Below are 57,671 nucleotides of genomic sequence, written 5' to 3' on the forward strand. Positions count from 1 at the left end.
CGGCGCAGGATCGCCGCAAGTATGTCCGGCGTGCTCTGGTGCTGGTAGTTGCCGGTGTTCATGACGGCTTCGAGCCGTCCGAAATGCGACTTGAGGACAACCTCGTACCTTGTGAAATCCTTCGTGGTTTGAACCGTTGAGAAGCGCTCGATAAAGCCCGAAAAGCGCCTTACGGTCCCGTCATCGGCCTTGATGCTGAACACCGCGTCGCGACTCAGGAAGTCGGCGCGCAATAGCTGCTGCGGGTGCGTCAGTTCGATATGGACGACGCTGGGTTCGCCCATCTTTTCGGTAGCCTTGAACGACACGACCGAGAGCGCCGCGGCGGCCTCGGTGCCGGGAATATCCAGGAAATATGCCTGACGGCCAGTCGTGCCCTCCTGGCGAAACGGGTCAAACTCTGCCATATCGTGGTCCTTTGAAATGCCAGTGGCGCGGGTTAATCGACTACAGTGAGTCGAGCAAACACAGAAGCTCGCCCTGAATCGCGCTTGATCTTTGAGCCATCCCCCTGAGAATTCAATCGGAGTAGTCCCATAAAAAGGTTAGAATCATGCCGCCCAGATAATCCCCGAATATTTTGACATTCGACAAAATCTGACTCATAAGGCGATTAATCCGGATAGTCGACTCGCGCCCCCGAAAATCCAGAGCCAGCCACGAGCGGGCTTTTTCGTTTTCAACGGCTCCCCGGGTGTCCCCACCATGCTCAACACTTACCCCGGTGCCGGCACTCTGCGCGCAGCGTTGCGTCAATCGGTCGAGCGCGGCGGCACATGTGCGCTCGGCGCGTTACACCAGGGCGTTCCTCGTCCCGATACGCTTACGTGCAAGGATGCGGCGGCGCAGACCGCCCGTAACCGCCGCCAGCCAGACCGCCTGCAACCGGTCCCGAGCGCGCTGCTCGCGATGGGCTGCGCCGGAGTGCAACACGCGACTACGCTCGGCGCTCGTGGCAAACCTCCTCACGCATGATCCCGCGCTTGCCGCGCCGACGAAAGACAATTAAATCGGCATCCTTATCAAATTCCCTCCCTTCGATCACAGCCGCCCCCCCCAAAACACGGCCTCCTCATTCCATGCCGCGACCCACACCTGTAAGCTTTGAAAGGCTGTAACGATCCACGCCCCCGTAGAAGCATTGCTCTGTTTTTTCTCGTAGCGCCCCGCATAAACGTGTCACATCGATCCGACATCATGGCGGCGCGACCGTTTGCGCACGCAACCACAAGCATCGGCGCACCACACCTACATTCAACGAGAAATACAGGGACCTGACATGAACAAGCGCGCCTTGACGCTCGCGAGCAGGTTGGCTTTTACGGGCCTCGCGGCAAGTCTCGCCGCATGCGGCAGCAGCAACGACGACACTTCGCATCTGCAAATATCGGGCGTGGCGGGACAAGGCGCGCCGGTGGTCGGCGTGCCGGTGACGGTCACCGACCGCAGCGGCGCCGTCACGCAGTCCGCCGTCACCGATTCGAGCGGCCAGTTCTCCGTCGCCGTCTCGGGCCGTGCGCCGTTCGTGCTGACCGTGCCGGTCACCGACACCGACGGCACGCCCACGGTGCTCTCCTCCGTCATCGATCCTGCGGCGCAAGGCGGCACGCAAGCGCTGAACGTCAACCTCAATCCGCTCACCTCGCTCATCACGCAGCGCGCGCTCGGCGCGGCGCTCACGAGCGCGCCGAGCGGTTCGCAGATCGCCTCGGCCAACGTGAGCGCGACGGGCATCGCGCAGGCGGTCAGCGCCGTCGACACCGTGTTGCAGCCGCTTTTCACGGCGATGCAGGTGCCCGCCGCGCTGGTCGCGGACCCGATCGGCTCGGCCACCTATCAGGCGAATTCGTCGAATGCGCTCGACAGCCTGTTCGACGTCACGCGCTTCACCGTGCACAGCGCCACCGTCGGCGTGGGCAATAACAACGGCGCGCCCGCGCAGAATTCGGCCACCTACCAGTCGCTGCAACTGCCGCTCACGGGCGCCATGCCGGCGCCGCTGTCGAGCGGCCCGGTGGCGGCCGCGCTGGCGCTGAGCCAGGGCCCGACAACCACGCCGATCCAGCATCTGATCGTGATCGTCGGCGAGAACCAGACCTTCGACGGTCTGTTCGGCGCCTACGCGCCGCCCTCGGGGCAGACGGTGAAGAACCTGCTCTCCGAAGGCATCATCAACGCGGACGGCTCGCCCGGTCCCAACTTCGCTCTCGCCGCGCAGAACCAGGCCACGGCGCCGAGCGCCTATACGCTGACCCCGGCCCGCAGCAGCGCCTACAAATCGCTGCCCTCGCCGGAAAACACCGGCATGCTCACGCTGAACAATCTGCCGGCTTATATCGGCACGGTCGCGCAAGGCAAGACGCCCACCGTGGCGCCCAGTTCGTACCTGTACGGCGCCGCCGACCAGGACTTCCCGGTCACGCTGCCCAACGGCCCGTTCCAGATCACGAAGTCGACGGCAAGCGCCTCGCTCGTGAACTATAGCCAGCCGAGCACGACGCTCGTCGGCACCTCGGCGACCAACGCGAACTACACGATGCTGAGCACGCTTTACTCGTCGCTCGGCCTCGTCGCGACGACGGGCGACCCCGTACACCGCTTCTTCCAGATGTGGCAGCAAACGGGCGGCGACAACTCGAAGCTCGACCTCTACACATGGGTGGCCTCCACAGCGGGCCAGGGCGGCGACACGGTCGAGAATGTGCCGGGCGGCCCGCAGGTCAGCCCGACGAACCCGGGCCAGGGCGGCGAGCTGATGGGCTTCATGAACATGTCGGCGGGGGATGCGCCTTACCTCAAGTCGCTCGCGCAGCAATATGCGCTGAGCGACAACTATCACCAGGCGGTGATGGGCGGCACGGGCATGAACTTCTTCTCGATCGCGACGGGCGACCTGCCGTGGTTCAACAGCAGCGGCGCGATCGCCACGCCGCCCGCCAACCAGATCGAAAACCCGGAGCCGCTCTCGGGCACGACGAACTTCTACACGCAGGACGGCTATCAGGGCGGCTCCTGGGTGAACTGTTCGGACAGCACGCAGCCGGGCGTGGGCGCGATTCTCGGCTTCCTCTCGTCGAAGCACGTGGCGAGCAACTGCGACGCAGGCAAGTACTACCTCGTCAACAACTACAACCCCGGCTACGACCTGAGCGGCAACACGCAGCCTATCGGCGCGAACAACTACAACTATCCGCCGCAAACGGTGCCGACCATCGCCGAAGCGCTCTCGGCGAAGGGCCTGGCGTGGGGCTGGTTCACGACCGCGCGCGACACGGCCGACGTGCAGTCGCAGGCCAGCTCGCTTTCGAGCAGCCTCACGGGCAGCACGGCGCTCGCGTCGAGCCTTGCGGGCCTGCTTCAGCAAGCCGAGTACAACAACATCGGCGACCCGCTGGTGGGCTCGCAGAAGGTGATGACCTCGTCGCTCAAGAACAATCTCCAGGACCTCACGGCCTTCATGACCGCGGTGCAGTCGGGCAACCTGCCGGCCGTCTCGTTCGTCGTGCCGCCCAACACGTTCAGCGGCCACCCGGGCTTTTCGTCGCCGGCGGCTTATGAGCAGTGGCTAAGCCAGGTGATTACGGCCGTGAGCGCCTCGAAGCAATGGTCGAACACCGCGATTCTCGTGACGACCGACGAGGGCGGCGGCCACTTCGATACCGGCCCGATCCAGCCGCTCGACTTCTTCGGCGACGGCCCGCGCATTCCGATGCTGGTGATCTCGCCGTATGCGCGCAAGGGCGCGGTCGATCACACGTACAGCGATCACGCGTCGATCCTGAAGTTCATCGAGCGCAACTGGCGTCTCACGTCGTTGTCGTCGCGCAGCCGCGACCGGCTGCCGAACCCGTCGATGCAGTCCGCCTCCTACGTGCCCGTGAACGGCACGCCGGCCATCGGCGACCTCATGTCGATGTTCGCGTTCTGATCGCGTGCGCCGCGCCGCCGTGCGGCTTCGCGCATTGCCAACCGTGATGCGCGTAGCCGCGTGGCGTTCGCCCGCCGCCGTCAACCGGGCGAAGCCTTGCGCTTCGCCGTTTTTCTTTCCGCCGCAAGCCGCCCCTTCCCGATGATTCGAAACGGTTTTCCACCCCGCGCCTGGATCGCGGCGCTGCTCGTTGCCGGTCTCGCCGCCGGCGCCGGCATGGCCGCGCCCAGCCTGGCCGACGCGCCGCACGCCGCCGCGCCCGCATCGTTGAGCATGCAACTACCCACGCGACGCTGGGTCCGCTATCCGGCCGTGCCCGCGCAACTGAGCCCTCAGGCCGCGCTCGGCAAGCAGATATTCTTCGACGCCTCGCTCTCCGCCTCGGGCAAGATGGCCTGCGCGTCGTGTCATAGTCCCGAGCACGCGTATGGCCCGCCCAACGGACTCGCGGTGCAGCTCGGCGGCCCGGACCTGAAGCGCCCCGGCACGCGCGCCGTGCCCTCGCTGCGCTATCTGACCTACACACCGGCGTTCACGCGCCACTACTACTTCCCCGGCTCCGAAGACACCGAGGACGAAGGTCCGGCGGGCGGCTTCATGCGCGACGGCTCGATCGCCTCGCTGCACGAGCAGGCGGGCCACCCCATGCTCGACCCGAACGAGATGGCCAACACGAGCCGCGCCGTCGTGATCGAGAAACTGGCGCACAGCGGCTACGCGGACACGTTCCGGCAGGTGTACGGCGCGCAGGTCTTCGCGGACGTGAACAAGGCATTCGACAGCGTCGGCATGGCGCTGCAAGCCTTCGAAACCGAGGACGCCAGCTTCCACCCGTACACGAGCAAGTTCGACTCCGTGATGTCGGGCAACGCGACGTTTACGGTGCAGGAACTGCGCGGCTACCAGCTCTTCAATAATCCGCTCAAGGGCAACTGCGCGAAGTGCCACTTCGACCAGCCGGGGCCGGGCGGGCGGCCGGCGCAGTTTTCGGACTTCCAGTACGCGGCGCTAGGCGTGCCGCGCAACCCGGAGATTCCGGCGAATCGCAACCCGAGGTATTACGACATGGGATTGTGCGGACCCTACCGGCGAGACCTCGCGGACGAGACCGACTTTTGCGGCCTGTTCAAGGACGCGACGCTGCGCAACGTCGCCACGCGCTCCGTGTTCTTCCACAACGGGCGCTTCCATACGCTCGACGACGCGCTGCGCTTCTACGCCGAGCGCGACACCGATCCGCGCAAGTGGTACCCGACGAAAAACGGCAAGCTCGTGCAATACGACGATCTTCCGCCGAAGTATCGCGACAACGTCGACCGGCTCGATCCGCCCTTCCTCAATCACAAGGCCGGTGAAAAACCGCCTTTGAACGAAGCCGATATCCAGGATCTGGTGGCGTTCCTGAAGACGCTCAACGACGGCTATGCGGCCGCATCGGGCGGACCCGCGATTCACGAGGCGCATTGAGGCACATTGTTGCGCATTGCAGCGCATGGGCGGTGGCGCGAAACGCGGCCTGGGCACTCGGCGCGGCTATCAGGTTGCCGAAACGAGGACCCGGTTTCTCCCACTCTCCTTCGCGCGAAAAAGCGCATCGTCCGACGATTTGAGCAGCTTCAGGTAATCCGGATGACCATCGTGCGCGGCAACGCCAATGCTGACGGTGACCTGAAACGATTGCCCGTGCGCCGTGGCGACAGGATGGGAGGCCACGCGACGGCGCAGATTTTCCGCGATCTCAATCGCATGAGCGAGATCCGTGTCCACCAGCACGACAAGAAATTCCTCGCCGCCGAGCCGGAAGACATAGTCGCTGGCACGAACACATTGACTGAAGCTCAAGGCCAGTTGTTGCAGCGCTGCGTCGCCGGCGTCATGCCCAAACGTGTCGTTGATCTCCTTGAAGGAGTCGGCGTCGATGGTGAGCGCGCAAAGCGGGGTGGCGTTCTTGCGGGCGAAGTCGATCTCGCGGCTCATGACCACCTGCAAATAACGCCGGCTCAGCAACCGCGTAAGCGCGTCGCGTCCCGATTCGATGTGATCGGCGGCCTCGAACAGCGCGTTGAGAAGAAAGTCGATGGTTCGGGTCTGGTCCCGGATTTCGCGCAACAGCTCGATGCGCCTCGCCGCATCGTCCTCATGGGAAATCCTCAGCACGACCTCGTCGACCGCGCTCAACTGCGCAACGATGGCGTAGACCTCATTCGAGCCTTCGAATACGTGAACACCCTTGTGGGTCAGCCACAAGCCGAAGTCCGACTTCGACAGCGCGGGCAAACGATTGCGCTTTTCGCCTGAAGCGATCGCGTACATCAATTCATTTTCCCAATCGAGTAACGCCGCACGCTGCCTGTCCTTTTCGGCGCCAATATCCTGAGCGGCGGCAAACAGCCGATACGACTCGGCGGATCTCGCATTTCTTTCGTGCGAAATGGCGTACGAATGACACATGATCTCGATCGCAAAGCCGATGACCTCCGAAACGTATTCGGAGCACGCAATGCGATCGGTTAATGAGATATCAGCCAGCCGCTCGAAGATATCCACGTCCAGGCGGCGCGAGCCCCGCATTACCAGATAGGCGGGAATGCCGATCCTTGCGTGGATTTCACCAATCTCCTGCTGCCTGCGCACCGCGGCCTGATATTCGCCGCTCACCGCGGCCGAAAATACGTCGACCAGCCAGCCCTGCATTGCGTCGTGCAGCCTCGAATGCACCAGCTCGTTTGACAGAAAAAATTCCGCGGCCGAATCGGCCATCATGCGCGAATAAAACGAGGATGCCAGTTCCGACTTTCGATCCCGAACCAGGTGTAGAACGTGGTCGTGAATGGTTCCGGAATAACGGGCGGCAATCACGCGCCATTCTTCCACTAATTTCTCAACAACATCTGAGGTTGGCATGATACGAAATGAAATCCGCTAGGGTTGGCTGCACCCGCAACGGGCGGGCTGAAGGGGGGCCGGGTCGGTTCGAAGGCCGATTCTACGCCATCCGGCCCGAACCGTTTCGGCCATGGCGGCGCGATTCATTCCCGGAGCCGATGATGGCGACCAGGAACTGGGGTGGCGCAATTTTATCCGTTGAAAATCCGGCAAATCGCTCAATTCGGGCGTGTGTCCGCATGTTCCTGAGACTCCTGCGCTTTATCGTTGACTGGCGCATCCATCGACGAGATAAAAAAGTATTCAAGATGCTACTTTTAATCAAATCCGTCTTTTCCAGACTCAAAATCGCCGCGGCAACGAAACCCGATCAAGCAGCGCTATCCAGTGGAGCATATTACTCGGCGCTGAAAGGTTAACTATTGTCAAATACAGCGGATTTGGCCAAATAGAAGATTTTCAACGGATTTTTCCGCCGATATAATCGGCTTCAAATCGAGATAAGACGCGCGGCAATCCCGCCGTTTTTCATCAGATATCAGGTGCGCACGCAACGGTAAAGACCAAACCCGCGCGGCTCGATAAAAATCGCCTGCCATCATTATGGTTCGGGCGACGCATATTCATGCCTTTGTCGTAACAATCGGGGTTTCAAATCAAATAAAACAAGCTGCGGCCCGGTATTGCCATCACACCGGCCACGGCGGTTCTCGCATGCCTTTTGGGGAATACGGCCCGAAGCAGGCAGCAGAAGATAAGTGCAAGGACGACCATAACAATGCCTGTACGAATCATGTCGGTTTTCGGCACGCGGCCGGAAGCCATCAAGATGGCGCCGCTCGTCACGCGGCTCGAATCAGACGGGGAAGTCGAATCGATCGTTTGCGTGACCGGCCAGCACGGCTCGATGCTCGAGCAGGTGATGGCGTTCTTTCGCATCACCCCCCAGTACGATCTCGCGCTGATGACCGCGAACCAGACGCTCAACGGCCTGGCCTCGCGCCTGCTCGGCGCGCTCGACGATGTGCTGGAGCGCGCGAAGCCCGACCGCGTGCTCGTGCACGGCGACACCACCACGGCCTGCATGGCCGCGCTCGCCGCGTTCCACCGCCGCATTCCGGTCGGCCATGTCGAAGCGGGCCTGCGCACAGGCAACCTCCAGCAACCCTGGCCGGAAGAGATGAACCGCCGGGTCGTGGATGTGGTGAGCGACCTGATGTTCGCGCCCACGGCCGGCTCGAAGGCGAATCTCGCGCGCGAGTCGCTGGCCGGGCGCGTGATCGTCACCGGCAACACGGTGATCGACGCGCTGCATGAAACCACCGCCCGCCTCGACGCCGACGCGGCACTGCGCGCCTCGCTCGAAGCGCGCATGCGCTTCGTCGACGGCAAAAAGCCGCTGCTGCTCGTGACCGGCCACCGCCGCGAAAGCTTCGGCTCCGGGTTCCAGAACATCTGCGCCGCGCTCGCCGAACTCGCCCTCGGCGACGACATCCAGATCGTCTATCCGGTCCACCTCAACCCGAACGTGCGCGGCCCGGTGCAAGCGGCGCTCGGCGGCATGCGCAACGTGCACTTGATCGAGCCGCTCGATTACGTGGGCTTCGTCTGGCTCATGCAGCGCGCCTCGCTCATCCTCACCGACTCGGGCGGCGTGCAGGAAGAAGCGCCCGCGCTCGGCAAGCCCGTGCTCGTGATGCGCGATGTGACCGAACGCCCCGAAGCCGTGGCGGCGGGCACGGTGCGCCTCGTCGGCACGGCGCGCGAGTCGATCGTCGAGGCCGTGCGCGAGCTGCTGCGCGACCCGCAGGCTTACGGCGACTTCGCGCGCCGCCTCAATCCCTATGGTGACGGCCACGCCTCGGCGCGCATCGTCGCGAGCCTCACCGGGCGCAGTTTCGACGAGTTCGCCCATCCTGGCGTCGAAGCAAACCGGACGGCAAGCCCCAACGCGCCGTCACGCGACGCCCCGTTCGACGCCATCGCGCGTGTGTAACGCGCCTGCGCGCCCTTTCGAGCCGATCTGAGCCGATTCCAACCGAATCGCCCCACTTCGAGCCCTTCCGACATCCCACGAGCCCGGTCATGCTGCTGCCCCAACGTCCCTTCGCTTCGCGCCAACGCACTTCCCGAACCACCCTCACGTCACTCGCCCTTGCAGCCGGCCTGCTGCTGCCTGCGCTCGGCCACGCCAGCGCGACGGGCGACAGCCTGCGCCAGCTCACGGCGAACGCGGGCGTCACGCGCAGCGTCGCGCTGTCCGATCTCGGCATCAGCGATGCGGTCGTGCTGACGGGCGGCGCGAGCCAGGACTTCTATTTGCCGGTGCCGAAGAACCTGACGCTCGCCAACGCCGCGATCGCGTTCGATGGCCACTACCTCAAGGGCCAAACCGGCACCGCTTCGGTGGTGCTCTCCGTGGACGGCCAGCCTGCGCTCTCGCAAGCGCTTGCCGACGGCGACGGCCTGCTGCAACGCTCGCTCGCGGTGGCCCCGCGCGTGCACGGCGCCGGCTTCGTGCGACTCGGCGTGAACCTGCTATCGAATACCGGCGTGCGCCATTGCGAAGATCCGAGCGCGGCGGCCAACTCGATCGTCATCTCGCCGCAAACGCGCCTCACCTACCGCGTCGAGACGCGGGCCGTGACGAGCCTTGACGACGCCTGGAGCACGCTGCCCGGCGCGCCCGTGCTGCTCGTCTCCGGCGCGCAGCTGGAGCAGTCCGCGTTCGACAGCGCCTGGCGTCTCGGCGTCGCGCTCGAGCGCGGCGGCAAGCGTGTTTCGGTGCGCGCCCTGCCGGCCGTGGGCGAGAACGTCGACACGCGCGGTCTCGCCGTGCCCGACGCGCTCGCCGCCATTCCCGCCTTCGCGGCGCTGCGCGACAACACGGCGACGCACAAGCTCGCGAGCGACGCCGAGCTCGGCGCGCTGATCGTGCTGGGCGCCCCGAGCGCGAGCGGCGACGTGGTGGTGGCCGACGCCGCGCTGCGTGCGCGGCTCGCCGGCGCGCTCGACGCGCTGAACGCGCAGCTCGCGAGCGACCCGGACGCGCAAGCCGGGCTGAAGGCCTGGCGCGCGAGCCATGCGACGCTGGCCGACACGGCCCTGGCCGCGCAGCAGATCCGTCTGGCCACGCTCGGCGAGCACACGGTCCTGGCCGTGTCGCCCGACGCGGGCGCGCAGGCCGCCGGCCTCTTCGACGACACGCTGCGCCGCGTGCTGACGACCGACAGCGTCGTCGCGCCGATCGCGCGGCCCGACCAGCGCAACAACGGCAAATTCATGAGCCTCGCGAATCTCGGCGGCTCCGCGCAGGCGTTCGACGTGCTGGCGCGCGGCGACTGGACCGTGAGCTTCCCGCTCGCCGCCATCGCCGCCGATTCGCGCATGCCCGCCGAAATCACGCTTTACGTGGCGGCGGCGCCGGGGCCCTCGTCGTCGCGTCCGGTCGCAACGATCTACTGGAATGGCGTCCTGCTGGCGGCAAAGCAGCTTCGCGCCGACGGCCAGCCCGAGCAGCTGCGCGCACGCGTGCCGGGCTACGTCCTGGGCGTGAACAACAACCTGCGCCTGTCGGTGCAGCGCCAGCCGTATTCGGCCGACTGCAACGAGACGCCGCAGGCCTATCCGGTCAACGTGCTGCCCGCATCGAGCTACATCAGCGCGGGCGACGCCGCGCCGAACGGCACCTTCATCGGCTTGCTGCCGCTCATGGCCGGCCACCCGCAACTGATCGTGCCGCACCGCTATCTCGCCGCCGCACCCGACGCTCTCTCGCGCGTGATCGGGCTCGCGCTCGCCAGCGGCCTCTCGCCGACGCAGACCGAGCTCACCGTGGCCAACGGCGACGCGCCCGTCAAGCCCGCAAAGCCGTTCCTGGCGATGGAAGTCGCCATCGACGGCGCGTCGCCTTCCGCGCGCGTGAGCGACGGCCGGCGCCTCCAGATTCGCGGCACGACGGTCGACTGGCTCGACGTGACGGGCCTCACGCACCTCTCGAGCGCCGAAGTCGTGAGCGCGCACGGCGAAGACGGCTTGCTGTGGTACGCCATCGGCGCGACCCCGGCCGCCGGCGCGCAGCCGGCCGCCGTCCAGCCGTTCGTCCTGAACCGCGGCAATCTCGCGATCCTCGGTGACAGCGGCCCGCTCGCCTGGATCGACAGCGGCAACCCGGACGCGAGCATGCCGCCGGGCGCCGGCGAAACGCAGTTCTACGAATGGCGCCGCTACGTCTCGTGGGGCGTGCCGATCATCGCGATCACGTTGTTCGTCTTCCTGACGCTGTTCATCCTCGCGACGCGCGCGCGCCGCAAGAACCAGAACAACGCCGAATAACGCCGGATTACGCCACTCCGCAGCGCGCCATGATCTCCTCGCTCTACTGGCCTTATCTCATCGCCGACTACTACCACGCGCTCCAGATGGTGAGCGCCGTGGTGGGCGTCGTCATCCTGCTGTCGAGCCTCGACGACCTGTTCATCGACGCCTGGTACTGGGTGCGGCAGATCTGGCGCTCGCTCACCGTCTGGCGCCGCCACACGCCGTTGCAGGCTTCGCAACTGCGCGCGGTGCCTGAGCAGCCGCTCGCGATCATGGTACCCGCGTGGCTCGAATACGACGTGATCGCGCCGATGCTGGAGAGCATGGTGGGCACGCTCGAATACAAGAACTACATGATCTTCGTGGGCACGTACCGCAACGACGAGCGCACGCGCAACGAAGTCGAGCGCATGCGCCGCCGCTACCGGCAGCTCGTGCGCGTGGAGGTGCCGCACGACGGCCCGACCTGCAAGGCCGACTGCCTGAACTGGATCGTGCAGGCGATTTTCCGGCAGAACTCGCAGCAGCCGGTGCCGTTCGCGGGCGTGATCCTGCACGACAGCGAGGACGTCCTTCACCCGCTGGAGCTCAAGTACTACAACTATCTGCTGCCGCGCATGGACTTCATCCAGTTGCCGGTCACGTCGCTCGAACGCGAATGGTACGAACTCGTGGCGGGCACCTACATGGACGAGTTCGCGGAGTGGCACTCGAAGGATCTCGTGGTGCGCGAGAGCCTCTCGAAGATGGTGCCCTCGGCGGGCGTGGGCACCTGCTTCTCGCGGCGCGCGCTCGAATTGCTCGCCGCCGAAACGCAGAACCAGCCGTTCAATACCGACACGCTCACCGAGGACTACGACATCGGCGCGCGCCTCTCGCGCAGCGGCATGAAGCAGATCTTCGGCAAGTTCCGCGTGGAGTACGTGACGCGACGCACGGCGCTGTTCGGACTCGGCAAGGAAAAGATCTCGACGATCTCGATGCCGCTCGGCATTCGCGAGTATTTCCCGAATACGTTCCGTACCGCCTACCGCCAGAAGGCGCGCTGGACGCTCGGCATCGGGCTTCAAGGCTGGGCGCAGGTGGGCTGGGAAGGCTCGCTCGCGGTGAAATACCTGCTGTTTCGCGACCGCAAGGGCCTCGCCACGTCGTTCATTGCCATCTTCGCGTATGTGCTGCTGCTGAACTTCATCGCGTTCTGGATCGCCGGGGCGCTCGGCTGGTGGACGCTCTACTATCCGTCGCTGTTCTCGCCCAATGGCTGGCTCGCCACGCTCATGGGGCTGAACGCGTTCGCGCTCGCGCTGCGCGTGCTCCAGCGCAGCTACTTCGTGCATCGCATGTACGGCTGGGAGCACGCGCTGCTCGCGGTGCCGCGCATGGTCATCGGCAACTTCATCAACGCGATGGCCGCCGCGCGCGCCTGGCGCCTGTTCCTCGTGCATGTCTTCACCGGCAAGCGGCTCGTGTGGGACAAGACGATGCACGACTTCCCCTCGACCGATCAGCTCACGCAGCAGCGCCAGCGCCTGGGCGAGCTGCTGCTCTCCTGGCAGGCCATCGACGAAAGCAAGCTCGCATTCGCGCTGGAGGCCCAGGCGAACGAGCGCAAGCCGCTCGGCCAGATTCTCGTCGAACAAGGCTGGCTCGACGAGGCCACGCTGCACGAAGCCATCACGTTCCAGCAGGATGCGCAGGGCGCCGCGCCATCGATCGAGGCCGCCCAGGCGGAAGCCGCGCGATGAAGTTGCGTCCGTTCTTCCCCGTGCGGGCGTCCGGCCAGTCCGCCCGCCGCGCGCAGCGCGCCGTGTGCTGCGCCGCGCTTGCCGTGAGCTGCGCGGCGCGCGCTTATGGCGTCGAAGCCGTGCCCCAGGCTGAGCCCAACCCAGTGGCCAAACCCGCTGCGGCACCGCACGCGGCGACCCGCGAAGCGCCACTGGAAGGCGAAGCGTTCCGGCTCGGCGACGCCGCCTTCACGGCCTACAACCGCAAGGACTACGCCGCCGCCGACGCGCTCGCCGCGCGCGCGCTCGCGCTGCGTCCCGACGTCACGCGGCTGTGGCTGCTGCGCGTGTACGCGCTGCAAAACCAGAACCGCCCCGCCGACGCGCTGGACGTCGCGCAAACCGCGCTCGCGCAGGGCCGCCGCGACCCGGCGCTCACGGCCGCGCGCAACACGCTGCGCGCCTCGCTTGCGGGTGCTCATGCCGCGGGCGCCACGGCCACTCCGACAACGCAAACGCCGGCCTGGAAGCTCGGCGACGAAGCCTACAAGGACTATGCCGCGGGACGCTACGCCGAGGCGGCCGACCACGCCCGCGAATCGTTGCGCCTGCAACCGGATAATCCGGGCCTGCGCGGCCTGCTCATTTATTCGCTGGAGCGCCAGCAACGCTTCGAGGAAGCGTCGCGCGAAGCCGACACCGCGCTGCGCCTCACGCCCGACGATGAGACGTTGCAGGCGTTGCGCGACCGCATGCACCGGCTGCTCGCGCCGGCGCCCGCCAAGGCGGCATGGGACGCCTATCGCACCGGCGACTACGCCCAGGCCGCCACGCTCGCGCGCGACGCCATCCACCAGGCGCCCGATGTGCAGAGCTACCGCTATCTGCTGACCGGCGCGCTCCTGAGCGAAGGCGAGTACACGCAGGCCGACACCGCCGCCACCGATGCGCTCGCCCAGGACGGCGACGACGCGCTTTCGCTCGCCATGCGCGGCTTCGCGCGCGCGCAGCTCGGCCAGACCGACGCGGCGCGCACCGACCTGAACAAGGCGCTCAAGCAGGACTGGCTCTCCGATGCGCAGATGGCGACCGTCAAGCGCATCGCCGCCGATACGCTGCGCATGAGCGTAAGCGTGAGCGCGAACGCAGGCACGGGCGGCGTCAGCGTGCCGGGCGCCGTGGCCACGTCCGTGGCTTCGGCCTCGCCGGCCAGGACCGCGCCCGTGGTGTTCTGCACCTCCGATCCGCAAGACGTGTTGTGCAACCTGCTGCCGGCAGGGTCGAGCCTCGCGGGCGCGGGGCCAGGCTACGACGCCGCCACGCGCGCTTACGCGGACTTCGCGCACCGCGACTTCAGCGCGGCGGCGAGCGCGGCCAGCGAAGCCGTGCAGGCCGCGCCCGACAATCTCGCCTATCGCCTTCTGCTCGTGAACGCGCTGGAACGCGCGGGCCGCCACAAGGACGCGCGCGCGGCTTTCGAGCCCGTGACGCAGCGCGCGGACGTGCCACCGGGCGAATGGCTCGACGTCGCCTACACCGCGCAACGTCTCTCGTACAACACCGAAGCGCGCAACGCGTTCGCGAACGCCGTCGATGCGAACGACGCCGGCCAGATCGAACTGGCCGCGCAAACGCGCCAGAACGTGCGCCAGGCCGTGTCCGACCTCGACCGCACGTGGGGCTTCACCGGCGCGCTCGGCTACGGCACGGTGGGCGTGATGAACTCGGCGTTCTCGCCGTCGCTTTCCGCGCGGCGCACCTTGCAGTCGTCGGAAGAACTGTATTGGCGGCCGCCCGTCATCGGCAACGTCGACGGCAGCGTGTTCGAGGTCTACGCGCGCATGAACCAGGCGCTCTACGACGGCACGGGCGGCTCGACCGGCCTGCCGACGAACCAGGGCGTGCTCGGCGCGCGCTGGAAACCGTTCGCACGCCAGAACTTCGTGTTCGCCGTCGAGCGCTTCGTGCCCATCGGCAGCGACAGCCGCGCCGACTGGCTGCTGCGCGGCGCCTGGTCCGCCGGCGAAGGCGGCAGCTTGCGCGTGGACCGCCCGAACTGGCCGTACTGGCAGATCTACGCCGAAGGCGACTACTTCATCGAGCATCCGCAAACGCTCGGCACGTTCGAAGCGCGCTACGGCCGTGCCTTTGCCGCCGCGAACAATCTCGTTGCGATGCCCTATCTCGCGCTGAACGCGGGCTACGACAGCCTGCTCGCGCGCCACGCGACCGCGGGCGTCGGGCCGGGCGTCGCGATGCGTCTGTGGTTCCGCGAGGACCGTCATCACGCGCCACAATCGTTCGTCGAACTGAACGTCCAGTACCGTGTCCGCGTGGCGGGCGACGATCGCTCGGACGGCATCTTCGCCGGTCTTTATTTCTCATACTGAGTCGTGAGCCCATCCATGCCCATCCGCTCGCCCCTTCGCGCTTTCTCCCTCGCCGCCGCGCTGCTGACGCTCGGCCCGCTGGTCACCTTCGTTGCCCATGTCGCCCACGCCGCGCCCGCCGACGACATGGCGCACCTCTACGCGCTGCCGCCGGACGGCTCGGTGTACATGCGCGTCGTCAATCCTTCGGACACGCCGGTCGCCGTGCAACTGGGCGCGGGCGCGAAGGCCGAGACGATCGGCGCGAAAGGCCGCATCGGCACCGACTATCGCGCGATCCCCGGCGGCGCGCTCACGCTCCTGGTCGACGGCAAGCCGGCCGGCGTGGCGGGCGCCCTGCCGCGCGGCGGCTTCGTCACGCTGATCGTCGGCCAGCCGGGCGCGGGCGTGCAGCCCGTCGTCGACGAAAGCCCGGCGGCCGACGGCCTGAAGGCCGAGTTGTCCGCGTACAACCTCGTGCCCGCGTGCACCGCCGCGATCCGCGTGGTCGGCGGCCCGGCCGTGTTCGGCGCGCTCGCCTACGGCGCACGCGCGGCGCGCGCGACCAATCCGGTTTCGGCCTCGCTCGACGGCGCCTGCGGCGCGCACGTCTCCGCGCCGCAGGCGTTGCCCGCGCTGAAGGCCGGCGACCGCTACAGCCTGTTCCTCGTCGGCACGGCCGGGCATCCCGCGCTCGTCGGCATGCTCAATCGCACCGAACCCTGGCACGCGCACTGACGCGCCATGTGTCCTCTCACGACTGCAACGCCCTTTCCGCCCGCACCATGACACTCAAACAACGACTCGCCGGCCTGCTGATCGCCTGCACCTGCCTCGCCGCCACCGCCGCCCACGCGCAAGCGGTGCTGATCGGCAAGGACAACTGGCTGTTCTACGCGCAGGACAACCTGACCGACGCCGGCAAGCCCGGCATCGACAACGCCGTGCAGCTCATGAGCGCCGCGAAAGAGGCGCTCCAGGCGCGCGGCATCGGCCTCGTGGTGCTGGTCGCGCCGCTCAAGGCGCGCTTTTACGAAGACAAGCTGCCGGCCGGCACGGCCATCTCGCCCGCCGCGCGCGAGCGCTACGCGAACATCGTCGCCGGGCTGCATGGCGCCGGTATCCAGACCGTGGACCTGATGCCCGTGCTCAAGGGCGTCGAGCACGACGACCAGACGGCCTTCTTCCAGAAGGACTCGCACTGGACCGCCTGGAGCGCCGAAGCGGCCGCCGCGGCGACCGCCGACGTGATCCGCCAGAACTGGAAGCTCGGCGGCGAGGCCGGCACCGGCACGCCGCCCGGCAACTGGATCAAGGAACGCCGCTTCGCCGATTTCGCCGAACTGATGACGGCGGCGCAGCGCAAGGAAGTCGGCCAGGAAATCTATGTCGTGCGCGCGAGCCAGCCGCAGTCCGGCGATCTGCTCGGCGGCGACGCCGCCGCGCCCGTGCACGTGGTGGGCAACAGCTTCGTGCAGCCGTATCTGGGCTATCCGCAGGCGCTGTCACATGCGCTCGACCGGCGCGTGGGTCTCACGTGGAAGTACGGCAACTTCGGTCCGTGGGCTGTGTTCCTGCAATACCTCGAATCGCCCGCGTTCCAGCAGGCGCGTCCGCAGGTCGTCGTGTGGCAGCTCAACGAAGTGCAGATGATGTACGGCCCGAACACGAGCGGCCAATGGGACGCCGCATCGCTGATGAGTGAAGCCGACTGGAAGCGCCGTGTCCAGGCCGCCATTGCGAAGTAACGCGTCATGACCGTGCCTCGTCCCACGACTCCCGGCTCGCATCGCCGCGCGGCGCTGTGCTTCGCGGCGCTGCTCACGGCCGGGCTGCTGCTCGGCGTGCAGCAGTCGACGCGCGCGGGCCTCGGCTCGCTGGCGCCCGCCCAATGGCTCAGCGGCGCGGCGGGCACGCAGTTGAGCGCGACGCTACGCGTGCCGTACCGCGAAACGCTCGAAACCGCCGACGCCGCGTGGCGCTACCGCGTGTTCGGCCAGCTCGGCGCGCAGGTTCGCCAGGGCTGCCCCGGCTGGCTGTTCTACACGGACGGCCTGCGCGCGCCCGTGCCCGACGCCGGCGCGGTCATGTCCGCGCGTATCGCGCTGATGCGCCGGCTCGTCGCCCGGTTGCGCGCCGAGCATGTCGCCGTGCTGGCCGTGACGGTGCCCGACAAGTCGCGCCGCGAAACCGGCGCGCTCTGCGGGCTCTCGCGCCCCGCCGAAACGGCGGCGCAACTGCCGCGCTGGCAGCACGCGCTCGACGAAGCCGGCGTGCCGCAAGCCGATTTGACGAGCGCGCTGGCGAGCGTGCCCGCACCGTTCTACCGCACCGACGTGCACCTGAACCAGCCCGGCGCCGCGGCCGCCGCGCAAGCCGTGGCGGCCGCGGCGCTGCCGCTCGTCGGCAGCCGCGGCGCGCTGCGCTACGACGTCACGCGCGCCGCCGCCACGCCGCGCGTGGGCGACCTGCTGACGCTCGCGGGCCTCGCGAACGCGCCCGCCGGCTGGCGTCCCGCGCCGGACCGCTACGTGCCCGAGCAGTTCTCGCAGCCCGCGAGCGGCGGCCTGCTCGACACCGGGCCGGCCGTCACGGTGATGCTTGCGGGCAGCTCGAATTCGCGCCGCAGCAACTTCGCCGAACAGCTCGGCCAGTCGCTGGGCGCGCCGGTCTGGAACGTGAGCCGCGACGGCGGCAAGTTCGCCGACGCGCTGATGCAGTCGATGGAAGACCGCGCGCAGTGGCCGCCCACGCTCAAGCTCGTGATCTGGGAGATGTCGGAGATGTCGCTCGTGCAGCCGCTCTCGGCCCAGGAAAAAGCCGCCTTGCGCGACGGCGTGCACGCCGACCTGTGACGCGCCCCATGATCCGCCAACGAGGAACCATCAGATGTCCGAATTAACCTGGCTGCCGCGCACACCCGACTGGGCAAAGCGGCTGAACGCCCTGCCGCGCGAGCACGCGCCGGACTGGCACGCGCTCGCGCGCCTCGCCAACGAGAACCTCGACTTCGTGCAGACGGGCAAGCTCGACAAGCGGCTCGTCAAGGCCTATGGCAGCACGCCGCCCGAGACGCTGGACACGCAGCCCGTGCGCCTGGCGGTGCTCGGTTCCTCCACGGTCGATCAACTGCTGCCGGGGCTGCGCGTGGGCGCGCTGCGCCACGGGTTGTGGACGCAACTTTATGTGCCCTCCTACGGCCAGGCGATGCGCGAGTCGCTCGACGCGGCATCGGGCTTGTACGCGTTCGCGCCGAACGTGGTGCTGTGCGCGTTCGATGCGCCGCACCTGATCGGCGACGACACCGCAAGCCTGAGCGCGGAACAAGCGGAGGCACGCGTGGCGAGCATCGTCGGCGACTTGCGCGCGCTGTGGCGGCGCGTGCGCGAGCGCACCGAGGCGCACGTGATCCAGCAAACGCTCATGCCCACGCTGCTGCCGCTGATGGGCGAAAACGAGTCGCGCCTGCCCGGCGCGCCGCTCACGCTCCTGCGCCGCGTGAATGCCGCCTTGCGCGAAGCCGCGAACGCCGAAGGCGTCGATCTGCTCGCGCTCGACGACGCCTGCGCCCAGGACGGTCTCGCCGCCTGGCACGACGCGCGCCTGTGGCTGCGCGCGAAGCAGGACGTCTCGCCGGCCGCCGCGCCCCTGTACGGCGAGCGCGTGGCGCGCCTCATCGCCGCGCGGCGCGGCGCGAGCGCGAAATGCCTCGTACTCGATCTCGACAACACCTTGTGGGGCGGCGTGATCGGCGACGACGGCCTCTGCGGCATCGTGCTCGGCCAGGGCAGCGCCGAAGGCGAAGCCTACGTTGCGTTCCAGCGCTACGCGCGCGACCTCACGCGGCGCGGCGTGATTCTCGCCGTGTGCTCGAAGAACGATGAAGCCAACGCGCTGCTACCGTTCGAGCAGCACCCGGAGATGGTGCTCAAGCGCGGCGACATCGCCTGCTTCGTCGCCAACTGGCAGGACAAGGCCACGAATTTGCGCATGATCGCGCAGCGCCTGAACATCGGTCTCGACGCCCTCGTGTTCGCCGACGACAACCCCTTCGAGCGCAACCTCGTGCGCGAGCAACTGCCGATGGTGCGCGTGCCCGAAATGCCGGAGGACCCCGCGCTCTACGCCGCCACGCTTGCGCAGGCGGGCTGGTTCGAGAGCGTCGCGCTCACGGGAGAGGATCGCGAGCGCGCGGCCCAGTACCAGGCCAATCAGGCGCGCGAAGCACTGCGCACGAGCGGCCAGGATCTCGCCTCGTATCTGGCGAGCCTCGACATGGTGCTGGAGTGGAATACCTTCAATACGACCGACTTGCCGCGCATCGTGCAGTTGATCGGCAAGACTAACCAGTTCAATCTCACCACGCGCCGACACGGCGAAGCCGAAGTGCAGGCCATGATGCGCGACCCGCTCGCGGTGCTGCTCCACTTCCGCCTGAAAGACCGCTTCGGCGACAACGGCATTATCGCGATCGTCGCCGCCGTGCCGGATACGAACGAAACGGCGCGCGAAGGCGACTGGCGCATCGACACGTGGCTCATGAGCTGCCGCGTGCTCGGGCGCGACGTCGAGCAGGCGACACTCGGCGTGCTCGCCGACGCCGCGCGCAAGGCGGGCGCACGCCGCCTGATCGGCGAATACCGGCCCACGCCGAAGAACGGCATGGTGCAGGGACATTACCCCGGCCTCGGCTTCGCGCCGCTGGCCAGCTCGCAAGATGCCACGCAATGGGTGCTGGATCTGGGCGACTTTATTCCTTCTCACACTCCCATCGAAATCCGGAGCATGCAATGACCGACGCAGACATTCTCGACGCCCTGACCGACATCTTCCGCGACGTCTTCGACGACGACAGCGTCGTCATCACGCCCGCCTCCACGGCGGCGGAATACGACGCGTGGGACTCGCTCTCGAACGTGAACATCATGGTCGCCGCGGAAATGCGCTTCGGCGTGCGCTTCAAGGCCTCGGAGGTCGAGGGCCTGCGCAACGTCGGCGAACTCATTGCACTGATCCAGCGCCAGCTCGCGGCCCGGCGCTGAACGACCGCCTCCACCGCTCACGTCCGAGAGAAAAGCACCACCATGCTGTTCAATTCCCTGCCCTTCCTGCTGCTGTTCCTGCCCGTCGCGCTGGGCGGCTACTACCTTGCGGGCGCGCTGCGCCCCGTGGCGGCGGCGGCATGGCTGTGCCTCGTTTCGCTCGCGTTCTATAGCTGGTGGAACCCCGTGTTCGTGACGCTGCTGCTCGGCTCCATCGCGTTCAACTACGCGCTGAGCCGCGCGATGCTCGCAACCGAGGCGAAACCGCGCCTCCAGGCCTGGCTGCTCGGCGCGGGCATCGCGGCGAATCTCGCGCTGCTGTTCTACTACAAGTATCTCGCGGCGCTGCTCGGCTTTCTGGCGACGCACGGCCTGACGGCGCACGCCATGGCGGACACGATCCTCCCGCTCGGGATTTCGTTTTTCACGTTCACGCAACTGGGCTTCCTGCTCGATTGCCGCGCCGGGGTCGTGCGCGAGCGCGGTTTCGTGAGCTACGTGCTCTTCGTGACGTTCTTTCCTCATCTGATCGCGGGGCCGATCCTGCATCACAAGGAAATGATGCCGCAGTTCGCCGATCGCGAGAGCTATCGCTTCAAGCCCGAGAACCTCTCGATCGGCGCACTGATCTTCATCATCGGGCTCGCCAAGAAAGTGCTGCTCGCCGATGCCATCGCGCCCTGGGCCGAGGCCGGCTTCGAGCGCACGGGAGAGCTGCAATTCCTCGCCGCGTGGGGCACGGCGCTCGCGTATGCGTTGCAGCTCTACTTCGACTTCTCCGGCTACTCCGACATGGCGATGGGGCTCGCGAAGATGTTCGGCATCCGCTTCCCGCTCAACTTCAATTCGCCGTACAAGTCCACCGGCATCATCGAGTTCTGGACGCGCTTTCACATGACGCTCACGCGTTACCTGACCGCGTACCTCTACAACCCCGTGGCGATGGCGATCGCACGCGCGCGGGCGCGTAAGGGCCTGCCCGTCGGGCGCAAGGCGACCGCGACGGCGCGCGGCTTCGCCAGCATGATTCTCTTTCCGACGATGTTCACGATGGGACTCGCGGGCGTGTGGCACGGCGCGGGGCTTCAGTTCCTCATTTTCGGCCTGCTGCACGGCGCCTACCTGAGCGTGAACCACGCGTGGCGCCAGTTCGGCCCGAAACGCGCCGCGCCGGCGCACGGCCTCACGCGCGCGGGCTATGTGCTGCTGACTTTCCTCTGCGTCGTGTTCGCGTTGCTGTTTTTCCGTGCGCACAGCACGGCCGACGCCTTGCGCGTGGCGGCCGGCATGCTCGGCCTGCACGGCATGGAGCCGCTCGCGCCGCTCGGGTTTCCGCTGCATGCGCTCGCCTACGGCGACGCCTGGGGCGCCGGCGACCTCATGCGCCTCGTGTTCGAGCGCTGGGGCGAAGGACTCCTGATCATCGTATTGCTCGCACTCGTGTGGTGCGCGCCGAACTCGAACCAGATCGCCAACGTCTACTCGCCCGCGCTGGAAGGCCCGGCCGAGGGCGCGCCGCGCTGGCTGCAATGGCGGCCGACGCTCGCGTGGACAGGCGTATGCATGCTCGTGCTCGGCTATGCCATGCTGAATCTCCAGCACACGGCGCGCTTCCTCTACTTCCAGTTCTGACACTTACCCGCCCATGCTGACCGAATTCGATTGCACGTTCCATCACATCGGCATCGCCTGCCGCGACCTCGACGCAGAGCAGTCCGGCTGGGCCGCGCTCGGCTACACGCAGGAAGGGCCGGAGTTCGAAGACCCGCTTCAGCGCGTGCGCGGCCGCTTTCTGACCGGCCCCGGGCCGCGCCTCGAACTGCTCGCGCCAACGGCCGAAAATTCGCCGGTCGAGGGCGTCATCAAGCGGCGCACCAAGCTCTATCACCAGGCGTTCGTCACGCCCGCCTTCGACCGCGCGCTGGCGGCGATCGAGGCGATTGGCGCGCGGCGCACCGCGGAGCCCGCCCCCGCCGTCGCTTTTGGCGGCAAGCGCATCGTGTTCGTGCTGCTGTTCAACGGCAACATCATCGAGTTGATCGAAGCCGCCTGATTCAGGGCGCCGCGCTCAGGCGGTCGCGGCACGCCACGCGTCGAGCAACGCCTTCGCGCCGGGCTCGTCGCCGATCACCCACGGGTCGATCGCGAAGGCCACGATGTCGTGCGCGCCGTAGTCGCGCGCGATGGCCCATTGCGCCTTCACACGCACGTAGCTCGCCGAGCGCGCGGTGAAGGTGTCGGCGCCGGGCTGCGCGGGCGGCAGGTTCTCGAACAGTTCCAGAATCAGGTCGAACGCCACGCCGCGCGAGACGAACAGATCGCGCAGCGGCTGCAACGGCGTATACGCGGCGACGCCTTGCGCGCCCGCGCCGTCCTGGATCATCGGGCGCACCGTCGCCTGCTCGATCAGCACACGCCACAGGCCTTCGAGCGTGGCGTCCGTGTCCAGGCGGCTGTGGAAAGTCGAAATGCGCGCGGTCTCGCCACTCGTTGCGCGCGCAACTTCGGCAAGGGTATTGAGCCACGGCACCAGCTTTTGCACGCGCGTGGCATCCCGCCAACTGTACTGTTCGATCTCGTACGGCAAATACCAGCCCCGGAACGCGCGATGGCGCGGCCACGGCGCAGCGCGCATCCAGGCCGTCGTGCGCGTGGCGGTGCTCGCCAGATACGCGTCGAGGGCGTCGCTATCGGCACCGCCGAGTACCTTCCACCATCGTTCGTCGTAAGGCAGACCCAGATGCACCGTCATGCCGAGTTGCGCGCAGTCGTCGAGCAAGCCCTGCAAGAGCGCGTCCGGCGCGATCCAGGTATGATCCGCGTCGCCGTCGATCCCCACCCATTGCACGAAGATCGTCGTGCAGCCCAGCGCATGCGTAGCCACGAGGCGCTGTTGCCATTGCTCGCGCGTCCAGCCCAGATGCTCTCGCCAGAGTTGCACGAACGTGCCGCCCGTCGCGGCAGTGGGCTCGCACGCAGCAAGAGGCAGGCAAGCGGCCAGCGCAGCCGCACCGAGGAATCGGCGACGCGAGTGCGACAAGCGCGGCGGATGTATCGGCATGGACGAGGGGGGTTGATCGATTCAGGCTGCGGGTGGTCGGAGGGGCGCCGTCTCGTGACGCGTCATGACACGAGCGCGAGTGCGGGGCATATTGTAGTGCCTGATTGCAATCCGAGGAGCGAGGCGAACGTTGTCGCTCGCAGCGGGCGGCGCGGCCTATGCGAAGTGCGCGCGCTCACCCCGCCGAGCGAGACGAGCAACCCTCACGCCGCGCCCGCCTCGCTTTCATCCTGCGCGAGCAACTGGCTGTCGGGCAGCCGGAAAGGCACGGCGCTGTCCGGATTATTGGCCTCGACCAGCCGGATCAACTGCAACATGAACACATCGCGCTCGACGGGCGACAGGTGCTCGATCGTGCGATCGTGCGCGCGCTGCACGGCGCTCGCCATCTTCCGGACCAGACGCTTGCCCGCAGGTGTCAGCTTGACGAGCCGCAGCCGCTTGTCGTGTTCGACCTGGGTGCGGCTCACGAGCCCCCGTGCATTCAAACGCGGAATGACTTCAGCGACGCTCGAACGCTCCAGCCCGACTTCGATGGCGAGCGAGTTCTGATCCATCTCCCCGAGCGATTCGAGCGCCGTAAGCAGGCTGTACTGCACCGGCGTGATATTGAACTCGCTCGTTTCCTGCGCGAACAGGAAGGTATGGATCTGATGCATGCGCCGTATCAGAAAGCCCGGCCGCGAAAACAGCGGCGAACGCGCCTGCCGCCCGGCGAGTTCCGCGCGGACGCTTTGAATGTCAATGGAATCGGTGACGGTGGTTGGCATGAAGTCGGCTCAGAAGGAAATGGGTGAAATTCGAACGCCCCGATGCGCATTCTAGGCCGTAACCGCCGCTCATCGCAAATACGCGGTACACCAACGAATCCCCATAAAAAGGCATCGCGCCTGCGCTTGGTGCACGCGCCGGCCGGCACTCGCCGAATCGGTGCGAACCGGCCGTTCAAACCTCAGCGGCATGGCGCGCATCGGCCCGTGGCTGCGACCATAAGTCACTGATCCGAAGCGGAAAATGCGCCCGCGGAAAGCCGCGCGAAAAAACCGGCACACTATTTGCGGTACACCACGCATCTCCCCACTCGGCTATCGACCCGTACATGTCACAAGTTCTGCTCAAAGGGGGCCGCGTCATCGACCCCGCCCGCGAAATCGACGCCACGCTCGACGTTCTGGTGGAAGACGGCGTGATCGCCGCCATCGGCCCCGACCTCGCGAACGAGGCGCCTCAGGCGCAACGGATCGATTGCGGCGGCAAGCTGGTGCTGCCCGGCCTCATCGACACGCACGGCCACATTTATCAGTACGTGACCGGCCGCTTCGGCCTGAACGCCGACCAGTGCGGCGTGCAGTCGGGCGTGACGACGATCATCGATCAGGGCGGACCGAGCTGCATCACGATTCCGGGCTTTCGGCACTACGTGGCCGAGCGTTCAGCCACGCGCGTGCTGGCCTTCATCTCCGCGTATCTGGTCGGCGGCCTCGAAGGGCACTACTACCCCGACCTGTATCGCCCCGATTGTCTCGATGCCGAAGCGACCATCAAATCCATTCAGGCGAATGCCGATCTCGTGAAGGGCATCAAGGCGCACGCCGAGATCGGCGGCTTCGCGCGTTGGGGGCTCGATGTGATGAAGATCGCCGCGCAGATCGGCCGTGGCGCGCAGTTGCCCCTGTATATTCACTTCGGACAGTTGTGGCCGAAACCCCGCAGCGGCGGCCTGCCTGTCGAGCCCGACACGATCTTCGATCAGGTGGTTCAGACGCTCAAGCCGGGCGATATCCTCGCGCATCCGTTCAGCCGCCATCCGGGCGGTTTCGTTGAGGAGAACGGACAACTGCATCCACTCGTGCACGAAGCGATTGCGCGCGGCCTGAAGATCGACGTGGGCCACGGCTCGCATTTCAGCTTCAAGACGGCGCGCGTCGTGCTCGACGCGGGCGTGGTGCCCGACACGCTCGGCGCCGACATGCATGGCTACAACACGCACGTTCCCGCCCCCGCCGGCACGCCGGAGAGCCATCCCGACGAGGAACACTCGTTCCTCGGCCGCACCCAGTTCAGTCTCGTCAGCGCGATGACCAGCATGCTCGCGCTCGGGCTGCCCCTGCAACACGTCGTCGCGATGGCGACCTGCAATGCCGCGAAGATGGTTGGCATGGAAGACCGGATCGGCTCGCTGGAAGTGGGACGCGGCGCGGACATCAGCGTGCTGGAAGACCGCCGCGGCCGCTGGGTGCTGGAAGACAACGAAGGCACCCAGATCATCACCGACCGCATGCTGTCGCCGCTGTTCTGCCTGAGAGACGGCGTGCGTCACGACGCCGTTTCGCCCACCCTGCCGCTCGCACGCGCGGCCTGACCACGCGAGCCGAACACGATGATCAAACGTCCCCACACCAACGGCGGCGACAAGGGTCCGCAAGGCATCGGCGCATCGCTCAGGCGCAAGGAAGACGAGCGCTTCATGCACGGGCGCGGCGAGTACGTTCCCAACATCCGCATGGTCGGCATGCTCGACGTGGCGTTCGTGCGCAGCCCGGTCGCGCATGGTCATATCGTCGGCATCGAGAAGCCGGAGCCTTTCGCGCAGGCGGTGTATACGCTGGCCGATCTGGAGGGCGTGAAGCCCATCGTCGCCAATTCGGGCCTGCCCGGCTTCAAGCGCTCCGAGCAGCCCGTGCTCGCGAGCGGCAAGGTGCGCCAGGTCGGCGAGCCGGTCGCGATGTGCGTGGCCGCCACGCGCGCGCAAGCCGAAGATATCGCCGCGCAAGTGTTCGTCGACTTCGAGGAGCTGCCCGCTGTCGTCGACATGCTCGATGCGCGCCGCGAAGACTCAGCGCTCGTGCACGAGCATTGGGGCGACAACGTGTTTCTCGAGACCTTCGTCGATGCGAACCCCGACGTCGATCTCGACGCCATTCGCCGCGATGCGCCTATCCGCGTGCATCGCAAGCTGCGCACGGCGCGGCAAAGCATGGCGCCGATGGAGGGGCGCGGCGTCGTCGCCCATTGGGACCGCCGCCTCTCACAGCTGATCGTGCACACGTCCGCGCAAATGCCGCACATCACGCGCACGGGTCTCGCGGAATGTCTCGGCCTCGACGAGGGACAAGTGCGCGTGATCGCGCCCGATGTCGGCGGCGGCTTCGGCTACAAGGGCATTCTGCTGCCCGAGGAAGTGTGTTGCGGCTGGCTCGCGATGCACCTGGAGAAGCCGGTGCGCTGGATCGAAGACCGCCGCGAACAGCTCACCGCCAACGCGAACTGCCGCGAGCACGATTACGACATCACCGGCTACGCGGATCGCGACGGCCGCCTGCTTGCTGTGGAGTGCGAAGCTCATGTGGATTCCGGGGCGTACTCGTCGTATCCGTTCTCCGCGTGCCTGGAGGCGGCGCAGGTCGGCAGCATTTTGCCGGGTCCGTACAAGATGGACCGTTTCCGCTGCCGGACGTGGTCGGTCGCGACCAACAAGCCGCCGATCCTGCCCTATCGCGGCGTGGCGAGAACGGGCGTGTGCTACGCGATCGAAACCGTCATGGATGCGATTGCGCTCGAAGCCGGCATCGAGCCTTATGAAGTGCGTCTGCGCAATCTCGTCCAGCCGCACGAGATGCCCTACGACAACATCACCAAAAAGCACTTCGACAGCGGCGATTATCCCGAGGCGGTGCGCCGCGCGATGGCCGCGATCGATCTGCCCGCGGTGCGCGCGCGTCAGCAGCGCGGCGAACCGGACGGACGGCGCATCGGCTTCGGCATGGCGGTCTTCTGCGAACAGGGCGCGCACGGCACGTCGGTGTACCACGGCTGGGGCATCCCGATGGTGCCGGGCTACGAGCCCGCGGTGATCCGCCTCACGCCCGACGGCGTGCTCGAAGTGCGCGCGGGCGTGCATTCGCACGGCCAAAGCATGGAGACCACCCTCGCGCAGATCGCCCACGAAGTGCTCGGCATCGACACGGACCGCGTGCGCATCGTGCTCGGCGATACGGGCGTCACGCCGTACTCGACGGGCACATGGGGCTCGCGCTCGATCGTGATGGCGGGCGGCGCGGTGGGCCGCGCCTCGAAGGAGCTCAAAGAACGCCTGCTGAAGATCGGCGCCCACCTGCTCCAGGAACCATTGGACGACGTGCGCTGGGAAAGCGGCGCGGTCGTCGGCAAGCAGGATTCGCGCACCTTGGCGCAGATCGCGCGCACCTGGTATCTCGCGCCGCAATTGCTGCCGCCCGATGTCGATCCGCGCGGCCTCGAAGTCTCGACGTCGTATCAGGCGAAGCGCGATTCGGGCACGTTCAGCTACGCATGTCACGCGGTGATCGTCGCCGTCGATCCGGTGCTCGGCCAGACCGAAATTCTGGACTACGCCATTGTCGAAGACGGCGGCGTGCTCATCAATCCCATGGTCGTCGACGGGCAGGTCTACGGCGGCGCGGCCCAAGGCATCGGCACCGCGCTTTACGAAGCGATGCCCTATAGCGAAGACGGCCAGCCGCTCGCCTCGACGCTCGCCGACTATCTCTTGCCTGGCGCGACCGAGGTGCCCGCGATTCGCATCGAGCACATGGAAACGCCGGCGCCCTATACCGAGTTCGGGCAGAAAGGCATTGGCGAAAGCGGCGCAATCGGGCCGCCCGCGGCACTGTCCAACGCCGTCAACGATGCGTTGCGCGGCCTCGGTGTGCGCATCGACCAGTTGCCGGTCACGCCGCGGCTGATCGTCGAAGCGCTCGCCAGACGCCGAGAGCAGCAGGCCAACTCACTCAAGGAACTCCCCGCATGAAAGCCGCGCCCTACGACTACGCGAAGCCGGCCGCCTGCGACGAGGCCATTGCGCTCATCGGCCCGGCCGACGGCAGCGGCAAATTCGTGGCCGGCAGCCAGTCACTCGGACCGATGATGAACCTGCGCCTCGCGCAGCCGGAAAAACTCGTCGATCTGCGCGGCATCGAGGCGCTGCGTGCGTGCCGCATCGACAACGAGGTCGTCACGCTCGGCGCGTGCGTGACACATGCGCAGATCGAGGACGGCAAGATCGACACGGGCACGCGCGGGTTCATGGAGCACGTCGCGCGCAGCATCGCTTATCGCGCGGTGCGCAATCGCGGCACGCTCGGCGGCAGTCTCGTGCACGCCGATCCGGCCGCCGACTGGATCAACTCGATGTGCGCGCTCGACGCGCAATGCCTGGTGAGCGGTCCGGGCGGCGCACGCACGATCGGCAACAGCGAGTGGATGTCCGGCGCCTTCACGACCGCGCTCGAAGCCGACGAGATTCTGACCGCCGTGCGCTTCACACGCCTTTCGCCAACGGCACGCTGGAGCTACTACAAGGTCAACCGCAAGCCGGGTGAGTTCGCGGAAGCCATCGCCGTGTTCATCGACGACGCGGTGCGCGGCGTGTGCCGTGCCGTGATCGGCGCGCTCGACGCGCCGCCTTACGCGATCACGGACGCGCGCGAACTGCTCGCCGCCGATCCGGCCGCAACGTGCTTCGACGCTCATCTGGAAGCGGCGGGCGTCGAAGCGGGCAGCTACGAACATGAGGTGCATCGCGCCGCGCTCGTGCGCGCGGCGGCGGGCATTCGCAATCAGAAAGGGAGCGCATCATGAGCGACGCCTACGTCAAGACGATCGAGCTCGTCGTCAATCAGGCGACGGTCGCCGACCGCGTCGAGCCGCGCACGAGCCTCGCCGACTTCCTGCGCGAACAGCGCATGCTGTGCGGCACCAACATCGGCTGCGAACAAGGCGTTTGCGGCGCATGCACGATCGAGGTGGACGGCGTGCCGACTCGTTCCTGCATCACCCCCGCGATCAGTTGCGCGGGCAGCGCGGTGCGCACCATCGAAGGCTTCGACGACGACGCCACCATGAACGAGCTGCGCGCCGCCTTCAGCGCCGAACACGCGCTGCAATGCGGCTACTGCACGCCGGGCATGCTGATGAGCGCGCGCGACATCGTCACCCGCCTGCCCGACGCCGACGACGCCCGCGTGCGCCTCGAACTCTCCGGCAACCTGTGCCGCTGCACCGGCTACGTGGGCATCGTGCGCGCCATCCGCCGCGTGCTCGACGCACGCCGCGCGCGCGCGGCGGTCCCGCTTGCGGCGCTCGCCGTGACGGCTTGAAGCATCGAATACGGAATCTATCGCCATGGAAATCGAACAAAGCTTCACCGTGCCCTATCCGCGCGACGCCGTTTGGGCGCACTTTCACGATACGCCCGGCATCGTCGCGTGCCTGCCCGGCGCATCGCTCACCGCGCCGGTCGAGAACGGTCTGCTCAAGCTGGCGATGACCGTCAAGCTCGGGCCGATCGTCGCCTCGTTCGCGGGCGACGGCGAGATGACGCTCGACGACGCCGGGCATCGCGGCAGCATCACCGGCACGGGCGTGGACCGCAAGAGCGCTTCGCGCGTGAAGGGCGTGGCGTCGTTCGCGCTCGCTCCGGTGAGCGCGGGGGAAACGCGCGTCGATGTGAAGGTGGACTATGCGATCAGCGGCAGTCTCGCTCAGTTCTCGCGCGGCGGCATCGTGAAGGAACTGGCCACGCGCATGACCGAAGCGTTCGCGGCAAACCTCAAGGCGAAACTCGACGAGGCGGGCGCGGCGGAGATCCGCTTGGATGCGCCAGCCGAGGCGGTACCCGTCGAGCCCGAAGGCGTCGCGGCGGCGCAGCCGGTTGCGCACACCACCGACGTTCCCGCGCAGTATGCGCAAACCGCACACACCGCACAGGACGCGCCCGCCGCACCGCGCCCCGCTCCTGCGCGCGCCCAGCCGGTCAACGCGCCGCTCGACGTCGGCCAACTGTTCTGGAAGGTGCTTTGGTCGCGGCTGCGCGGACTCTTCAGTTTCGCGAGCCGCTGACGATGCGCGCCGACGATGCCAACGCGCGCGCCCTGCGCCGCGTGCATGCGGTGCGCCCGCACTGGCGCGGCGTCGTTGCCGCGCGCGACGCGGTGCGTTTGCCGGCGTTCACGCTGTTGCACGCCGGGCCGCCTTTCGAAGACGCACGCAGGCCTTCCGCTGTGGTGATTTCATCGGCAGTCCTATGCTGCCTTTATGAAGGCTGGGCAAAGGACGAAGCGCACGCCGAACGTCTCATCGCGCAAGGTGAGGTGCGCCTTGAAAGCGCCCAGTCGTATGGCGTGGTCACGCCGCTCGCCGCCGTAATCTCGCCGCGCACGCGCCTTGTCGAAGTGGCCGATGCGCAGGCCCCCGCGGCACGCGCGTGGTCGTTGCTCGGCAGCGGCGCGGGACCGCAGATCCGGTTCGGCAGCCGCGACCCGCGAATCCTCGAACGCATGAAGTGGCGCGACGAAGTGCTCGCGCCGGTGCTGGATCAAGGGCTCGCGCACGGTGCGCTCGACCTGTTCCCACTCGCGCAAGCCGGTCTCGACAGCGGCGACGACCTGCATGCGCGCACCACCGGCGCGACCGCCGCGCTGCGCGCGTTGCTGGCGTCGCGTTTGAATCACGCCGAGGTCGATGCGATGCTCGCGCAAACGCCCCTCTTCTTCCTGACGCCCTGGATGGCCGCGTGCGCTTTGATGCTTGCGGCGGCGGCGCAGGCGGGCGAGCCGGCGTCGACGCTGGTGGTGGCGCTCGCGGGCAACGGCGAGCGCGTGGGCATCCGGCTCGCGGGCGCGCCCTCGCGCTGGATCACCGCCGATGCGCGCGCGCCGGAAGGCCCGCGTATCGATCGGGACCAGGTAGCGGCGGCCGCGCCGCTCACGGGCGACAGCGGCGTGATCGATGCGGCCGGGTTCGGCGCACAGGCACTCGCCCATGCCCCCGAGCCTGCGCAGGCCTTCGAGGCCTGGTTCCCCGCGGCCGCGCATGATCGGCAAGCGCGCATCCACACAGCGCCTCACCCTGCGTTCGGCCGGTTGCCCGGCGTGCTCGACGCCGCGCGCGTCGTTCGCGAAGACATCGCGGCGCGCGCGGCGATTGCGATGATTGCGGCAGACGGGCGCTCGGGCTTGCTGGGCCGCGGCATCTACACCGCGCCCCCCGAACTCTTCGCGCGCGCCTTGAACAGCCTCCACGGTGAAACCGCATGAGCACGGAGCCGATCAACGATCCCGCGACGCTGGCCGCCGTCGAAGCCGCCTTCGATGCATACGAGCGGGCGCTCACGACCAACGACGTTCCGGTTCTCGACACGCTGTTCTGGGACAGTCCGCATACGCTGCGCTACGGCGCGACGGAGAATTTGCAGGGCTACGAAGCGATCCGCGCTTTTCGCGCGCAGCGGCCGGGCAAGGGCCTCACGCGCACGATCATCGACCGGTCTGTGACGACCTTCGGCACGCAGTTCGCGGTGGCGAACATCACGTTTGCACGCGCGGGCGAGTCGCGTATCGGCCGACAGTCGCAGACGTGGGCGTGCATCGACGGTCAATGGCGTGTCGTCGCCGCACATGTCAGCTGGATGGAGCCGTCATGACTCGCAGCGATCTTCTCCAACCCGGCCGGCACGGCGCATTCGTGGCCGACGGCTTCGACGCCCTGCCCGCCGGCGCGTTGCCCGCGCGCACGGGCGGCAAGCTCGCAGGAAAACGTCTCGCGGTGAAGGATGTGTTCGATATCGCGGGGCTGCGTACGGGCAGCGGCAATCCCGCGTGGCGCGAAGCCCAGCCGGTCGCCGCGCGCACCGCGCTCGCCGTTCGCGCGTTGCTCGAAGAAGGCGCGCAGTGGATCGGCAAGACCGTGACCGACGAACTCACCTACAGCCTCGCAGGCGTGAACGCGCACTACGGCACGCCCGTCAATCCCGCCGATCCCACGCGCATTCCGGGCGGCTCGTCGTCGGGTTCGGTCGTGGCCGTGGCGGCGGGTCATGCGGACATCGCGCTCGGCACCGATTGCGGCGGCTCGGTGCGCCTGCCCGCGAGCTATTGCGGCGTGTGGGGCATGCGGCCCACGCATGGCCGCATCGCGACGGACGGCTGTCTCACGCTCGCGCACAGCTTCGACACGATCGGCTGGTTCGCGCGCGACGCCCGCACGCTAACGGATCTGTTCGAGGTGCTGGCGCGCAGCGTCGTCGCGCCAGGCGGCGAATCATTCGCACTGCACGTGCCGCGCACCATGCTCGCGTGCCTCGATGCGCCAGTGGCGGCGCACTTCGAGTCGTCGCTGCGCTCGCTTGGCGGCGCGGTGAAGTGGGTCGCACCCGGCGATTCGCTTGCCGATTGGGCGCAGGCGTTTCGCGTGTTGCAGGCGGCGGAAATCGCGCAACGTTACGGCGCGTGGGTGCGCGAGCATGCCGGGAGCTTCGGCGCCGACGTGGGCGCGCGCTTCGCGACGAGCCTCACGGTGACCTGCGAGCAGATCGCCGAAGCACAGCGCGTGCGCATCGAAGCGATCCGAACGATGGCCCATTCACTTGCGCACGCAACGTTCTGGCTCGTGCCGACGGTGCCGGGCGTCGCGCCGCGCGCGGACGCTTCGGCGCAAACGGTCGATCATGCGCGAGCGCGTGCGCAGCAGATGCTTTGCGTCGCCGGCCTAGCGGGTCTGCCGCAAGTGAGCATGCCGTGGATGCGCTTCGAAGGCGCGCCCGTCGGCCTCTCGATCATCGGTGCGCGCGGCGAGGACGAAGGCGTGTTGCGCGTCGCGCACGCAGTGCACGAAGCCATGCGCATGGCTGAGCGATAAGTTTCCTGCCAGGTCGACCCTGGCGTCCAGATGATGCATGCGTTGTCCCGCTCGAACCCACACCAGAGGAATGTTATGACGAAGCACTTGACGGATGCGCAGGTGGCGCATTTCAAACAATACGGCTATGTCTTTCCGATGCGGGCGATCAGCGCGCAGGAGGCCACGGCGTATCGCCGCGTGATCGAGCAATACGAGGCCGCCTCCGGCGAGGACGTCAACAAGACCTTGAAGATCAAGGGCCACCTGGCCCTGCCTGCGATCGTCGAACTCGCGCGCCACCCTGCCATTCTCGATGCGGTCGAGGATCTCATCGGGCCGGACATCATGCTGTTCGGCGCGTCGATATTCGCAAAGAACGGCCGCGATCCTCGCTACGTGTCGTGGCATCAGGACTCCACCTACTTCGGGCTCACGCCGCACGAGGAAGTGACGGTCTGGGTCGCGCTCACGCCCGCGAATTCCGTCAACGGCGTGCTGCGCGTCTTGCCGGCCTCGCATAGCGGCCCGGATCTGAAGCATGTCGAGACCTACGCGAAAGACAACATGCTGGCGAAGGGCCAGACGCTTGTCGATATCGATGAGGACCTTGCCGTGGAGATGCCGCTCCAGCCCGGCGAGTTCTCGATGCATCACGAGCGCACGGCGCACAGTTCGCTGCCCAACCGCTCGGACGACCGGCGCATCGGCTTCGCATTTTTCTATGTGCCCGCGCATGTGCAATCGGCCACGGGCCGCCGGCGCGCGACGCTCGTACGCGGCACCGACCGCTTCGGTCACTGGGACGCCGACACGCTGCCCGAATACGACTGCGATCCGCGCTCGATGAGCGAACTCGCGCAAACGTGGGGCAAATACAAGGATGGTGAAGTGAAGCAGGCCGCCGACATGGCTTCGCCGCAATGATTCAGGCAACGCTCATCGCTGCGCGCCGGTCGCGGCGATGAGCGTGCGCCTCAGTTGAACCTCCGTTAAACCTCAGGCAAACCTCAGGCCAGCGTGTGCGCCCCGCTCCAGTCACCGGAGGCCTGATGCGGCGAACGAAAGCGCGCCAGAAACTCCCGCGCGCGAGCCGTCTGCGGCGCACCGAAGAAGCGCTCGGGCGGCGCGCTCTCGATCACCTGGCCCGCGTCCATGAACACAACGCGGCTCGCCACCTGTCGCGCGAACTCCATCTCGTGCGTGACGATCACCATGGTCGCGCCTTCCTGCGCGAGCGAGCGCATCACGTTCAGCACTTCGCCGACGAGCATCGGGTCGAGCGCGCTGGTCGGCTCGTCGAACAGCAGGATGTCGGGCTTCATTGCCAGCGCTCGCGCAATGCCTACACGCTGCTTTTGGCCACCCGACAGGCGCGAGGGAAACGCATCCATCTTCCCCGCCAGCCCGACGCGCTCCAGCAATTCCCGGGCTTCCGCGCGCACCGCTTCGCGCGGACGGCCGAGCACGTGCAACGGCGCTTCCATAACGTTCTGCAAGACCGTCAAATGCGGCCACAGCGCGAAATGCTGAAACACCATGCCGATACGCGCGCGCGAGCGCGCAAGCTCGGCGTCGCTCATCTTGATCGACGAGCCTTCGCGCACGCCCATGCGCTGGTTGGACACGTGGACCGTGCCCGCGTCGGGCACTTCGAGCCAGTTCACGCAGCGCAGCAGCGTGGACTTGCCGCAACCCGAAGGCCCGAGCAGGCACACGGTCTCGCCCTTGTGCACGGTGAGCGACACGTCGCGTAGCACAGGGTTCTCGCCGAACGACTTCGAAATGCCGTTGAGCCGCAGCACCGTTTGCGCGCCAACATGTTCCGCAACGGCTGCGTGCAGGATGGCGGGCGGGACATCGTTCGAAATGTTCATGCTCTGCGTTCCTCGGCGAATCTCGACAGTAAGCCGCTGCCGCCTTCGATCACGAGGCAGATGGCCCAGTACAGCAGCACAGCCGTGATGAACGCCGCGAACGGAATGAAATAAGTGGCCTGAATGCCGTTCATCTGATGCGTGAGTTCGCCAACCGCGATCACCGTGAGGAACGCGCTGTCCTTGACGATCTGCACGAGTTGGTTGCCGATCATCGGCAAGGCGACCGTCACGACCTGCGGCAGGACGATGCGCCGGACCAGCCCGAAACCGTGAAAGCCATAAGCCCGTGCGGCTTCGATCATCGGCGTGGGCAAGCCCGCCCAGGCGCCGCGCAACAACTCCGCCATGTAGGCCGTGTTGTAGAGGATCAACGCGACGGCGCCCGCCCACCAGTTCGACATGCGAATGCCCACCGTCGGGAGGCCGAAATAGATCAGATAGACGAACAACAGGAAAGGCGCGCAGCGCATGGCGTCCACATAGAGCATGGCAAGCCGCGCAATCGCCGGGCGCTTCGACATCAACGCGGGCGTGAGCAGCGCGCCCAGAACCAGCGACGCGACGGCCGCCACCGCGAGCAGGCCGAGCGTGTCGAACAGGCCCGACAACACGTCCGCGCGCTGTTGCCAGATGATCAGAAAGTTCTCCGTCATGCGCGGGCCTCCACGGGTTGGCGGCGCTCGATCATACGCTGCGCCTTGATGAGCACGAACACGATCAGCCCGTAAATGAGCAGTGCAAAAATGAAAGGCGGCAGCGGATCATACGTGCGCGCGCCGACGCGCAGGGCCGCGCGCGTGATCTCGACGATGCCGATGACCGCCACCGCGGGCGTCGACTTGATCTGCAAGGTCATCTCGTTGACGAGGCCGGGCAGGCTCGCGCGCCAGATCTGCGGCATGACGATGCGGCGAAAGCGCAGGCCGCGCGGCATGGCGAAAGCGAGCGCGGCATCGTATTGATCGCGGGGAAAGTTCATGAGCGCCGCGCGCCAGATTTCGCAGTTGAACGCGGCGGTGCTGATGGTGAGCGCGAGAATCGCGGCGGGTGTGGGGTCGAGCGAGATGCCGAACTGCGGCAGCGCGAAGAAGATCAGCAGCGTGAGCGTCACGGCGGGGCACGAGCGGATCAGGCTCACGTACGCGACCACGAGGCGGTGGAAAAACGGCACGCGCGCCCAGCGGATGAGCGCGAGCGCGAGGCCCAGCGGCACGCCGACCACGATGCTGGCGACCGAAAGAACCACGGTCGCCAGCGCGCCCTGAGCGATGCTCCAGTAATCGAAGGCGTTCATCGATGCACAGTAAAGGCGTTCAGAGGTCAGTTGACGGACTGCGGCATGTCTTTGTAGCTCGCGCCGAGCCACTTCTGCTGAAGCTGATACATCTCGCCGCTCTTGCGCAGTTCGAGCAGCGCGGAGTCGACCATCTTCAGCACGTCGGTGTTGCCCTTCTTCACGGCCCACGCGATGTAGGTCGGCTTGCCGATGGCCTGCCCGACCGTGAACACGTCGGGGCGCGTCTTCACGAGCGAGTTCAGGCTGATCTGCGTGTTGGCGACGGCGTCGACGCGGCCGAGGCCGAGGTCCTGATAGGCCTCCGGATACGACTGATATTCGACGATCTGCTTGAGGCCGTTGCCGCCGTGCTTCTTTTTCAACTGCTCGTCGAAGAGTTTGAGGTCCGCGAGCATGGCGCTGCCCGTTTCCGCGCCGACGACCTTGCCGACGAGGTCGTCCGGCGTCTTGATCGGCGAGCCCTTGCGGGTCGCATAGAACGTGACGGCCTCGCAGGTCGGCGACGCGAAGTCAAAGGTCTTCTTGCGCTCGTCGGTGACGAGCACGGCCGTGAGCGCCATGTCGTACTTGCCGGTCGTCACGCCCGGCAGGATGCCGGACCACGGCATGACCTGCTGCTTCACATCGACCCCGATCTTCTTGCGCACCAGGGCGAGCAGTTCGTTGTCGTAGCCGGTGTTCTTGCCGTTGTCGACGAACTCGAACGGATTGTAGTCATCCTCGGTCGCGACGCTCAGATAGCCGCGCGCCTTGATTTCCTCGGCGCTGGCCCCGTAGCTCGCATGGCTGATGCTGAAGGTGGCGACGAGTGCGAGTGTGCAGGTGCGCAAGAGCGTGACAGTGGTGCGCGGTTTCGGCTGACCGGGAACGCGGCGGGTGAGACGGACTGACATGAAGAACCCCTTAGGTGTTGGATGATGACCGTCGAATCGATAATTCGTCCTGGTACTCACGATTCATCGTGGATCATGCAAGGGGTATGCCAACGATCTCCTTTGCCGCCGCAGACCCGTTGCCGTGGCGGCGCGGGTCGATCGTGCGAATGCGTCGCAAATATGTGGTGCACCACATATGTTTGCCAGGCTTGCTATTCGTGCATGCGCGCACCGATATACGACATGCCCGCCTTGACGGTCGAGGTTCAATCGATCGCCGCTTGATTGGCGCGAGATTCTTTGCCATGGATAATCAGCAGGCCTGTCAATTCAATGTATGCTGACGGCGACGTCCCGTGATGCGCGTGGACGGCTCGTAGCCAGGTCCGATGGCCCCCCTCATGGATGCCCCAAGCGATAGCGGAGCGAACGCGTGGACAGTGTGAATCTCGAAGTCCTGAAGCAAAGCGCGCGATGGCTCGACGAAGGCCGTCGCGTCCTGCTGGTGACGGTGGTGAAAACGTGGGGCTCCTCGCCGCGCCCCGAAGGCGCGATGCTCGCCGTGCGCGACGACGGCCGCGTGGTGGGCTCGGTGTCGGGGGGGTGCATCGAGGACGATCTGATCGAGCGCGTCCGGCAACGCGGCATCACGCAGGACACGCCCGAAGCGGTGCGATACGGCGTGAGCGCGGAAGAAGCGCATCGCTTCGGCTTGCCGTGCGGAGGCACGATCGAGCTCGTGCTGGAACCGTTGACGCGCGCGAGCGGCATCGCCGAATTGTGCGCGGCGGTGGAAAGCGGCCGGCTCGTCGCGCGTACGCTCGACATGGCGACAGGCGCGGCGCGCATCGAACCCGCGCGGGCGGCGGACGGCGTGAGCTTCAACGGCCGCACGCTGCTGACCCTCCACGGCCCGCGGTTCCGAATGCTCGTGATTGGCGCGGGGCAGTTGTCGCAATACCTGTGCAGCATTGCGGTCGGGCTGGACTACCAGGTGACCGTCTGCGATCCGCGCGAGGAATACACGGACGGCTGGGAAGTGCCGGGCACGAGGGTCGTGCGCAGCATGCCCGACGACACGGTAATGGACATGAAGCTCGACGAGCGCTGCGCGGTGATCGCGCTGACGCACGATCCCAAACTCGACGATCTCGCGTTGATGGAAGCGCTGAAAACGCCCGCGTTCTATGTCGGCGCGCTAGGGTCGCGCCGCAACAACGCTGCTCGCCGTGAGCGGCTGAAGGAGTTCGACTTGAGCGACGCCGAACTCGCGCGGCTGCACGGGCCGGTGGGCATTTACATTGGCAGCCGCACGCCGCCGGAAATCGCCGTGTCGATACTCGCGGAAGTCACGGCGGCGAAGAACGGCGTGTCGCTGCCCGAACTGCTACAGGTCGAAGGCGCAAAGGCGGCGCGCGAGATTGCGGGACGAGGCGAAACCTGTGACGCGTAAGTAGAATCCAGCGCGCTCTGAGCCAGGCATGTCGTGCCTGGCCTTTTCCCTTCGAACGCGCTGTGTTTCACCGCGTTGCCAACGATGTCCCGCGCGCCCTTTCCGAACCGGAACGGCGCGCGGCGCACGACACATCAAATCAACGGCTGCCAACCGCCGTGCTGGTCGCCTTCTGAAGAAAGCGCGCGCGCATCGGCTTGAGCACGAACATCGCGAGCACCGCGGTGACGATGTCCAGCGTGATCGCCACGCTGAACACCGGGACCCAGCTGCCCGCATGCAGATGCAGCAGCGCGGCGAGCGGGCCGCCGAAGATCGAGCCGATGCCCTGCGAAATGTACAGCCAGCCATAGTTCTCCGTGGCGTGGCGCGTGCCGAACGTGTCGGTCAGCGTGGACGGAAACAGCGAGAAAATCTCGCCCCAGCCGAAGAAGACTACGCCCGAGAGCAGCACGAACAATACGGCGTTCTCACGCGTCAGGAGCCACAGCGCCATCGCGACGCCTTCGAGCGCGAAGGCGAAGAACATGGTGTTTTCGCGCCCGAAGCGGTCCGACACCCAACCGAACAGCGGACGCGTGAGACCGTTGGTGAAGCGGTCGATGGTGAGCGCGAGCGGCAGCGCCGCCATGCCGAACACGACAACCTTCGTGATGCCGAAGTCGGCCGCGAAGGTCGCCATCTGCGAGGTGACCATGAGGCCCGACGTGGACATCATCGTCATCATCGCGAACATGAGCCAGAAAAGCGGCGAGCGCATCATCTGCGAGGGACGCAGGTTCGGCACGCTCGATGCCGCTACAGCGGATGCATGCGCCGGCGCGACATCGCGCGGCACGCGCAAGCCCTGCGACGCGAGAAAGCCCACAACGGCGAAGGCGATGCCATAGATCCACAGAGTGGCGTCGAGGCCGCGCGACGCGAGCGACGCCGAGATCGGAAAGGTCGTGACGATGGCGCCCATGCCGTAACCCGCCGCCACCGCGCCCGCCGCGAAGCCGCGGCGATCGGGGAACCAGCGCACCATGAGGCCGACCACACCCACGTAGACGATGCCCGTGCCCAGCCCGCCGACGAGACCGTACGTGAGATACAGCATCGACGTGCTCGTGACCATCGACGCCAGCACCCAGCTCAGGCCCGACATCACCGTGCCGAGCGAGATCAGCAGGCGCGGTCCGAAGCGGTCGATCAGCTTGCCCTGAAACGGCGAAAAGAACGTCTGCAAGATGATGAGCAGCGAGAACGTCACCTGCAATTCGGGCAGCGGCACGCCGAGCTTCGCCGACAACGGTTTGGTCAGGAGCGTCCACACATATTGCGGGCTGGAAATCGCCATCATGCAGAGCAGGCCCAGACCAAGCTGAAGCCAGCGATTGTGCGCGGCCACAGCGGGCGCATTGGCGGCCGCATGGTCTTGCAGCGTCTGGATGCGTGTGTTCATATGCATTCCCCGGTTTGATTCGGAATTAAAAGGACGAAAAGCCCCCTCCAGTCCGGCGAAATGCCGGACCGGATGGTGAGACAGCTTCTGTTGCGTGCTTCTGTTTTGTGCCGCTGTTGTGTGCTGCTTTGTGCGCTACCAGCCTGCGGCGGCGCCGTCGCTGCGCGGATCGTGGCCGGCTTCGAACAATCCGTCTGGATAACGAACGATTGCGCCAGCGTGGCCCATCGCTTCGTCGTAGGCGGCGAGCACTTCCACGTCGTGGCCGAGCGCACGCAACGCGTCGACGGTCTGTGCGGGGAAACGCGCTTCGAGCTTCAGCGAGTCGGTGGACTGGCCCCAGGTGCGGCCGAGCAGCCAGCGCGGCGCGTCGATCGCGGCCTGCGGATTCCAGCCGAAGTTCGCGATGCGCGAGAACACCGCGCTTTGCGATTGGGGCTGGCCGTCGCCGCCCATGTTGCCGTAGACCATCGTGCGGCCGTCGGCGAACTGGGCGAGCGCCGGATTGAGCGTGTGGAACGGACGGCGGCCCGGCATGAGCGGATTGAGCGACGATGCATCGAGCGAAAAGCTACAGCCGCGGTTCTGCCAGTTGATGCCCGAGTTCGGCAGCACGATGCCGCTGCCGAACTCGTGATAGATGCTCTGGATGAAGCTGACGGCCACGCCGTCGCGATCGATCACGCCCATCCAGACCGTGTCGCCGGGGCCGCGGCCCTGCCCCCACGGCGCGGCGCGCGACATCGACACCTGGCGTGCCATCGCGTCGAGCGCGGCGGGTTCCAGTTGCGCGGCCGGGTCGATGCGCATGTGGTCGGGATCGGTCACATGCGCGTCGCGCACCTTGAAGGCGAGCTTGGTCGCTTCAACGCACGCGTGCACGAACTCGGGGCCGAGCGGGTCCATGCCGTGCGCCAGCACGCGATCCAGCACGCCGAGAATCAGCAGCGACACGAGGCCCTGCGTGGGCGGCGGCATGTTGTACACGGTGCCGAGCGTGTGCTTGAGCGCGAGCGGCGTACGTTCACGGGCGCGGTGGCGTTCGAGGTCGTCGAGCGTGATGAGCGTTTCCAGCGACGCCAGGTCGCTTGCGATGCTGCGCGCGAGATCGCCGCGATAGAAGTCGTCGAGTCCGGCATCGGCGAGTTGTTGCAGCGTCGCGGCAAGACGCGCATTGGTGAAGCGCTCGCCGGTTTGCGGCGCGCGCGCAGCGGGCATGAAGGTTTGTGCGAAGCCTGGCACGCCTTGCAGTTCAGCGCCTTTGCCCGCGACGCAGTCGGCGTGGCTGCGCGTGACCGGAACGCCGTGCCGGGCGTAGTGAATCGCGTCTTCCAGCAAGCGCGCGACGGGCATCCGGCCGCCGAGCGCGTCTTGCGAGAAGCGCTGCGCGAAGTCCCACCCGGAGACCGTGCCCGCGACCGTGTTGGCCGCGAGCGGGCCGCGCGCCGGAACCACGGCGAGACCGAGCGAGCGATACGTGTCGATGTCCGCGCGCATCGCCGCCGCGCCGCACGCCTCGATGCCGACGGGTGCGTGACCGGGGCGCGAGATCAGCCAGAAGCCGTCCCCGCCGATGCTGTTCATGTGCGGATAGACCACCGCGATGGTCGCCGCGGCGGCGATCATCGCTTCGACCGCGTTGCCTCCTTCGCGCAGCACGGCGAGCGCGCTTTGCGACGCAAGCGCATGCGGGGCGACCGCCATGCCGCGCGAACCGCGTGTGGGATTGAGTGTGCTGGCCGCGCCGTGCGCGTTTGCTGCGGAGACTTCGAGAGGCATTGACGTTTCCTTGTATACAACGAAATTCGTCAAAGCCAGATCCGTGCCAGTCCCTCGTAAAAACCCTGATAAGGCCTGCCAGGCAAGGCTTTCAGCGCCACGGCACGAGACGCGTGGCGTCGCCGTGCAATGCCGTCAGATGGTGCGCCGAGGCCGCGCCGGTGCCTGAACGGTGGCATTGCGCCCCGTCTCGGTGCGCGCCGCGAGCAGCCGCTGCATGGTGAGGCCGTTCACGCTGGCCTGGCTGCCGCCGATGTGACGCGAGACCAGTTCGACGCTCAGCGCGCTGTCGCCACGGCGAATGGCGTCGAGAATGGCCGCATGCTCCTCGTAGGTTTCAGCAATGCCGTCGCCGTGCACGAGATCGAGGCGGCGCACGACACGGATGCGGTCGGTGACGCGCCGCATCGTCGAGGTCAGTTCGTCGTTGCCCGCGGCCTCGACCAGCGCGTGATGCAGCGCTTCGTCGAGTTCGACGAGCTTGCGGCCATCGGCAATGCGCTGCGTGCGGCCGACCTTCCAGACACGATCGAGCGCATCGAGCAGTAAATGGAGCCCGGCTTGCGGCGCTTCGCCGTTGCAGAGCTTGCGCACGGCGAAGGTTTCGATCATCTGGCGCATTTCGTAGAGGTCGTCGAAGCGCTTGTTGTCGATCGGCACGACTTCCCAGCCGCCGCGCACGTAGCCCTGCATCAGGCCATCGCTTTGCAGGCGCTGCAACGCTTCGCGCGCGGGCGTGCGGGAAACCGCGAAGCGCTCCGCGATGGCGCCTTCCGTGAGCCGGTCACCCGGCAGGAGGTGCATGTCGAAGATTTCGTCGCGCAGCGTGTAGTAGACGCGATCCGCCCGCGAAAGCGCGGCGTCCGGCGCCATCGCGAGGCTTTGGTCCAGCGTCATGTTCGGCTTGATGTCGGGCATGGTTGGAAAGCTTATCAAAGGAGCCTGCGCGACAGAAAAGAATCGCGATCCCGAACTCGGGCTCGCGATGATCGAGGCGATGTTGGGTGCGGGATCGCGCGCGCGGCGCTCAGTAACCGCCGCCCGAGGAATTGCCTGAAGTGCTCGATGCACTGTCGGCGTTCCGGTTCATGTCGCCCGCTGCCGCGAGCCCTGAAACCGCGCTCATTGCGAGGCAGACGAGACAGGCTAGAAGAATCCGATACCGCTTCATGATGATCTCCTGGTGAGGATGCCGAACCGCCGGTACATTGTGGACGCGTTGCGCGGCTCGTCGCGAATGAAAACGTCTACATCGCCATAAACGGGGCGCACCGGCGCCTTATTCCTCGCGAGCAACAACGATGCCTGTGCGGCTGAATAAACGGCGTTGCCTGGCGCTCTCTTTTATCTATCCAGTTCAACCATTGAAGCACGGACAATCACACGGGAGACGCGCCCTGCTTCGCGGGAATAAACCGCGCGCGTGGATCGTTCTTTGACCGTCAAGGCCTTTGGACAGAGCGAGGGGTACGGTCATGAAGTCGCTAGCGGAAACATTCGGAGATGTATCCGGCGTCGTAGCATGCTGCGCGGCCATCGTGACGCTCGCGTCATGCGGAGGCGGCTCCGGTTCAAGCAATGCCGGACCGCCCGTTCAGTCGTCGTTCGCCGTAACGGCCCTCGTGTCCGATGGTGCGGTGCCCGCCGCTCACATGGACGCGCATTTGAAAAACCCCTGGGGCGTCGCCTTCAATCCGCAAGGGTTCGCCTGGGTCGCGGACAATGGCACCAACGTCGCTACGCTCTATGACGGCAGCGGCACGCCACAATCGCTCGTCGTCTCGATTCCCGACGGCAAGAACGGCACGGCATCGCCCACGGGCATCGTCTTCAACGGCACGCAAAGCTTCGTCGTCGCGGAAAACGGCAAGTCCGGCGTCGCCGCGTTCATTTTTGCGGGGGAAGGCGGCACCATCACCGCGTGGGCGCCCACCGTGGCGCCAACCAGCGCGTTCGTCATGTACGACGACGGCGCGGGCGGCGCCGTGTACAAGGGTCTCGCGATCGCCGCGATGAACAACAACACCTTCCTTTACGCAACCGACTTCCATAACAACAAGATCGATGTCTTCAATGCGTCCTTCACGAAGGTCCCGATGACCGGCGCGTTCACGGACCCGGCGATTCCGGCGGGTTTCGCGCCGTTCGGCATTCAGGCGATTGGCGCGAACCTGTTCGTCACCTACGCCATGCAAGACCCGGCCAGGCACGACGATGTCGCGGGAGCGGGGCGCGGCATGGTCGATGTGTACGACACCGCAGGCAACCTCAAGCAACACTTCGCAACGGGCGGCCCGTTGAACGCGCCGTGGGGCGTGGCGCAAGCGCCCGGCAACTTCGGCACGATGAGCGGCGCGATACTGATCGGCAACTTCGGCGACGGGACGATCAACGCGTTCAATGCATCGAATGGCCTGTTCATGGGGCCGCTCAATGGGGCGAACGGGAGCCCGGTTGTCGAAAACGGCGTGTGGGGTATCGCGTTCGGCAACGACCTCAGCAATCAACCGTCCAATACGCTGTTCTTCGCGGCGGGGCCGAATAACGAAGCCAATGGCGTCTACGGAAGAATCGATCTGAATACGACAGCGAATTCAGGGACGAGCACGGGCTCAGGCACAGGTTCAAGCACCGGCTCGGGCACGGGAGGTGCAATGGGCATGTAGCGCCGACCTCGCATTCGCGCACCGCCGCGCTCCATGCGAGGGCGGCCTGCGTGCGCGTCGTCAATAGACGTGATCGGCCTTCACTGCCTTGACCTTGCGAATCAACCCAAACGGAAGCGGGGCGCAAATCCGCGGCATCGCGGCCCGTCTGATCGGTGAATTTCTGGAACAGGCCGACGACGCGCGTGTGCCTGTTGCGTTAAGCGTTCGAAAAGGAAATCCTGCGATAAACCTTTACCGGCGCCTGGGATTTCAGGTCGTCAATACGACTGACACGTCATGGCAAATGCGGCGGCAGTGCGCGGCAGCCGGTCACGAGCGGTAGTTTGATTTCTCGTCGAGAATCCATAGCGGCTCAAGGACCTGGCTTAACAATGATCTTGCCAATAACCCGCCCGGCTTCTTGCGCTTCGTGCGCCTGGACAATGTCGTCGAGCGGCACTTGCATCCCTATCGTGGGTGCATACGCACCGTCCGCGAGACAGCGGCTGATCGCTGAAACGGCGGCGGACTTTGCAACCGCCGGCACTGTGTAAATGTAGACGAACCGGAATGTGCAGCCTGCGATCATTGCCTTGAGCAGAGGAAGGGCCAATTGGTCATCGGCAGATCCGACGGCATAGGCGCTGATGACGCCGCCATTAGCCAGGCAGTCCATATCGGTTGCGAGGTTCTCTTGCAGACCGACCTCCACGATACGATCGACCCCGCGCTGCCCTGTTGCCGACTTCACGATCTCCGCCACATCTTCCGAGCGTCGATTGATGACAAGGTCGGCACCCGCGCGTCGCGCGGCGTGCGCCTGGTCCGGCGTTGAAACGGTCGTCGCGACCCAGGCGCCAGCCCATTTGGCCAGCAGGATTGCCGCGGTTCCGACGGCCCCCGCGCCGCCCTGCACGAGTATGGCGCGCCCCTTGATGTCGCCATCCGCAAAGAGGCAGCGATGAGCCGTGAGTGCGGGAACGCCCAGACAGGCGCCAATCTCAAACGAAACGTTGTCGGGCAAAAGAACCGCTTGCGATACCGGCACGACGGCATAATCGGCCGCCGTGCCAAACGCGCGACGATACTGCGCTTCGAACAGCCATACCCGCTCGCCAATACGTGTCGGCGCAACGCCGCTTCCCACTGCGTCGATCACTCCGGCGCCGTCTTGATGCGGAATGATCAACGGGAACGCCGCCGGGCTGGAGAAGCCGGTACGCGCCTTGATATCGCTGGGGTTCAAACCGGACGCATGGATGCGCACACGGACTTCGCCAGGCCCCGGTTGCGGGACCGGAAACTCTCGCAGCCTCAGCACTTCGGAAGCCTTGCCCTGTCGTTCGTAATATGCGGCCTTCATCTATCCGACTCCTGGAATCATCACGGTCATGCGCTGCGCGACTGCCAGCGCAATTGAGCCGAAACTATCGGAGGCCGACCGTTTTTGTACAAGAAGGCACATCTTTGATATATAGGGATAAAAAGTATCCTATTGGGAGCCAGCATGGCCTCTTCGGTCACCACGTATCAGTGCTCGGTCGCCGCCACCGTCGACGTTGCGGGCGGAAAATGGAAACCGCTGATCGTTCACTACTTGATGAACGGCACCAAACGGTTCGGTGAATTGCGCCGCTTGATCGGAACGGTCACGCAGCGCTCCTTGACGCTCCAGCTTCGCGAACTCGAACTGGACGGCATCGTGACCCGCGAGGTCTTCGCGGAGGTGCCGCCGCGTGTCGAATACACGCTCACTGAGTTCGGAAAAACGCTCGCGCCCGTTCTCGATGCGATGAAGCAATGGGGCGACGTCTATATCGAACGGCTTGAGCAGCCAGTGGGGCGGTAGGCGCGCGCCCCTACAAGGCAAGCGCCTAGAAGTCCGCTGACGCCGACACCCAGAACGTACGCGGCATACCGCTGATCACATAACCGGTCGGGTTGGCCTGCCAGTAATACCGGTTGAAGAGATTCGTGACGTTGGCCCTGAGCGTGATGTCACGACCGCCGATCTTCGTCGTGTAACGGCCGCCCAGATCGACCCGCGTCCAGCTCGGCACGTGCTGGAGGTTATCCTGGCTCACATAGGCTTCGCCGGTATAAATCAGCCGGCTCGTGAGCGTGAATCCCGGCATGAAAGGGGTGTCCCATTCGGCCCCGATGTTGGCCTGCCACGCGGGTGCGCCGACGGCGTGATTGCCGTCGTATGCGCCGCCCTGCGTGCGCTCGAGTTTCGCATCGAGCCAGGTCACGCCGCCCAGCACGCGAACTCGCGGGCCAAGCTCGCCGAAGCCGGACAGTTCGATGCCCTGGTTGCGCTGTTCGCCGTCGAGGCTGTAGATCTTCGTGACCGGATCGACGATACCGCTCGGCACCTTGATCCGGAAAACGCTCAAGGTCGCGCCAAAATGGCCGAGATCGAGTTTCGAGCCGATTTCGACCTGCTTCGACTTGTATGGCGCGAACACGGCGTTCGGGTTGGCCGCGTCGGCGGGCGGCGCGGTGCCGGGCGTCAGCGCCTCGATATAGTTCGCGTAAAACGACAACGAGTCGAGCGGCTGAACGACGAGCGCCACCGAGGGCGTCGTGGCCGACTGGTTGTAGTGGTAAGTCGTGGCGCCCGACGTCGCGTAGTTGTTGCTGTCGATCCACTGCTGCCGCACGCCGAGCGTGAGTTGCACGAGTCCGCGCCAGGCGGAGACGGTATCGGCCACGCCAACGCTGCGCAGCGTCTGCGAACTGTTCCTGGCCTCGGGCGAAGACGAAATCGCGGGGCCTGGGTCCGCGAGGCGCGTGGGCGAATAGATGTTCGTCAGATAGCTGCCGTAGACGGTCTGCCCGAACCACGTCGTCTGCTGCAAGGTATTGCCGCTCACCACGAACTGATGGTCGAGCGCGCCCGTCCTGAACTTCGCGCGCACGCCCGCTTCGGCGGAAACGGCGCGTGACTTGCCTTCCTGATAGCGCGAGGTGGACAGCGCGTCGCCTTGCGCATCGAGCAGCGTCGCGCCCGGATCTTCGAGCTTGTCGTAGCCGAACTGGTTTGCGCCCACGGCGCCGAACAAGGTCACATTCGACGTCAGGTCGTACTCCGCGCGCCCCATCGCGGTCAGGCTGTGAGAGTTCGAATACGAGAAGTTCTGGGCGAGATTGATCCGCGGGTCCGGCGCGGCCGGCATCGCAATCCCGGCGAACGGCGTATAGCCGCGCGCCGCCGCGCGCATGTAGTCCTCCTGATAAATCACGTCGCCGGACACGCGCAGGCGCTGGCCGCGATAGTCCATGCCGAGCGAGAGCGCGTTGCCTCTCCTCGACTGCTCGTCGATTCCCGTGTCGCCGTCGCGATGCGCGGCGTTGATGCGCACGCCAAACTCGCCGTTCGCACCGTAACGCCGGGCGATATCGGCGTGCGCGCCGAACACGGAGTCCGACACGTACTCGCCCGTCACACGCGTAAGCGGCGTGTCGTCCGCGCGCTTCGTCACGATGTTCACGCTGCCGCCGACGCTGCCCTGCGGCAACATCCCGTTGAGCAAGGCGCCCGCTCCCTTGAGGATCTCCACGCGCTCCACCGGATCGGGACCGACCCGGTAGTTCGGCACGAGCCCGTAGAGACCGTTGAGCGACATCTCGCTGTTCTCGACCCGCAGTCCGCGTATCGTCAGTGCGTCGTAGCGGTTGCTGCTGTCGATCGCCGCGCGCACGGAGGGGTCCGTGGTCGTGAGCAGTTCCGCCACGCTCGTCGATTGCTCGTCGCGTATGAGCTTCTCCGTGTAGCTCGCCACGCTGAACGGCGTGTCCATGTAGTCGCGCTCGCCCAGCATGCCCAGGCTCGCGCCACGGGCGACCTGACCGCCGGCGAAGGGCGCGCTCAGCGGATCGCCGCCGCCTTTGCCGACCACCACCACGGCGGGCAGCAACGCCTCGGGCGTCGTGGCCGACACGGCGCGCAGCGAATAGCTGCCGTCGTTTTGGCGGACCGCTTCGAGGCCCGTGCCCGACAACAGCATGCGAAACGCTTCGTCGACGGAATACGCGCCCGCAACACCGCCGCTGACTTTCCCGGCGGTCAATTCGCCCGGCGCGCCCAGCAGCACGTCCGCCTGGTCGGCGAGGCGGTTCAGCGCCCCTGCGAGCGGACCCGCCGGCACATCGTAGTGACGGCGGGCCTCGGACGTGGCCGCGCTCGCGGCGGGCTCGGCCCAGGCGCAGGTGGCGGAGCTCGCGAGCAGCGCGCTCAGCACGGCCGCGCTCATGACGGCGGGAACCGGGCGGCGCGTCATGGCGGGCACGCGGGATGGGTTTCGGGTGCGAAAAATCGGGCCGGACGAAGTCCGGTCCTGGTGTGACGGCTGGCGACGCATGGAACGCTGGGTCCTCAAGATGGAGATGGATTCAGGAAACCCATCGCCCCTGCGCGCCGCCCGCGATGTTGCGTCGCGAGCGTGTCGTTGAAGGTCCGATGAGTCCTCTTTCATCTACACATCGAACGAGGCCAGCAAATGCGAACTCGATTTCGGAATTTTTTTTGCACCGGGCGTTATCGAGGCTCGATCGTCGTCCACCAGGGCAGCGTTCTGCGCACGGCAACCGGCAGATCGCGCGCGAGCATGGCGAGCACCTGATCCGGATTGCCGGCCGGGTAGCGGCCGACGACCCGGATGCCCGCCACGCGCGGGTCCACGCCAATGTGGCCGCGCCGGTAGCGTGCGAGCTCGGCAATCAGGTCGCTCAGCGGGATGTCTTCCGCCAGGATGATGCCGCGCGACCACGCTTCGCGGGCGCGATCGGCGGCCACCGCGTCCGATATCGCGTCGGGCGTGAACTGCCGTTGCTGACCGGCGGGCACGCGCGCCGTGATGCCCGAACGCGTGCGGATCTCCACGAGCCCGTCGAAGACGCTCAGACGCGTGAACGCGGCCGTCTCGCGCACCGTGAAGCGTGTGCCGAGGGCCTGCATCGTCCCGTCACGGCTTTCGACGTAGAAGGGGCGACCACGCGCATCCTTTGCCGTGTCGACCAGGATTTCGCCCGCGTTCAGGGTCAGCAGGCGGCGCTCGGCGTTGTAATCGACATCGAGCGCACTGTCCGTGTTGAGCCACACGCGCGTGCCGTCGGCCAGCACGACATCGCGCCGCTCACCCGTTTGCGTGCGATAGTCCGACCGCCATGCCACCACGAGACCGGGCAGCGGCGAGCACCGCCAGCCCAGCCAGGCGGCCGCGCCCGTCGCGCCGAGCGCCGCAAGACTCGCCAGCGTCCGCCGCCGGCCGCTCGAAGGCTTTGCCGCATGCCGTGCCGAAACGCGCAACGCCGTAACGGCCGCCTCGCGCTCGCCCGGCGCCTGGACGCGCAGCGGCGCGAACCGGCGGCTGACCGACTCGATATGCGCCCACGCCCGGCGATGTTCGGGACGCGCTTCGAGCCAGGCGGCCCAGGCTTCGCGCCGCTCGTCGTTGTCGCCCTCGGCGTAGAGCGCGGCGTACCAGTTGGCGGCCTGCTCCAGACTGTCGAAATCGGCTTCGACGCAGTCGTCGGCGGCAGAAGACGATGCCGTGGAACGCATGCCCTAGCGCGCGAGGCCCGTTTCGATCAGCGCCAGATGGAGCATCGCCTGAGCGAGGTACTTCTGGATCATGCGTTCCGAGACGCCAAGCTCGCCGGCGATTTCGCGCGTGGACAAGCCGTGGATCTGCGCCATGACGAACGCCGTGCGCACCTTCTCCGGCAAACGGCCAATCAGCGCGCCAATTTCCATCAACGATTCGACGACGATGGCGCGATGCTCCGGCGAGGGCTCGAAGGGCTCGGGCAGCGCCGCCAGCGTGTCGAGCCATGCCTGCTCGACCTGGCGCCTGCGCCACAGATCCACGCACAGGCCTTGCGCCATCGTGCGCAGATAGGCCCGCGCCTCGCCAGGATGGCCGAAGCGCCGGGGCGCGGGCTTCACGATCAGGCGCAGGAAGGCGTCGTGAGCGAGATCCGCCGCATCGGCGGCGTCCCCGAGGCGGCGGCGCAGCCACGCCTGCAACCAGCCGTGGTGCGCCTCGTAGAGCGCATGCACCTCGCAGTGCTCGATGGGTTCGACGGCGGTCATGAAGCGGCAGCGAAGGGGTCCGAAAAGGGGGGGCGAAAGCGCGTCGCCCCGGAAATAGAATGAAACTTATTCTCGTTTGCCGCATTCTGTCAAGTTAATTGCGAATCATTCTCAAATCGCTTGACACAATCTTACATATGTAAATAATTCGCATTCACTGCTTCAACCGGTGCGCCCGCCGCTCGTTGCACGAGCAACTTTCGCGCATCGACCCGCTGCCGCAGCGCGGGCCAACCTCACACGCTCTCGTTACGCCAGAAACAGAATCACAGCCGGGACACACGTCTACGATCAGGACTACCAATAAAATGATTCAGCAAGACATCGCCACGCGCCTCCCCTGCCTTCCCCGCCTCTCGGCGCACACGATCGCCGTGCGGCTCGCTTTCGCCAGCGCACTCACGTTGGCCACGGGGACGGCCGTTCATGCGCAGGAATCCACCCAGGCCGCGAAGGATACGCAGGAGGAGTTGCCCGCTGTCGTCGTCAAGGCCCAGGCGCAGCCCGACGAACTGCCCGCGCCCTATGCGGGCGGCCAGGTGGCAAAGGGCGCCCGTGTCGGGCTACTGGGCAACAAGAACGTGATGGACACGCCGTTCAGCGTGAGCACCTACACCGCGAAGCGCATGCAGGACCAACAGGCCGCCACGCTCGCCGACGTGCTGAACAAGGACCCGTCCATCCGCTTCACGGGCCAGACGGGCGGCGTGACCGATTCGTTCTTTATCCGCGGCTTTCCCATCAACGAAGGCAACATCAGCGAATTCGCGTTCGACGGCGTCTACGGCGTGGTGCCGAACTATCACGTGTTTCCCGAGTACGTCGAGCGCGTGGAGGTGATCAAGGGGCCCGCCGCCCTGCTCTACGGCATGTCGCCCAACAGCGGCGTGGGCGGCGTCGTGAACATCGTCCCGAAGCGGCCGCTGGCGCAGGACTTGACGCGTGTGGGCGTCGATTACACCTCGGATGCGCAGGTCGGCGGGAATGTCGATATCAGCCGGCGCTTCGGCAACGACAAGCAGTTTGGCGTTCGCTTCAACGGCCTGCATCGTCAGGGCGGCACGGCGCTCGACAACCAGTCCTCGCGCTCGGAGGTCGGGGCGCTCTCGCTCGACTACCAGGGCGAACGCTTGCGCGCGACACTCGACTTCATCGAGCAGTACCAGTGGATCGATGCGCCCACACGGCCGTTCCTGATCGCATCGGGCCTTGCGGTGCCGCAGGCGCCCGATGGCGCGCGCAACGTCACGCAGGCGTGGGGCTGGTGGAAGTCGCTCGATCAGTCCGTGCTGCTGCACACCGAGTACGACGCGAGCCGCAGCGTGACCGTCTTCGCGGACGCGGGCACCGCGAAAACCGATGTCTCGCGTCTGTCCGACCAGACGCCGACGATCCTGAACGCGGCGGGCGACACGCGCTCGACCCCGCAAAACTGGAAATTCCAGGTCAATCGCTGGAGCGCCGACACGGGCGCGCGCGCGCATTTCGACACGGGCCCGGTCTCGCACTCGGTCACGTTGATGGCGAGCATTTACGGCGACCGCATCGCCAACGGCAGCAACTCGGGCTCGGCCATTCTCTCGAACATCTATGCGCCGGTCGCAAGCCCGGAGCAGGCCATCGCCTCGCCCTCCCGCGTGGCGAAGGTCTCGTCCTCGCTGCTCTATGGCGTGGCGCTCGCCGATACGCTGAGCGTCCTCAACGACCGCGTGCAACTGACGGCCGGCGTACGGCAGCAACAGGTCCAGTCGGACAACTTCAACGCGACTACGGGCGCGAAAACCTCCTCGTACGACAAGGGCGCCGTAACGCCGCTCGTGGGCATCGTCTTCAAGCCGATCGAGCACGTCTCGCTTTACGCCAACTATGTCGAAGGCCTGAGCCGCGGCGACATCGCCCCGACCACGGCGTCGAACGCCGGTCAGGTGTTCGCGCCATACAAGGCCCGCCAGGAGGAAGTCGGCGTGAAGCTCGACTACCACAGCCTGCTGGCGACGCTCGCGGCGTTCCGCATCACGAAGCCGAGCGGCCAGCTCTACGGCACCGTCTATGCGGTCGACAGCGAGCAGCGCAATCAGGGGCTCGAAATGACGTTCGCGGGGGAACCCGTCAAGGGCGTTCGTCTACTCGGCGGCGTCACGTACCTCAGCGCCGAGCTCACGAAGACGAACAGCGCGTCGACGCTGGGCAACCGTCCGGTCGGCGTGCCCCGCTGGATGGCCAATGTCGGCACCGAGTGGGATTTGCCGTGGGTGCGCGGACTCACCCTGACGGGCGGCGTGAACTTCACGGGCCAGGAATACTTCGACCAGGCCAACACGCAGTCGGTGCCGTCGTGGACAACGGTCGATCTGGGCGCGCGCTATACGACCTCGGTGCATGGCAAAACGACGACCGTGCGCGCCGGATTGCTCAACGCGTTCAACCGCAAGTACTGGTCGGGCGTGGCTTCCTACGGCACGATTTCGCTCGGCTCGCCGCGCACCGTGTTCGCCTCCGCCTCGGTTGATTTTTGATGCGATGGTGCCCTTCCGGCGCCCTGCTGGCGTCATACGAAAGGGGTACCATGGGAAAGACGTCGAACGCCTGGCTCATCCCTGCCTGCGCGTGGAACGTCTCACTGGCCAGGAGTTCCGCCATGATCCTGTATCACTCCACGCCCGATTCGCCGGTTATTGAAATATCCGTCGAAGGCAAAATCACCGACCACGAACTGCGCGAAGCCATCGAGCACATGCGTGGCGATCTCGAACTGAATGGCAAGACCCGCGTGCTCGAACGTATCGAGCATTTCAGCGGCATTGAAGCGAAGGCGCTGTGGACCGACATGACGCTCGGCGTTGCCGTCGCCCGCAAGGTTTCACGCGCCGCGGTGGTGGCCGACGCGGCATGGATTCGCGCCTCGATGCATCTGGCGCGGTTCTTTACGAAGGCTGAAATCAAGGCGTTCCACGTCGACGAGCTGGAACAGGCGCGCGCGTGGATTAACGCCTGACGGTCGGATCCAGCCGGCAGCACAGGACAGAGGGCGGGCCATATCTTTTGCCCGATCTCGCCCGGGAAGGCATCGACTGCACAGCGCGCATTGGCACCTTGCAGGATTACAGCGGCGCGTAGGTCTTTCCACGCACCATCAACGTCGCGCAGGTCACGCAAATCCAGCGCACCTCGTTCTCCGACGTGCGCCAAAGAAACCGAAAATGGCATTTATGCATGGATGCCTTCCCATCACAAAAATCTGCATTGCCCGGGGCGTTCCAGGCTGCCTGGCGTGCGCGTGTCACCTTTTCCCGTGACGGCGAGCACTACGTCCGTCCGCTTTCGAGAAGCAGCATCGCAATGAGCGATATGAGGGAAAGTACGAACAGAGACACACCAAAGACGATCAGCAGACGATTCATCGCGTCGGTTATTGCTTCAAGGATGCCGATCTTATGCGAGGAAGGCTTAGGAAAGCCTTAACTGACCCGGCTTCCCCGCGTGAAATACGCCCCTTCGGTTAGCTTTCCGTAATAAATGCGACGCTGCCGCCATTGACTGGCATCGCGCTTCCACTTTTCTTTCGATACGCCTTCGCATGGCACCCGGCGGCCAAAGCCGGGATATAAAGCGACTACTACATACTGCGTTGCCGGGAGCAGATTGTCATGATCTGCTGAACCGCACCGTTGTCTTCCACGCCGGGCAAAGCATGCAGCAGGCACGTGTAATACTTCTTTTCGCGCGGCAGTGTCATCGCGCCACCGCGATACAGTTTGTCGCAGGCGTTGCGCAGCACCCCTACGCTGGCAGAATTCCGGCTGTTTTTTAGCGCGTGCAATGCACACTGGTCGTAGGCCGCCGGGTCATTCGCATAGGCCTGGGCGAGCAGCGGCGTCATGAGCGCCGCAAGCGCGATCATGCGAAGTCGCAACATGTTCGGATTCCTTGTTATTGTGGTTGGAATGGGCGGTGCGCGCGCCATCATGCATTTTCTGGACGGATGATGGGCACACCGCCTTCGGAATGCGGGCTTACCTTGCGGCCTCCTTGCCTACCGCCCCGCATTCGTACCGGTGAGTTAGCGGGTCCGCTTTGCACGCCATCGGTCCGTGGCTGTCAAAATGAACGGCCGCGCGTTCGTTTCCACGCGCGTCGGGGGCGCGCGCCGGCGAACGTGGACGATCGATCATGTTCTGCGTTCGCATCGCATCTGCCGCGGAGGTCTCGCGTTGCTGCTGCGTCTGTCGCTCACCCTTCGCCATCCCCTGATTGAACTGCGAGCTGAAGCTTCCGGTGTGGTCCTGGCGCGGCGCATGCGGCGCGCGCGTGGGGTCTGTGCCGCGGCCGTACGTGCCAGGCGACGATTTGCGAATGCTCTCCAGGTCGCCATATGACTGCGCGGCGGCCGATCCGCTCACGCACAGGCAAACGAAGGCTTTGCCGATCAGCAACCACGGCTTGCGGGAAAAATCCGGTCTCATGCTTATACCCCCTTGTACCCCTGATACCCCTGATACGCCGACCCAAAAGATCGGCGTATTCATCGATTTGTTATTGGACCATGTCGCGCAACTTCTTCAGCACCGCTTCTGCCTGTGCGGGATCGGTGTATGTCGTCGCCGTTTGCGTTTGCGCGTTCGCCGCCACGCCGCTGGCCGCCGTTGCAGTTTGTGTGCCTGCGGGCAAGCCTTTCCCCGCGCAAATGGTATCGACCGGAGGCAACGAACCGTTGAGCAGGTAATCCGCCGCGTAGCCCAGGACACATGTGCTATCGGTAAACAGTGCGCCGTGGCTGTAATCGGTGTCCTGAATCAGGAGCCTTGAACCCTTCAACAGGGCGGCTGTCGCGCGTGCCCCCGCCAGCGGCGTGGCGCCGTCGTTCTCGTCCTCCAGCAGAAGTATCGGCAATTTCGCCGCGCGCTCGAAGGGCAATGCCTTTCGCGCCGTGAACGGCCAGTACAGACAGGGAACCGAGGAAACACTGCCGCCTCTCAGTGGAGCAGACTGTGCGAGCGAATTTCCCAGATCCGTCCAATACTGTTGATCCCGGTGGGTCAAGGCGCCGTCATTGCAGGTGACCGCCACATTGGCAGCCGCGCCGACGGCCAGTCCAACCGGCTTTGTGCTGCCCGAGGAAGATGCAACGTACGCGTCGACTGCGCCCGCGGCGATCTCGTGCGCGCGCGCTTCCATGCGTTCGCTTGCCTGTGGAAGGAATTGCCGCCCGTCAACTGCACTCTTGAGCTCGCTTGGAGACATCGCCGGGTTCGCCGCAAGCAAATCGATTATCCCGTTGACCACCGCCATATAAGTGACGACCCCGTCAATCTGGCTCTGAGCAAACAGCGAGTGATACACGGCGCCTCCAAGCCAGCTTGTGAGCCACGCCGGACCGCGCCTGGAAACGTTCCTGACATCATCCACGCTCGCACCCAGTCCAAAGAGATCGTCATGGGATGCCACGTAGGGCGCCACGATCCCATCCAGAACATGCTGCAACGCCGGGGCCTGCGCGGGCGCATACTCGACAAGAGGGAGGGTGATATCCACGACACTGTCCAGTACCATCCGGCCAGTGCGATCTGGAAACAGGCTTGCATAGCCCGCCCCCAGTGTCGTCCCGTACGACGTACCGAAGTAGTTCAGCTTGTCGTAGCCCAGCGCGGCACGCATCACCTCCATGTCCCGTGCCGTGAATTCGGTATTGATATACGGCGTCAATGGCGTACCGCCACACGCCGCCGCCTCCGCGCGGGCGTCGTCAACGAGTGCATCGATAGCCGCAGCGGAACGATCCGTGTAAACCGTAAGGGCAGGGCCGGCCGCTATCGAGCTGCAAACCAGTTGAACGCTGGACCCCACGCCGCGTGGGTCAAAGCCGATCACGTCATAGGAGTCGGAAAGTTGCAGCAGTTTCGCGCCCACCGAATCGGACGGGTTACCGATCAGCAGCAACTGACTCACATCCAAAGCCTCGTTGAGGCCGCTTACGCCGGGGCCGCCGGGATTCGTCCAGATGGCGCCCAGACGGCTCGCGGGTTTGCCCGCGCTCACCTTCAGGACGCCAATGCCCACGCTGCCTTTCGAAAGGTCGTCGTAGTCGAGCGGCACATTCATCGTCGCGCAACGTGTTCTAGCCGATAGCTGGCTCAGCGCCCCCTGGTCGAGTCCGCTGAAATAGTCCGAACTACAGTCATGCCAGGCGACCGCCTGTGTGTAGTACGGTGCGAGCGCCGTGTCGGCGCCGGTGTCGGTTGATCCCCCGCTGCAACCGTACAGTCCAGACACACTGAGAAGAAGAGAAAAGAATCCCAGGTTTTCTAGTTTTTTATTCATGGCCCCGACAAGCTTGTTATGCGTTATGTTTTACTGGAAAGCAAAGCCGCTCATGCAGAGCTGGCGTGCGACACCTCTGCCTTCATTTCCCGGTTATAGTCATTGGTACTCCGAACGGTGCGAGGCGCGACCACCCCGTTTCGTTGCTCCACGATCCCCATGAATGCAACGCCCAAGGCCGACAGGACGAAGACGCCGTGGATGATGGTCTGCCACATGATGCCGGCCGGGGTGATGAGCGCCGCGGGCGTACCCAGGCTGCCGGCCTCGATAAACGTGCTGAGCAACTGGATCGATGAAATCCCCACGATAGACATGGCCAGCTTGACCTTGAGCAGGCTTGCATTCACGTGGCTCAGCCATTCGGGCTGATCGGGGTGGCCGCCCAGACGAAGACGCGAGACGAAGGTTTCGTAGCCCCCGACGATCACCATGATCAGCAGGTTCGAGATCATCACCACGTCGATCAGGCCCAGCACCATCAGCATGGTTTCCTGCTCGCTGAAGCCGGCGACGTGGGATACCAGGTGCCAGAGATCCCTCAGGAACAGCACCACATAGACGCACTGGGCCACGATCAGGCCCATGTACAGCGGCAACTGCAACCAGCGCGAGCTGAAAATGAAAAGCGACAGCGGCTTGACGTGTGGATTGGATGAGGTCATGAGAAAGTGAGTGCTGCTCCCCGTTCAATTGGAAAGTGGTGAACCCACGGGCCGCAATCCGTTGACCGGATCGAACAGGCGATACGCCGGTCGTCGCATTCCATGCAGGCCGTATTCACGTTCGAGGGTTCGCTGTTGATGAGCCGAAAAAAGAAACCCGCACAAGCAGCACGCCCAGCGGGTTTTTCAACACACACGCCGCTACGCGGGAACGCGCACCGACGCTTTACC

At 66.0% G+C, this 57,671-nt stretch carries 48 protein-coding genes; 28 read left to right on the forward strand and 20 right to left on the reverse strand.

The genetic code is table 11. The features are described from left to right. A partial coding sequence (locus tag C7401_RS30280) for a contractile injection system protein, VgrG/Pvc8 family (RefSeq protein ID WP_258397280.1) occupies positions 1-407 on the reverse strand: 407 nt, incomplete at its 3' end. Positions 408-1,279: 872 nt separating this feature from the next. Here C7401_RS30280 and C7401_RS30285 point away from each other — a divergent pair. Both C7401_RS30285 and C7401_RS30290 read left to right on the forward strand, forming a co-directional pair. Continuing rightward, a complete protein-coding gene (locus tag C7401_RS30285; protein WP_112175084.1) occupies positions 1,280-3,928 on the forward strand; it encodes an alkaline phosphatase family protein in 2,649 nt (882 codons plus the stop codon). Between the two features lie 216 nt (positions 3,929-4,144). Then, entirely contained in the window at positions 4,145-5,395 is a 1,251-nt protein-coding gene (locus C7401_RS30290) for a cytochrome-c peroxidase (RefSeq protein WP_373864469.1), read from the forward strand. A 69-nt stretch (positions 5,396-5,464) separates the two neighbouring features. Here C7401_RS30290 and C7401_RS30295 read toward each other — a convergent pair whose 3' ends face one another. Continuing rightward, positions 5,465-6,832 carry a diguanylate cyclase gene (locus C7401_RS30295; RefSeq protein ID WP_112175085.1) on the reverse strand — a complete coding sequence of 456 codons (1,368 nt, stop codon included), beginning with the start codon at positions 6,830-6,832 and terminating at the stop codon, positions 5,465-5,467. An 8-nt stretch (positions 6,833-6,840) separates the two neighbouring features. Here C7401_RS30295 and C7401_RS44570 point away from each other — a divergent pair, with 8 nt between their 5' ends. From C7401_RS44570 to C7401_RS30350, 12 genes are all read left to right on the forward strand, one after another. Beyond that, a complete protein-coding gene (locus C7401_RS44570) occupies positions 6,841-7,233 on the forward strand; it encodes a hypothetical protein (RefSeq protein WP_220092868.1) in 393 nt (130 codons plus the stop codon). Positions 7,234-7,592: 359 nt separating this feature from the next. After that, positions 7,593-8,810 carry a non-hydrolyzing UDP-N-acetylglucosamine 2-epimerase gene (gene wecB / locus C7401_RS30300; RefSeq protein ID WP_112175086.1) on the forward strand — a complete coding sequence of 406 codons (1,218 nt, stop codon included), beginning with the start codon at positions 7,593-7,595 and terminating at the stop codon, positions 8,808-8,810. Between the two features lie 89 nt (positions 8,811-8,899). Next, entirely contained in the window at positions 8,900-11,149 is a 2,250-nt protein-coding gene (locus C7401_RS30305) for a cellulose biosynthesis cyclic di-GMP-binding regulatory protein BcsB (RefSeq protein WP_258397282.1), read from the forward strand. Between the two features lie 29 nt (positions 11,150-11,178). Further along, positions 11,179-12,879 carry a glycosyl transferase family protein gene (locus C7401_RS30310; RefSeq protein ID WP_112175087.1) on the forward strand — a complete coding sequence of 567 codons (1,701 nt, stop codon included), beginning with the start codon at positions 11,179-11,181 and terminating at the stop codon, positions 12,877-12,879. Beyond that, a complete protein-coding gene (locus C7401_RS30315; RefSeq protein WP_112175088.1) occupies positions 12,876-15,248 on the forward strand; it encodes a bacteriophage N4 adsorption protein A in 2,373 nt (790 codons plus the stop codon). Before C7401_RS30310 ends, C7401_RS30315 begins: the two co-directional genes overlap by 4 nt. Before the next feature lie 15 nt (positions 15,249-15,263). Continuing rightward, on the forward strand, positions 15,264-15,965 hold the full coding sequence (locus C7401_RS30320; RefSeq protein ID WP_112175089.1) for an alginate O-acetyltransferase AlgF: 702 nt from the start codon (positions 15,264-15,266) through the stop codon (positions 15,963-15,965). Between the two features lie 47 nt (positions 15,966-16,012). Beyond that, a complete protein-coding gene (locus tag C7401_RS30325) occupies positions 16,013-16,975 on the forward strand; it encodes an alginate O-acetyltransferase AlgX-related protein (protein ID WP_112175090.1) in 963 nt (320 codons plus the stop codon). 6 nt (positions 16,976-16,981) lie between these two features. Then, entirely contained in the window at positions 16,982-18,082 is a 1,101-nt protein-coding gene (locus C7401_RS30330; protein WP_112175091.1) for an alginate O-acetyltransferase AlgX-related protein, read from the forward strand. Between the two features lie 34 nt (positions 18,083-18,116). Beyond that, entirely contained in the window at positions 18,117-20,021 is a 1,905-nt protein-coding gene (locus C7401_RS30335; protein WP_112175092.1) for an HAD-IIIC family phosphatase, read from the forward strand. Continuing rightward, positions 20,018-20,269: an acyl carrier protein gene (locus C7401_RS30340; RefSeq protein ID WP_112175093.1), complete on the forward strand. Its 252-nt coding sequence runs from the start codon at positions 20,018-20,020 to the stop codon at positions 20,267-20,269. The genes C7401_RS30335 and C7401_RS30340 overlap by 4 nt, the downstream gene beginning before the upstream one ends. A 42-nt stretch (positions 20,270-20,311) precedes the next feature. After that, positions 20,312-21,901, forward strand: coding sequence for an MBOAT family O-acyltransferase (locus C7401_RS30345; protein ID WP_112175094.1), 1,590 nt, complete (start codon positions 20,312-20,314; stop codon positions 21,899-21,901). 13 nt (positions 21,902-21,914) lie between these two features. Then, the gene (locus C7401_RS30350) at positions 21,915-22,322 is read left to right on the forward strand and encodes a VOC family protein (protein WP_112175095.1); all 408 of its coding nucleotides are present in this window, start codon (positions 21,915-21,917) and stop codon (positions 22,320-22,322) included. A gap of 15 nt (positions 22,323-22,337) precedes the next feature. Here the strand turns inward: C7401_RS30350 and C7401_RS30355 are convergent, their stop codons facing one another. Together C7401_RS30355 and C7401_RS30360 are read right to left on the reverse strand one after the other, a co-directional pair. Continuing rightward, positions 22,338-23,210, reverse strand: a complete 873-nt coding sequence (locus tag C7401_RS30355; protein WP_258397283.1) for a DUF4434 domain-containing protein — start codon at positions 23,208-23,210, stop codon at positions 22,338-22,340. Positions 23,211-23,533: 323 nt separating this feature from the next. Next, positions 23,534-23,989: a MarR family winged helix-turn-helix transcriptional regulator gene (locus C7401_RS30360; RefSeq protein ID WP_224044714.1), complete on the reverse strand. Its 456-nt coding sequence runs from the start codon at positions 23,987-23,989 to the stop codon at positions 23,534-23,536. 440 nt (positions 23,990-24,429) lie between these two features. On the opposite strand from C7401_RS30360, the gene C7401_RS30365 reads away from it, so the two are divergent. The 9 genes from C7401_RS30365 to C7401_RS30405 all read left to right on the forward strand — a co-directional run bounded on the left by C7401_RS30365 (position 24,430) and on the right by C7401_RS30405 (position 33,911). Continuing rightward, positions 24,430-25,692 (forward strand): amidohydrolase/deacetylase family metallohydrolase, encoded by a 1,263-nt coding sequence (locus C7401_RS30365; protein WP_112175097.1) that lies wholly within the window; start codon positions 24,430-24,432, stop codon positions 25,690-25,692. Positions 25,693-25,710: 18 nt separating this feature from the next. After that, positions 25,711-28,119 (forward strand): xanthine dehydrogenase family protein molybdopterin-binding subunit, encoded by a 2,409-nt coding sequence (locus C7401_RS30370; protein ID WP_112175098.1) that lies wholly within the window; start codon positions 25,711-25,713, stop codon positions 28,117-28,119. Further along, the gene (locus C7401_RS30375; RefSeq protein WP_112175099.1) at positions 28,116-28,949 is read left to right on the forward strand and encodes an FAD binding domain-containing protein; all 834 of its coding nucleotides are present in this window, start codon (positions 28,116-28,118) and stop codon (positions 28,947-28,949) included. The genes C7401_RS30370 and C7401_RS30375 overlap by 4 nt, the downstream gene beginning before the upstream one ends. Further along, positions 28,946-29,467 (forward strand): (2Fe-2S)-binding protein, encoded by a 522-nt coding sequence (locus C7401_RS30380; protein ID WP_112175100.1) that lies wholly within the window; start codon positions 28,946-28,948, stop codon positions 29,465-29,467. The genes C7401_RS30375 and C7401_RS30380 overlap by 4 nt, the downstream gene beginning before the upstream one ends. A gap of 25 nt (positions 29,468-29,492) precedes the next feature. Beyond that, positions 29,493-30,209 (forward strand): SRPBCC family protein, encoded by a 717-nt coding sequence (locus C7401_RS30385; RefSeq protein WP_112175101.1) that lies wholly within the window; start codon positions 29,493-29,495, stop codon positions 30,207-30,209. A 2-nt stretch (positions 30,210-30,211) separates the two neighbouring features. Beyond that, positions 30,212-31,405, forward strand: a complete 1,194-nt coding sequence (locus C7401_RS30390) for an oxamate carbamoyltransferase subunit AllG family protein (protein WP_112175200.1) — start codon at positions 30,212-30,214, stop codon at positions 31,403-31,405. Next, positions 31,402-31,791 carry an oxalurate catabolism protein HpxZ gene (hpxZ, locus tag C7401_RS30395; RefSeq protein WP_112175102.1) on the forward strand — a complete coding sequence of 130 codons (390 nt, stop codon included), beginning with the start codon at positions 31,402-31,404 and terminating at the stop codon, positions 31,789-31,791. Before C7401_RS30390 ends, hpxZ begins: the two co-directional genes overlap by 4 nt. Next, positions 31,788-33,005, forward strand: coding sequence for an amidase (locus tag C7401_RS30400; protein WP_112175103.1), 1,218 nt, complete (start codon positions 31,788-31,790; stop codon positions 33,003-33,005). Before hpxZ ends, C7401_RS30400 begins: the two co-directional genes overlap by 4 nt. A 75-nt stretch (positions 33,006-33,080) precedes the next feature. After that, positions 33,081-33,911, forward strand: coding sequence for a phytanoyl-CoA dioxygenase family protein (locus C7401_RS30405; RefSeq protein WP_112175104.1), 831 nt, complete (start codon positions 33,081-33,083; stop codon positions 33,909-33,911). Positions 33,912-33,994: 83 nt separating this feature from the next. Here the strand turns inward: C7401_RS30405 and C7401_RS30410 are convergent, their stop codons facing one another. The 4 genes from C7401_RS30410 to C7401_RS30425 are packed head-to-tail and all read right to left on the reverse strand — an operon-like array spanning position 33,995 to position 37,054. Beyond that, positions 33,995-34,861: an amino acid ABC transporter ATP-binding protein gene (locus C7401_RS30410; protein WP_112175105.1), complete on the reverse strand. Its 867-nt coding sequence runs from the start codon at positions 34,859-34,861 to the stop codon at positions 33,995-33,997. Continuing rightward, positions 34,858-35,517 (reverse strand): amino acid ABC transporter permease, encoded by a 660-nt coding sequence (locus tag C7401_RS30415; protein WP_112175106.1) that lies wholly within the window; start codon positions 35,515-35,517, stop codon positions 34,858-34,860. The genes C7401_RS30410 and C7401_RS30415 overlap by 4 nt, the downstream gene beginning before the upstream one ends. Beyond that, on the reverse strand, positions 35,514-36,158 hold the full coding sequence (locus C7401_RS30420) for an amino acid ABC transporter permease (protein WP_112175107.1): 645 nt from the start codon (positions 36,156-36,158) through the stop codon (positions 35,514-35,516). The genes C7401_RS30415 and C7401_RS30420 overlap by 4 nt, the downstream gene beginning before the upstream one ends. Before the next feature lie 26 nt (positions 36,159-36,184). Continuing rightward, a complete protein-coding gene (locus C7401_RS30425; protein ID WP_112175108.1) occupies positions 36,185-37,054 on the reverse strand; it encodes a transporter substrate-binding domain-containing protein in 870 nt (289 codons plus the stop codon). A 415-nt stretch (positions 37,055-37,469) separates the two neighbouring features. On the opposite strand from C7401_RS30425, the gene C7401_RS30430 reads away from it, so the two are divergent. Beyond that, entirely contained in the window at positions 37,470-38,489 is a 1,020-nt protein-coding gene (locus C7401_RS30430; RefSeq protein WP_112175109.1) for an XdhC family protein, read from the forward strand. 139 nt (positions 38,490-38,628) lie between these two features. On the opposite strand, the gene oxlT is transcribed toward C7401_RS30430, so the two are convergent. From oxlT to C7401_RS45130, 4 genes are all read right to left on the reverse strand, one after another. Beyond that, positions 38,629-39,933: an oxalate/formate MFS antiporter gene (gene oxlT, locus C7401_RS30435; RefSeq protein WP_181565728.1), complete on the reverse strand. Its 1,305-nt coding sequence runs from the start codon at positions 39,931-39,933 to the stop codon at positions 38,629-38,631. A gap of 135 nt (positions 39,934-40,068) precedes the next feature. Beyond that, the gene (locus tag C7401_RS30440; RefSeq protein WP_309252006.1) at positions 40,069-41,712 is read right to left on the reverse strand and encodes a gamma-glutamyltransferase family protein; all 1,644 of its coding nucleotides are present in this window, start codon (positions 41,710-41,712) and stop codon (positions 40,069-40,071) included. 135 nt (positions 41,713-41,847) lie between these two features. After that, complete coding sequence (locus C7401_RS30445) at positions 41,848-42,630, reverse strand: GntR family transcriptional regulator (protein WP_112175110.1); 783 nt, start codon at positions 42,628-42,630, stop codon at positions 41,848-41,850. Positions 42,631-42,739: 109 nt separating this feature from the next. Continuing rightward, positions 42,740-42,883: a hypothetical protein gene (locus C7401_RS45130; RefSeq protein ID WP_181565729.1), complete on the reverse strand. Its 144-nt coding sequence runs from the start codon at positions 42,881-42,883 to the stop codon at positions 42,740-42,742. Positions 42,884-43,187: 304 nt separating this feature from the next. Between C7401_RS45130 and C7401_RS30450 the strand changes: the two genes are divergently transcribed. After that, positions 43,188-44,378: a TIGR03118 family protein gene (locus tag C7401_RS30450; protein ID WP_112175111.1), complete on the forward strand. Its 1,191-nt coding sequence runs from the start codon at positions 43,188-43,190 to the stop codon at positions 44,376-44,378. A 355-nt stretch (positions 44,379-44,733) separates the two neighbouring features. On the opposite strand, the gene C7401_RS30460 is transcribed toward C7401_RS30450, so the two are convergent. After that, positions 44,734-45,723, reverse strand: coding sequence for an NADPH:quinone reductase (locus tag C7401_RS30460; RefSeq protein ID WP_112175113.1), 990 nt, complete (start codon positions 45,721-45,723; stop codon positions 44,734-44,736). 144 nt (positions 45,724-45,867) lie between these two features. Here C7401_RS30460 and C7401_RS30465 point away from each other — a divergent pair, with 144 nt between their 5' ends. Then, positions 45,868-46,209, forward strand: a complete 342-nt coding sequence (locus tag C7401_RS30465; protein ID WP_112175114.1) for a winged helix-turn-helix transcriptional regulator — start codon at positions 45,868-45,870, stop codon at positions 46,207-46,209. Between the two features lie 25 nt (positions 46,210-46,234). Here C7401_RS30465 and C7401_RS30470 read toward each other — a convergent pair whose 3' ends face one another. The 3 genes from C7401_RS30470 to C7401_RS30480 form a co-directional block, all read right to left on the reverse strand. Continuing rightward, a complete protein-coding gene (locus C7401_RS30470) occupies positions 46,235-48,643 on the reverse strand; it encodes a TonB-dependent receptor (protein ID WP_112175115.1) in 2,409 nt (802 codons plus the stop codon). Between the two features lie 257 nt (positions 48,644-48,900). Beyond that, positions 48,901-49,926, reverse strand: a complete 1,026-nt coding sequence (locus tag C7401_RS30475) for a FecR domain-containing protein (RefSeq protein WP_112175116.1) — start codon at positions 49,924-49,926, stop codon at positions 48,901-48,903. Positions 49,927-49,929: 3 nt separating this feature from the next. Beyond that, positions 49,930-50,457, reverse strand: coding sequence for a sigma-70 family RNA polymerase sigma factor (locus C7401_RS30480; RefSeq protein ID WP_112175117.1), 528 nt, complete (start codon positions 50,455-50,457; stop codon positions 49,930-49,932). Between the two features lie 308 nt (positions 50,458-50,765). Between C7401_RS30480 and C7401_RS30485 the strand changes: the two genes are divergently transcribed. Then, positions 50,766-52,973 carry a TonB-dependent receptor gene (locus C7401_RS30485; RefSeq protein ID WP_112175118.1) on the forward strand — a complete coding sequence of 736 codons (2,208 nt, stop codon included), beginning with the start codon at positions 50,766-50,768 and terminating at the stop codon, positions 52,971-52,973. A 122-nt stretch (positions 52,974-53,095) separates the two neighbouring features. Beyond that, the gene (locus C7401_RS30490; protein ID WP_112175119.1) at positions 53,096-53,452 is read left to right on the forward strand and encodes a SpoIIAA family protein; all 357 of its coding nucleotides are present in this window, start codon (positions 53,096-53,098) and stop codon (positions 53,450-53,452) included. Between the two features lie 621 nt (positions 53,453-54,073). On the opposite strand, the gene C7401_RS30495 is transcribed toward C7401_RS30490, so the two are convergent. The 4 genes from C7401_RS30495 to C7401_RS30510 all read right to left on the reverse strand — a co-directional run bounded on the left by C7401_RS30495 (position 54,074) and on the right by C7401_RS30510 (position 57,440). Further along, complete coding sequence (locus tag C7401_RS30495) at positions 54,074-54,358, reverse strand: VF_A0006 family four-cysteine protein (protein WP_258397285.1); 285 nt, start codon at positions 54,356-54,358, stop codon at positions 54,074-54,076. A gap of 112 nt (positions 54,359-54,470) precedes the next feature. After that, positions 54,471-54,983 carry a hypothetical protein gene (locus C7401_RS30500; RefSeq protein ID WP_146758018.1) on the reverse strand — a complete coding sequence of 171 codons (513 nt, stop codon included), beginning with the start codon at positions 54,981-54,983 and terminating at the stop codon, positions 54,471-54,473. A gap of 7 nt (positions 54,984-54,990) precedes the next feature. Continuing rightward, positions 54,991-56,775 carry an alpha/beta fold hydrolase gene (locus C7401_RS30505; protein ID WP_112175122.1) on the reverse strand — a complete coding sequence of 595 codons (1,785 nt, stop codon included), beginning with the start codon at positions 56,773-56,775 and terminating at the stop codon, positions 54,991-54,993. Positions 56,776-56,825: 50 nt separating this feature from the next. Beyond that, entirely contained in the window at positions 56,826-57,440 is a 615-nt protein-coding gene (locus C7401_RS30510; RefSeq protein WP_112175123.1) for a TIGR00645 family protein, read from the reverse strand. Positions 57,441-57,671 lie beyond the last annotated feature (231 nt).

It is taken from the genome of Paraburkholderia unamae (assembly GCF_003268775.1).
GTDB classification, from domain to species: Bacteria; Pseudomonadota; Gammaproteobacteria; order Burkholderiales; family Burkholderiaceae; genus Paraburkholderia; species Paraburkholderia unamae.

What these genes read in the sequence shown, in the direction of transcription:
- C7401_RS30335 (WP_112175092.1), top strand. Translation starts at nt 18,117, where the DNA reads ATGTCCGAATTAACCTGGCTGCCGCGCACACCCGACTGGGCAAAGCGG.
- C7401_RS30385 (WP_112175101.1), top strand. Translation starts at nt 29,493, where the DNA reads ATGGAAATCGAACAAAGCTTCACCGTGCCCTATCCGCGCGACGCCGTT.
- C7401_RS30465 (WP_112175114.1), top strand. Translation starts at nt 45,868, where the DNA reads ATGGCCTCTTCGGTCACCACGTATCAGTGCTCGGTCGCCGCCACCGTC.
- C7401_RS30295 (WP_112175085.1), bottom strand. Translation starts at nt 6,832, where the DNA reads ATGCCAACCTCAGATGTTGTTGAGAAATTAGTGGAAGAATGGCGCGTG.
- C7401_RS30330 (WP_112175091.1), top strand. Translation starts at nt 16,982, where the DNA reads ATGACCGTGCCTCGTCCCACGACTCCCGGCTCGCATCGCCGCGCGGCG.
- C7401_RS44570 (WP_220092868.1), top strand. Translation starts at nt 6,841, where the DNA reads ATGAAATCCGCTAGGGTTGGCTGCACCCGCAACGGGCGGGCTGAAGGG.
- C7401_RS30305 (WP_258397282.1), top strand. Translation starts at nt 8,900, where the DNA reads ATGCTGCTGCCCCAACGTCCCTTCGCTTCGCGCCAACGCACTTCCCGA.
- C7401_RS30405 (WP_112175104.1), top strand. Translation starts at nt 33,081, where the DNA reads ATGACGAAGCACTTGACGGATGCGCAGGTGGCGCATTTCAAACAATAC.
- C7401_RS30460 (WP_112175113.1), bottom strand. Translation starts at nt 45,723, where the DNA reads ATGAAGGCCGCATATTACGAACGACAGGGCAAGGCTTCCGAAGTGCTG.
- C7401_RS30480 (WP_112175117.1), bottom strand. Translation starts at nt 50,457, where the DNA reads ATGACCGCCGTCGAACCCATCGAGCACTGCGAGGTGCATGCGCTCTAC.
- C7401_RS30470 (WP_112175115.1), bottom strand. Translation starts at nt 48,643, where the DNA reads ATGACGCGCCGCCCGGTTCCCGCCGTCATGAGCGCGGCCGTGCTGAGC.
- C7401_RS30380 (WP_112175100.1), top strand. Translation starts at nt 28,946, where the DNA reads ATGAGCGACGCCTACGTCAAGACGATCGAGCTCGTCGTCAATCAGGCG.
- C7401_RS30320 (WP_112175089.1), top strand. Translation starts at nt 15,264, where the DNA reads ATGCCCATCCGCTCGCCCCTTCGCGCTTTCTCCCTCGCCGCCGCGCTG.
- C7401_RS30345 (WP_112175094.1), top strand. Translation starts at nt 20,312, where the DNA reads ATGCTGTTCAATTCCCTGCCCTTCCTGCTGCTGTTCCTGCCCGTCGCG.
- C7401_RS30485 (WP_112175118.1), top strand. Translation starts at nt 50,766, where the DNA reads ATGATTCAGCAAGACATCGCCACGCGCCTCCCCTGCCTTCCCCGCCTC.
- C7401_RS30415 (WP_112175106.1), bottom strand. Translation starts at nt 35,517, where the DNA reads ATGACGGAGAACTTTCTGATCATCTGGCAACAGCGCGCGGACGTGTTG.
- C7401_RS30420 (WP_112175107.1), bottom strand. Translation starts at nt 36,158, where the DNA reads ATGAACGCCTTCGATTACTGGAGCATCGCTCAGGGCGCGCTGGCGACC.
- C7401_RS30340 (WP_112175093.1), top strand. Translation starts at nt 20,018, where the DNA reads ATGACCGACGCAGACATTCTCGACGCCCTGACCGACATCTTCCGCGAC.
- C7401_RS30500 (WP_146758018.1), bottom strand. Translation starts at nt 54,983, where the DNA reads ATGAATACGCCGATCTTTTGGGTCGGCGTATCAGGGGTATCAGGGGTA.
- C7401_RS30375 (WP_112175099.1), top strand. Translation starts at nt 28,116, where the DNA reads ATGAAAGCCGCGCCCTACGACTACGCGAAGCCGGCCGCCTGCGACGAG.
- C7401_RS30310 (WP_112175087.1), top strand. Translation starts at nt 11,179, where the DNA reads ATGATCTCCTCGCTCTACTGGCCTTATCTCATCGCCGACTACTACCAC.
- C7401_RS30475 (WP_112175116.1), bottom strand. Translation starts at nt 49,926, where the DNA reads ATGCGTTCCACGGCATCGTCTTCTGCCGCCGACGACTGCGTCGAAGCC.
- C7401_RS30360 (WP_224044714.1), bottom strand. Translation starts at nt 23,989, where the DNA reads ATGCATCAGATCCATACCTTCCTGTTCGCGCAGGAAACGAGCGAGTTC.
- C7401_RS30370 (WP_112175098.1), top strand. Translation starts at nt 25,711, where the DNA reads ATGATCAAACGTCCCCACACCAACGGCGGCGACAAGGGTCCGCAAGGC.
- C7401_RS30505 (WP_112175122.1), bottom strand. Translation starts at nt 56,775, where the DNA reads ATGAATAAAAAACTAGAAAACCTGGGATTCTTTTCTCTTCTTCTCAGT.
- C7401_RS30440 (WP_309252006.1), bottom strand. Translation starts at nt 41,712, where the DNA reads ATGCCTCTCGAAGTCTCCGCAGCAAACGCGCACGGCGCGGCCAGCACA.
- C7401_RS30490 (WP_112175119.1), top strand. Translation starts at nt 53,096, where the DNA reads ATGATCCTGTATCACTCCACGCCCGATTCGCCGGTTATTGAAATATCC.
- C7401_RS30285 (WP_112175084.1), top strand. Translation starts at nt 1,280, where the DNA reads ATGAACAAGCGCGCCTTGACGCTCGCGAGCAGGTTGGCTTTTACGGGC.
- C7401_RS30400 (WP_112175103.1), top strand. Translation starts at nt 31,788, where the DNA reads ATGACTCGCAGCGATCTTCTCCAACCCGGCCGGCACGGCGCATTCGTG.
- C7401_RS30365 (WP_112175097.1), top strand. Translation starts at nt 24,430, where the DNA reads ATGTCACAAGTTCTGCTCAAAGGGGGCCGCGTCATCGACCCCGCCCGC.
- C7401_RS30350 (WP_112175095.1), top strand. Translation starts at nt 21,915, where the DNA reads ATGCTGACCGAATTCGATTGCACGTTCCATCACATCGGCATCGCCTGC.
- hpxZ (WP_112175102.1), top strand. Translation starts at nt 31,402, where the DNA reads ATGAGCACGGAGCCGATCAACGATCCCGCGACGCTGGCCGCCGTCGAA.
- C7401_RS30450 (WP_112175111.1), top strand. Translation starts at nt 43,188, where the DNA reads ATGAAGTCGCTAGCGGAAACATTCGGAGATGTATCCGGCGTCGTAGCA.
- wecB (WP_112175086.1), top strand. Translation starts at nt 7,593, where the DNA reads ATGCCTGTACGAATCATGTCGGTTTTCGGCACGCGGCCGGAAGCCATC.
- C7401_RS30425 (WP_112175108.1), bottom strand. Translation starts at nt 37,054, where the DNA reads ATGTCAGTCCGTCTCACCCGCCGCGTTCCCGGTCAGCCGAAACCGCGC.
- C7401_RS30410 (WP_112175105.1), bottom strand. Translation starts at nt 34,861, where the DNA reads ATGAACATTTCGAACGATGTCCCGCCCGCCATCCTGCACGCAGCCGTT.
- oxlT (WP_181565728.1), bottom strand. Translation starts at nt 39,933, where the DNA reads ATGAACACACGCATCCAGACGCTGCAAGACCATGCGGCCGCCAATGCG.
- C7401_RS45130 (WP_181565729.1), bottom strand. Translation starts at nt 42,883, where the DNA reads ATGAAGCGGTATCGGATTCTTCTAGCCTGTCTCGTCTGCCTCGCAATG.
- C7401_RS30290 (WP_373864469.1), top strand. Translation starts at nt 4,145, where the DNA reads ATGGCCGCGCCCAGCCTGGCCGACGCGCCGCACGCCGCCGCGCCCGCA.
- C7401_RS30445 (WP_112175110.1), bottom strand. Translation starts at nt 42,630, where the DNA reads ATGCCCGACATCAAGCCGAACATGACGCTGGACCAAAGCCTCGCGATG.
- C7401_RS30510 (WP_112175123.1), bottom strand. Translation starts at nt 57,440, where the DNA reads ATGACCTCATCCAATCCACACGTCAAGCCGCTGTCGCTTTTCATTTTC.
- C7401_RS30315 (WP_112175088.1), top strand. Translation starts at nt 12,876, where the DNA reads ATGAAGTTGCGTCCGTTCTTCCCCGTGCGGGCGTCCGGCCAGTCCGCC.
- C7401_RS30495 (WP_258397285.1), bottom strand. Translation starts at nt 54,358, where the DNA reads ATGATCGCGCTTGCGGCGCTCATGACGCCGCTGCTCGCCCAGGCCTAT.
- C7401_RS30390 (WP_112175200.1), top strand. Translation starts at nt 30,212, where the DNA reads ATGCGCGCCGACGATGCCAACGCGCGCGCCCTGCGCCGCGTGCATGCG.
- C7401_RS30325 (WP_112175090.1), top strand. Translation starts at nt 16,013, where the DNA reads ATGACACTCAAACAACGACTCGCCGGCCTGCTGATCGCCTGCACCTGC.